Origin of the sequence: Nonomuraea sp. MTCD27 (assembly GCF_041950495.1) — a bacterium.
GTDB lineage: Bacteria > Actinomycetota > Actinomycetes > Streptosporangiales > Streptosporangiaceae > Nonomuraea.
In genome coordinates this window covers 1-54,783 of the sequence record NZ_JBGNUW010000025.1, presented here as the reverse complement: position 1 = coordinate 54,783, position 54,783 = coordinate 1, and the positions used below count along the sequence as shown (strand labels likewise).

The window sequence follows — 54,783 nt, the reverse complement described above, 5'->3', positions numbered from 1 at the left end:
GGACGGGCGCCGATGAGCCTGCCGGGCAGGGACCGGTAGGTGCCCTTACGCCTCGGGCAGGACGTCGCGCAGCAGGCGGCGCGGCCCGGGGCGGCGCTTCCACTCGCGGGGGTAACCGAGGGAGACCTCCTCGAAGCGGACCCCGTCGTACCAGGTGACGCGGGGGATGTGCAGGTGCCCGTAGATCATCGCCGCGGTGGGGTGGCGGCGATGCCAGTCCCCGGTGGCGGTGGTGCCGCACCACTGGGCGAACTCGGGGTAGCGCAGCACGTCGGTCGGCTCGCGTACGAGCGGGTAGTGGTTGACGAACACCAGCGGCACGTCGTCGTCCAGCTCCGCCAGCCGCCGCTCGGTGAGCTCGACCCGCGCCCGGCACCAGGCCTCGCGGCTCGGATAGGGGTCGGGGTGCAGCATGTACTCGTCGGTGCAGACCACGCCGGTGCTGTGGGCGTAGGCCAGCGCGCTGTCCTTGGTGGGGTGGCCCTCGGGCAGGAACGTGTAGTCGTACAGGAGGAACAGCGGCACGATCCGGACCGGCCCGCCCGGCCCCTCCCACAGCGGATAGTCGTCCTCCGGGGTGAGGACGCCCAGGTCCCGGCACAGACCCACCAGGTGCTCGTAGCGGGCGGCCCCCCGCAGGTCCGGCGGCTCGTCGGGCATGGTCCACAGCTCGTGGTTGCCCGGCACCCACACGACCCGCTCGAAACGGCCCGCCAGCAGCTCCAGCGCCCACCTGATGTCGGCCGGCCGCTCCGCGACGTCCCCGGCCACCAGCAACCAGTCGCCGGGCGTGACCGGTTTCAGGTCCTCCACGATGGCTCTGTTCTCGGGGTAGGCGATGTGCAGGTCGCTGACCGCCAGCAACCTGCCCTCGGATTCGGGAGCGGGCAAGGGGTGTCTCCTTCCGGGATGCCCTTCGAGCATGCCATGGGGAGCTCAGCGGAGCATCACGTGACAGGCGAGTTGCAGGGCCAGGCGGGTGGCGGCGTCGTCGAGATCGAAACCCGCGGCCTTGATGCGGTCCAGGCGGGTGGTGATCGTGTTGCGGTGCACGCCCAGCCGCTCCGCCGCCTTCAGCGCGCCGCCCTCGTCCAGGACCGCGGCCAGGGTCTCCAGCAGCGTGCCGTCCCTGTCGATCCCCAGCAGCGGGCGCAGCACGACGGCGGCCGGCGCCCGCAGCACGCCGGTGGGCAGGGCGCCGAGCAGCTCCGCCGGGCCCATCCGGTCCGCGCGCAGCACCGTACCCTCGACCGCCACGAACGCCGCCGCCTGCGCCCCAAGCAACGACTCCGCCACCGGCTCCAGGCCCTCGACCTGCGCGCCCACCCCTCCCGCGCACGGCCACGGCATCGTCCCGAGGCAGTGCTGGACGCGTCCGGCCAGCTCGGCGGGCCCCAGCGCCGACCAGCCCGCCCACCCCTCGCCCCGGACCAGCACCGGGACCTGGCCGAGGCCGGCGGTGATGAGCGTCTGCGCCAGCGGGGCGTCGTCCGTCTCCGCCGGCGGGCGTACGTGGTAGGCGGTGAGGGGCCCGCGCACCGGCCAGCCCAGCGCGATCGCCGCGGTCCCCGCGTCCTCACCCGCCGCCGCCTCACCGGGAGCCCCAGGGCCGGACGGCGCACCGAGGGCGGGGGTGGCGGATCCGGTGAGAAGGCGCTCGGCGAGGGAGGCCTGGAAGGCGAAGTCGGCCGCGGCGCGCAGCCGCTCCTGCGCCGCCCAGGCCGTGAGCGGCGCCACCGCCAGCCCCAGCACCGTACGCACCACCGACGGCCACCCCGGCGAGCGCGACGAGCCGCCCGCCACCAGCGTGCCCAGCACCACCTCCTCCTGCCCGGGCACCGTCACCTCGGCCGACCACCGCCCCGACCGCGCCACGGGCGAGTCACCGGCCGCGTCCCGGCGGCCCGCCAGGTAGCGGCCGTACCGGTCGAGGAAGGCCACCGACGTGCCCGGCAACTCCGCGTTCAGCACGCCCAGCACCCGCCGCGCCGACGCGCCCGCCTCGGCGAGCCGGGTGGCGCAGCGGGCCACGAGCTGCGTACGGGCCGCGTCCGGACGCGAGGCGGCCGAGGCGACCCGCACCGCGACGATCAGCGGATCCTCGTCCACGAAGATCAGCGTCACGCCGAGCCGCTCCGCCAGCACCTCCCCCGAGCCCTCGCTCAGCCCGCCCGACGGCGCGATCACGCAGGCCGCCGCCTGCTCCCAGGCCCGGCGCATGGCCATCTCCACCGCCCAGCCGCCGCTGGCCGCCGCCCCGATCAGCACCACCGCCGTGTGCGGCGCGACCGTCCCGAACACCGACAGCTCGTCCACGATCCGCACGCCCCGCACGGGGTTCTCACCAGCGCCGTACATGCGCGCCCCGGCCAGCGGCCCCGCGTTCACCAGCTCGGCCACCGTGACCGGCGCCTCCCACCCAGGCGCCCGCATCCCACCGTTCACCGCATCCCACCGTTCACCGCATCCCACCGTTCATCGCAACCCCCAGCCCACCTGCAACGCCGAAGTCACCCGCGGCCCCCGGCTCACAGCGGGATCCCGAACGCGCGCGGCCCGCCCAGAGCCAGCCCCGGGTCCGTGTGCCACACCGGCGCCGCCCGCACCACCATGATGTCCAGCTCCAGGCCAGGCTCCGCCTTGTCCACGTCCACCACCATCCCGTCGGCCGTGGAGATCATGCAGATCTGGTCCGGCACCGTCGCCACCACCGCCCCGTCGGCCAGCGCCAGCACGATCTCGTTGTGCGCCTCCAGCCGCACCAACCGCCGCAACCCCTCCGACTCCCGCAGCACGATGCTCGACGGCAACGACGGCAACGCCAGGTCGGAGCCGTGCCCCGTGCTCCCCTCCACAGCCAGGATCCGCCCCCGGCACAACGTCCGCACCCCGTACGGCGCCGCCGCCGACCGCGGCACCCCCGGCTCCCCCGCCCGCATGAGCAGGCTCACCGTCCCCGGCACCAGCACCCGCGCCAGATCGCCCGCCGCCATCGGATAGCACGCCGCCACCGCCCATCCCCCCACCGACAGCACCACGGGACGCAGCAGCTCCTCCACCCGGCCGGCCCCCGTCTCCAGCACCACCAGCTCCCCCGACCCGCCCGCCAGCGCCAGCGGCACCGGGCTCATCCCGCCCAGCGCGTACGTCGTCTGCTCCACCAGCGGGAACACCCGCCCCGTACCGTCGCCGTCCACCAGCGGCACCCCCAGCGCGGCCGCCCCGATCAGCGGCACCAGCGCGTTCTCCGCCGCCAGATTCAGCGCCACCACCGCCCCGGCCCGCTCCCCCAGCCTGCGCTCCAGCGCCCGCACGGCCCGCTCCGGCTCGTCCCCGGCCGGGAGCTGCTCCCCCAGCGCCGTCGTGGAGCCCACCAGGCTGATCGCCACACACAACGTGTCCGGCGCCAGCTCCCCGGCCGCCACCAGCTCCACGCCCCGCCCGACCACCGACCGGGCCCAGTCGAGCGCCAGGTTGTACGACGAGTCCGCCGCCCCGGTCGCGAACAACCGCGACCCCGCCGAGAACCGGCCCAGCCCGTCCCGATCGATCAGCCGGCCCACGGCAGCCCACCAGCCGTCACGCGCACCCGGTAAAGCCCGTCCGGCAGGTACGACAGCGGGTTCACCGTGGTCTCCTCGATCCTGGCCGACCCCGGCGCCGCCCCCGCGCTGACCACCCGGGCCAGCGCCTCGTCCCTGGCGTCCTGGAGCACCCGGTCCAGCTCCGCCCGCCCGCGCGCCTGCACGATCCGCTCCACCTGCGCCTCCGGCTGCCCCAGCGAGGCGCCGTACGCCGCCGCCACCCCGTCGGAGACCTCCCCGCCCAGCACCGGCCGGCCCCGCGCCATGCTCGCCGCCGCACCCAGGTCGCAGGCCAGCGGATAGCGCCGGAAGTAGTGCGCCGCCACCAGCCCGCTCCCCGACCTGGCGAAATACGCCGGCACCCCTGGCACCTCCCGGGCCACCTCGTCGGCGATCCGCCCCGCCTCCGGTCCGAGCGCCGCGTTCCGGATCGCCTCCGCCTCCCGCTCCCGCAGCCCGGGGTGCCCGAACTCGTACGACAGCGTGATCCGCGCCTCCGGCACCTCCGCCGCGATGATCGCCGCCACCGCCAGCTCGTGGTCGGTCAGCATCGGCGAGCCCGTAGCCGTCACGGCGAAGTCCGTCAGCCCGCACGTGGCCGCGAACCGCCGCACGGCCTCGGTGTCCAGCGGCGCCAGCGGCCTGCCGGTCACGCTGTGGCCGCCCCGCACGATCGTCGCCACCCCCGAGCCGACCACCGGGCGCAGCGCCTCCGGGCACGGCCCGCCGACCCGGACGGCCGCCACCGGAGCCGTACGCACGCCGCCCAGGTCCACCGCCACGCAGGCCCGCTCGGCCGACCGCGCGACCGCCCGTGCCACCGGCCAGGTGGCCGCGCCGTCCCTGACCGCCACCACCACCGGCGCGGCCCCACCGAGCGCGACCCCGACGATCACTCCAGCTCGCGCCCTTCGGTCTCCGGCAGCGGCAGGGCCAGCAGCGCCGTCGCCACCATGAACGCGTTGATGATCAGCATGGTCGCGGTGAAGCCGGTCGCGTTCGCCAGCAGCGCGCCCACCGCCGACGGCGCCACCGTGGTGGCCACCAGCTGCGCCGCCGTGGCCCACGAGTAGCCGGTGCCGCGCAGGGCGGTCGGGTAGAACTCGCCGTTCCAGGTGTTCCAGACACCCCACGCGCCCATGCTGAAGAACGCCAGGACGAAGTTGCCCAGGTACAGCCCGACCATGGACTCGGCGGTGGCGAACCAGAGCCCGCCCAGCACCGCCGCCACCACGTAGACCAGGAAGACCTTCCGGCGGCCGAAGCGGCCGGTCAGCAGCGAGGCGCTCACGTACCCGGGGATCATCAGCAGCGCGCTCAGCGCGGCGAAGCCCAGCGACGCCGACAGCGTCAGGCCCCTGTCCTGCAGCAGCGTGGGCAGCCACGTCTGCAGCCCCCAGTAACCCCAGTTGAAGACGAAGTTCAGCAACAGCATGACCACGGTGATCCGGGCCAGCCCGCCCCTGAACAGGTCCAGCGGCCGCCCCACCCGGTGGCTCGCCACCGTGAACGTGGCCTCGGCGTCCGGGCTGCCCAGCGAGCGCAGCACCGCCCGCGCCTCCTCCTGCCGGCCGCGCGCGGCCAGCCAGTACGGCGACTCCGGCACCCACGCCCTGATCGCGAACGCCCACAGCCCCGCCGCCGCGCTGGCGATCACCACCACGTGCCAGCCCAGGTCGCCCAGCGACACCGACGCGCCGATCGCGGCCAGCATGCCGATCGGCCACCCGATCGACAGGTAGACGGCCGCCCGGCCACGGTGCCGGGTCGGCAGCAGCTCCAGGAACAAGGGGAACGTGATCGTGTACACGCCGGCCAGCGCCAGGCCCGAGGCCACCCGCAGCGCCACCAGCACCTCCATGTTCGGGGCGAACGCCGAGGCCAGCGCGATCACCCCGTACGCCAGCAACGACCAGAACGCCGTCGGCCTGCGCCCGATCCGGTCGGCCACCGGCCCCCACACCAGCACGCCCGGGATCATGCCGAACGCGACCGCCGACAGCACCACCCCGACGCCCGCCTCGTCGATCCCGAGCTTCGTGCCCAGATCGCCGGAGACGTAGACCAGGGCGAGCTGTTCCCACGATTCGATGACGAACGCGATGAACAGGGCGAGCGCGATGAGCACGTGCCGTCGGGTGAACGGCATGCGGTCGAACGCCGCGCCGATGGGCAGCGTCCGGGAGTCGGTGGCGGTCATGCAAGCTCCTCGGAGGGGGGCGGAATCTCGCCGCACCCTACGGCGGCCCCGCGCCGGCTCACCTGTGCGCACCGCCCTGACCGGCCCCCTCACCTTGTGCGGCCCGCCCTGACCGCCCTCCCTGATCGCCCGCGGTGACACCGCACGCCCGCCGGTCCGCGGGTCGCGGGCACGGCCGGGCGGACCGCCCTCGCGGGCGGTCCGCGATCTGGCCTGCGGGGTAATAACGGTCCCGGGGGCTTGCCGGGCCACAGTCTCACGCCGGGCGCCTTTACTTAGTAGATTCCGAATGCAGCCAGTGGCGCAGCCTGGTCGTGGCCAGCTCCATGGCCGTCCGGTTGGCGTTGGTGTCGCGCAGCAGGTCCACCATGGCGAAGTCGTGCACCATCCCGGCCAGCCGCACCGCCGTCACGTCGCAGCCCGCCTCGCGCATCCGCCCGGCGAACGCCTCGCCCTCGTCGCGCAGCACGTCCGCCTCGCCGTTCATGACCAGCGCCGGCGGCAGGCCGCGCAGATCCTCGACGCGCGTCCGCAGCGGCGAGGCGTGCGGCTCGGCCCGCTGGGCGGGGTCGGTGGTGTACTGGTCCCAGAACCACTTCATGCCGTCGCGGTTGAGGTAGTAGCCGGTGGCGAACTGCTTGTACGACTCGGTGTCGAAGTTCGCGTCCGTGACCGGGTAGAACAGCACCTGGCCGCACAGCCGCACGTCACCGTGCTCCTTGGCCATCATCGCCAGCACGATTGCCATGTTGCCGCCCACGGAGTCCCCGGCCACCGCCATCCGGGACGAGTCGAGGCCCTTCTCCGGGCCGTGCCGCATCGCCCACTGGGCGGCGGCGTAGTTCTGCTCGATCTGGGTGGGGTACTTGGCCTCGGGCGCGCGGTCGTACTCGGGGAAGACCACGGCGGCGTCGCAGCGCACGGCCAGCTCGCGCACCAGCCGGTCGTGCGTGCGGGCCGAGCCGAACACCCAGCCGGCGCCGTGGATGTAGAAGATCACCGGCAGCGTGCGGGTGGCGCCCTTGGGCTTGACGATCCGCACCGGGATCACGCCGGTCGGGCCACCCTGCACCTGGATCCACTCCTCGTCGATCTCCGGCTTGGGCACGTCCGGGTCGGACTGGAGCTTCTCCAGCACCTCGCGGCCCTGCTCCGGCGGGAGCTCGTAGATGAAGGGAGGCTTGGCGTTGGCATCCGCGAACTGCTGCGCCGCCTTCTCCAGCACGACGTTCCTGCTGGTCATCGTGGTCATGGGTGGTCTCCCGGCCGCTTATCGGTGTTTCGACATGCCGAGGTGTTTCTGCCTGGTGTTCCGTCCGGGTGACCGCCCTGATGGGTCAAATGTCGGCCAAGTTCACTGCCGTTTGAGCTCGTGCTCCAGCTCCTCCAGCTCCGCCCCGCCCGCCATGAGGGCGGTCAGCTCCTGCGGGGTGATGTCCGCCTTGGCGTATTCGCCCATGCTCGTGCCCCGGTTGAGCAGCAGGAACCGGTCCCCCACCGGGTAGGCGTGGTGCGGGTTGTGGGTGATGAAGACCACGCCGAGCCCCCGGTCGCGGGCGCGGGCGATGTAGCGCAGCACCACGCCGGCCTGCTTGACGCCGAGCGCCGAGGTGGGCTCGTCGAGGATGAGGACGCGGGCGCCGAAGTGGACGGCCCGGGCGATGGCCACCGACTGCCGCTCGCCGCCGGACAGCGTACCGACGGGCTGGTCGACGTCGCGGATGTCGATGCCCATGGCGCGCAGCTCCTCGCGGGCCACCCGCCGGGCCTTGGCCACGTCGAACGCCAGGCCCTTGCGGGGCTCGGAGCCGAGGAAGAAGTTCCGCCAGACGGACATGAGCGGGATCATCGCCAGATCCTGGTAGACGGTGGCGATGCCGCGGTCGAGCGCGTCGCGCGGGCTGGCCAGGCGCACCTCCTTCCCGTCCACCAGGTACGAGCCCGCGTCGTGCTGGTGGATCCCCGAGAGGATCTTGATGAGCGTGGACTTGCCCGCGCCGTTGTCACCGAGTACGCAGATGACCTGCCCGGCCGCCACGCCCATCGACACGTCGCGCAGCGCCAGCACCGAGCCGAACGCCTTGCCGATGCCCCTGGTCTCGAGGATCAATGCTTCACCTCCTCCGCGTACCGCCTGACCAGGCGGTTGGCCAGCGTCGCCAGCAGCAGCATCGCACCGAGGAAGAACTTGAACCAGTCGGCGTCCCAGCCCAGGAAGACGATGCCCTTGTCGGCCATGCCGAAGATCACCGCGCCGATGGCGGCCCCGATGGCGGAGCCGTACCCGCCGGTGAGCAGGCAGCCGCCGATCACGGCGGCGATGATGTAGATGAACTCCTGCCCGATGCCGATGTTGGCCTGCACGGACGTGTAGCGCAGCGCCAGGATCGAGCCGACCAGCCAGGCGGCGAACGCGGTCGTCATGAACAGCGCGATCTTCGTACGGGCGGCGGGCACGCCCACCGCCCGGGCGGCCTGCTCGTTGCCGCCCACCGCGAAGATCCAGTTGCCGGCCCGGGAACGCATCAGCACCCACGTGGCCACCACCGTCACCAGGATCCACCACAGGATGGCCACCCGGAACGAGGTGCCGCCGATGTCGATCGTCCCGGCGAAGATCGCGTTCGCGCCCTCGAACCCCTCGGCCCGGCGCAGCCCGCTGACCTGCACGGTCCCGGTGAGGGCCTTCGTCACCCCGAGGTTGACGCCCTGCAGCATGAGGAACGTGCCCAGCGTCACGATGAAGCTGGGCAGCCGCGTCCTGGTGACGACCATCCCGTTGGCGAACCCGACGGCCAGCGCGACCACCAGCCCGGCGAGCATCGCCAGCCACACGTTGAACCCGAAGCGGGTGGCCAGCGTGACCAGGATCAGCCCGCTGGTGCCGGTCAGCACGCCCGCCGACAGGTCGAACTCCCCGCCGATCATCAGCAGCGCCACCGCGACCGCCATGATGCCGAGCGTGGCGGCCGGGTCGAGCCAGTTGGCGATGCCGGCCGGCGACCGGAACACCGGCGACTGGGAGGCGAAGAAGACGAACACCACGACGAGCCCGACCACCGCCCCGAGCTCGGGCCGGATGAGCAGGCGGCGGGCCAGGCCGACGTGGCCGACCCGCTCGTCCGCCGCAATCGTCATCGCGTCCCCGCCTCGGCCAGCTTGGCGACCTGGTCGGCGGTGTCCTTGGTGACGAACCCGGGCCCGGTGTTGACCGGCAGGCCGCCACCGACGGTGTTGAGGTTGGCCTTGTACAGGTTGAGGAAGGTGATCGGCAGGTAGCCCTGCAGGTACTGCTGCTGGTCCACGGCGAACAGGACCTCGCCGTCCTTGATCGCGGTCACCACGTCGGCCGACAGGTCGAACGTGGCCAGCTTCGCCTGCGAGCCCGCGTCCTTGATCGCGTCCCTGGCGGCGACCGCGACGGCCGGGTTGAGCGACAGCACGCCGTTGACCTGCTGGTCGGACTGGAGCTTGGCGGCGACCTTGGAGGTGACGTCGGCCAGGTTGCTCACGTCCACCTGCAGCCGCTCGACCGTGCCGCCCAGCGTCTCCTCGGCGCCCTTGCAGCGCTGGTCGAGCCCGACGTTGCCGGCCTCGTGGATCACGCACAGCAGCTTGGTGACGCCGGCGGCCTTGAGCTGCTCCCCCGCCCCGCGCCCGGCCACGTCCTCGGACTGTCCGACGTGGGTGATCGCGCCGAACGCCTTGGAGGAGTCGGCACCCGAGTTGATCGTCACGACGGGGATCTTCGCCGCGACGGCCTTGCCGATGGCCTCCTTCAGCGCGTCGGGGTTGGCCATGGAGACCACGATGCCGTCGACCTTCTCCGAGATGGCCTGGTCGATGAGCTGCGACTGCTTGGCCGGGTCGCCGTCGCCCTGGTAGGTGACCTGCGCGCCGTACTGCTTGCCCGCGGCCTCCGCGCCGTTCTTGACCACGTCCCAGAAGGAGTCACCGGGCGCTCCATGGGTGATGACGGCGAACTTGCCGCCGCTCCCGCTCCCGGCCGGGGCGGGCGCGGAGGAGGCCGGCGGGGCGCTCTGCGCGGTCTGACCTCCCGAGGAGGAACAGCCGGTGACGGCCAGCGCACCCAGCAGTGCCAGCACGATCGGGGTTCGTCTCATAGGACACCTCCAAGACCAACGGGCTAGCCCTGGTTCTACCCCAATGTCATCTGTTTGTATAGACATGCGGACTTATGCCCGGCACGTTCACCCGTAGTTCAGAGTGATCAACGATCATGAGGAGATGCCTGTGCGTGCCTTCTTATCCACGATCCTCCTGCTTGTCACCCCCCTTCCGCTCGCCGCCGCCGTGCCCGCCGCCGCCTCCGGGGTCGCCACCGTCACCGCGACCGCCGAGACGCCGTCGCTGTACGACGACGAGGCGGGCGGCTTCGCCAACGGCGACGACCCGGCGATCTGGGTGCACCCCACCCGTCCGGGCAGGAGCGTCGTGATCACCACCGCCAAGGAGGGCGGGCTGTACGCGTACGCGCTGTCCGGCGCCCAGCTCCAGCACCTGCCCGCCCAGCCGCCGCCCGGTCCCGACCACGAGCCGGGACGGCTCAACAACGTCGACCTCGTCCACGGCTTCCGCCTGTCCACCGGCGCCACGGTGGACCTCGCGGTGGCCTCCGACCGGGGCCGCGACCAGCTGCGCGTCTACGCCATCGACCCGGCCGCGGCCGCCGCCGGCCGGCCGCCGCTGACCGACATCACCGACCCGTCCGTGCCGTTCGTCTTCAACACCACCCAGGAGGAGGTGGACGAGGCGGAGACCGCGTACGGGCTGGCCGTCAGCGGCACCCGCGTGGTCGTCAGCCGCCGCCACCAGACCAGGCTCGGCCTCCTCCAGCTCACCGCCGCCCCCGGCGGCAAGGTCACCTACCACTCCGTCCGCACGCTCGACCTGCCCGCCACCTTCCCCCTGCCCGACGGCACCACCTGGGTCCCGTGCGGCGAGCCGGGCGAGCTGGCGCAGATCGAGGGCATGGTCGTGGACCGCGCCCACGGGGTGCTGTACGCGGCGCAGGAGGACGTCGGCATCTGGCGCCTGCGCGCGGACCTGACCGGCCGTCCGGTGCTGATGGACAAGGTCAGGGAGTACGGCCGCCAGGACACCTACGACCCGGAGACCGAGGAGTGCGTCCCCGGCCAGGACCGCGGCTACGGCGGCGACCACCTGTCGGCCGACGCCGAAGGCCTGACGATCTTCGAAGACGGGGACGACGGGGAAGGCTACCTGCTGGCCTCCAGCCAGGGTGACGACACCTTCGCCGTCTACGACCGCGAGGACAACGACCACCTGGCCCAGTTCCGCGTGGCCGCCGGCACCCGCACGGACGGCGCCGAGGTCAGCGACGGGGCCATGGTCACCAGCGCCTCGCTCGGCAGCGCCTTCCCGGAGGGACTGCTGGTCGTGCACGACGGCGCCGACACGCCCGGGGACGGCGACCGCGAGGTCACGAACTTCAAGTTCGTGAGCTGGCGGATGGTCGAGAAGGCGATCGACTAGGGTCTGTACGGAGTTGAGATCAGCGGGATTGCCTGCGCTACGTTCGGCGGCCTGGTAGGCCATCGGGCATGGCGCGTGGAGACCTCGCCGACGAGGAATGGTCCTTGATCGAGCCTCACTCGCCGTTGGGTGAGCGAGGCCCGATCCCGGATCTGCGGCGGTAGTTCAACGCGGTGATGTGGTGGTTGAGGACCGGCAGCCCCTGGCGGGACCTGCCCGCCGCCGAGCACGGATCCTGGTCCACCATCTATGACACGTTTCTCTGCTGGGCGCTGAATGGCGTGTTCGAGCGGCTGATACAGGCGATGATCGCCGAAGCTGCGGCTCGTGGGCAGGCCGGCCTCGACGTGGTCAACGTGGACTCCGCCACGGCCCGCGCCCATCATCAGACCGCCGGGATGGTCCTGGACGGCGAGCTGGCCACTGCGCTGGAACAAGCCGCGAAGAGGGAAAAGGGGCAGATTCAGTTGCGATGGCTGATCATGATACTACCGCTGGGCTTTCACCAGGGAGTGGGACAAGAGCCCTGAGAGAAAGCTCATTCTTCCCTACCCACTGGCCATGAGCGGTGCGGGTCCAGTTGCCATCGGAATCGACATATATGATCCCGACACGCTGCTCACCTGTACCGCTTCCGCACGTGGAGAAGGCATACTTCTTGCGGTCAATCCACTGATATCCCCGCGAACAGTTACTCAGGGTTGCGTGAGCACTTGTTGTGGGAGCGAGAACAGTTGCCGTGGCGGCCAGAACCACGATCGCGATGGCTCGCCTCTTGTATCTCGTCGCCATCTTGATCCTCCTATGCTTTCGCCTTCGGCTGGTGAGAACGTTAAGGATTGTCGCTGGCACGGCGCTGCCCGTACTCCACCCGTACTCTGCCGGTGCCGCTCTGTACGTCCCCCGTACCGGACAGGCGTCCAGCTAATCTTGAGCTCGATCAGCGCAACGGTCGTGCTACTCGGCCTCCGCGTCTGGTCGTGCTGGTCGCGTTGTTCACGCGCGACCGTGATCGTCGACGCACTGCGATGACGATCTTTCGCACTCTTTACGCACGGCGTCGCCCGTAACCGGGAACGCCTCCTTACAGGGCGTCAAGCCCTGCACTTGGAGCGTGAACGGAGTTGGGACCTTCAAATGGGTCGTAGGCTGCGGATCCACAAGACGGCTCCCCGGAGATGAAGACCGGCCAGGTAACTGTCGGGGGTCTTGTCGAACCGGAAGGCCAGCGCACGCCCTCCTTGATCCGATTGACGCACCGTTCCACCGTGTTGCGCTCCATGTAGAGATCCGGATCGTGGCGGACCGGCCGGCCGCCGCGAGAGCCACGCTTCTTGCGGTTGGCCGCCTGGTCGACCTTCTCCGGGACGATTGCCTTGATTCCGCGCGCCCGCGCAGGGAGGCGCGGTTGCCGCGGGAGGAGTAGGCCTCTCATCGTCGAGGGCACCCTCGAAGGACTGGCCTCGGCCCGAGCACACGGCCGCATCGGCGGGCGACCGGCGGCCCTGGAATCCCGACAAGCCGGTCTCGGCGTAGAGGAGGAGCACGATGCTCCCCCGGTCACCTACTACGGCGCCAAGGCCAAGCTGAGCTGGTTCTCAAGAATCTGGAGCGATCTCCAAGGTTAAAGGTCAAGTTGGCGGAGCGGTGCGGCGGAGCCGTACCACCACAAAGGCGAGCAGCCCGAGGGCGGCCAGCGCGAAGACCGCGTTGCCGATGAGGTCCACATGCGCGGGCGCTGGGAAACTCGGCGGCTGAGGGAATCCGTGCCAGGCGTAGGTGACCACGCTGGCAGCTCCCAGGGCGAACTTGTGCCAGGGTCCCCAGCCCGTGCGCCGGGACCAGCGCAGGATGAGCAGCATCATGGTGGCGTAGTGCGCGAGGTAGAAGCCGACCGTGATCCACGCGGGCACGATGGACTCCAGTTTGATCCCCACCAGGGCGAGCAAAGTGGGGAGCCAGAACGCCAGCCCGCCCGCGATGGTGATCGCGAAGACGGTCCACGGGCTGGCCGGCGTGGCCGGGAGCAGGGGGCGGCGGAATCGAACGGACAGGAACGCGGCGATGATCAGGGCGACGGCCGTGATCAGCGTCCAGGTGATCTGAGCGGCCGACAGCGGGTAGATGGCGGCCGGACTGGCCAGGGCGATGGGCACCGCGCCGCCTAGCAGGAACAGGACGGCTGACACGGTGAGGCCGACCTTGCCGAGCCAGGGGGTGTCCGGCCGGCGTGAGCCCGCCTCTACCATCGAGATCGGCATCGCGACGCTCCATACCCCATGGATGGCCAGGACGAACACGGTCCAGTAGGCGCCGATACCCAGCGCCGGAATGAACCCATAGTCGAGCAACCGCAACCCGACATAGTCGGGATCGAACAGCGACCGGGTGAGCAGGCCCTCCTCGATCACGGCATAGGCGAGCCCGAGCAGGACCGCATCGACCGGAATGGCCGTCTCCTGACCGGGCGTGCAGGGTCGAACGCCGCGGCGCTCCGCTCCATGGAGGAGGTCCTCCCGGCCGACTGGCTCCAGGCGGCGCGGGCGTCGGGCCCCGTCGAGGTGGTGACCGGTCCTGGCCAGCACGTGCACGTCCGTGCGGACGGCTCCACCCGGATCAGCCTGCCCGCCGACGACAACACCGAGATCGCACCGGCGATCCGGGAGGGGCAGCCCGGCCGCGTGCCCGTGCCGTCCGCGCAGCCTGGCGGGGTGGCCAAGGCCACTCAGCCCGGCGGAGTGGCCAAGGCCACAGTGGCGGCGCACGAGCTGGGCCACCACCTGGAGGCGACCGTGTCCGGCCTGCGCGCCGCCGGGGAGGCGATGCTGTGGGACCGCACCAGCCACGGCCCGATCGGTGACCGCGTCAGGCCTGAGCCGATGTTCGGCGAGGACCGCGGTCGCCCGTTCGAGATCTACCCGGGCGACTTCCCCGACGCCCGCACCGGCCGCGTCAACGGCGACGGCACGCAGGAGGTGTTCGCCAACGTGCTGGAGTCGCTGGCCGGCGGCGGCGACTACGCCGACGCCGACCTGCGGCACTGGGGTCTCGGCGCGCTCGCCCTCCTGGCCACGGACGCGACCGGCCCGCAGGGCGGCACCCGCCGCGACGTGGGCGCCGAGTGGCGCGACCCGCTGGACGGCATCAACCTGCTGGCCCTGCCCGATGAGCAACTGCGGGCGCTGCTCCCCCGATCGACGACCCGCAGGCGGTCGCCAGGTTGCTCGCGGTGCTCGACGAGCGCGAGCAGCGGCGGACCGGCCGCGACCAGATCGACCTGGCCGACCTGTCGGACGCCGAGCTCGAAAGCATGCTGCTGGCCGGCTGGGACGGCTACGGCGACGACCCGGAGCGGACGGCGTCGCAGGACCGGGTGATCGCCGAGACAGAGGCGCGGGAGGCGGAGCGGCGACGCCTGGGCGACGAGCTCGGCGACCTGGCCGCCTCCGACCTGCTGTCCATGGACACCAACGACCTCGCCGCGCTGTACGGCCGCAACCTGGGCCGCTACGGCATGGACCCGGCGGTGACCGCGCTGCTCGACCAGATCAGCGCCGAACTGGAGGAGCGCGACCGGGCGCCGCGACATCGGCGCCGACCCGTACGCCGCTATGGACCTGGCGGGGATGAGCGAGGAGCAGCTCGCCGAGCTGATCGAACGGCACCAGCCGTCCTACCACTCCGACCCGTGGTCCGGCGCGCTGGTACGGCGGGTCATCGCCGAGCTCGACGACCGCGACCGCGACCGGCAACAGGGCGCCGAGGACGACCGCACCCCGGAAGAGATGCGGATCGACGACCTCATCACCCAGGGCTGGAACCCGCGCGACGCGTACGCCGAGGTGTACGGCCTGTCGGAGGAGGAGATGGACCGCCAGGAGCGGATCGCGATCATCGACGCCAAGCGCGGGGCTGGGGAGCGGCGCGAGCAGGTGGTGCGCCGCATGTACCGGTAGTGGGTGTACGAGCAGGCCCTCGAAGCCGAACGCGCGACGAACGGCTACATGCTGTCACCACTCGGCCGGAAGGCCGGCGTGGACCCGAAGCGGCTGTGGGGCGGCAACGCCGACCACGCGCACGCGTACGCGTCGGAGGAACTCAAGCGGTGGTGGGCAGAGCAGCCGAACGGCGGCAGGATGACCTACAACGAGTGGCGCGCCCAGTGGCTTGGAGACTCCCGCGACCGCAGGCAGGCACAGGAGCGGCGGCAGACCGCGGGCAACGGAAGGGACTTCGGCTGATGACGACCGGCCAGGGGCGGACGCCCACCACCGAGGAGCTGGCCACCGCGCGCCGCTCCGCCAGGCGCGCGGCGAGACTCGGCGCGCCGCCCGGTGTATGCCCATACAACCCGCGCAACGCGGACGAGCAGACGCTGGCCACCGTGTGGATCGCCACATACGTTGACGCCCTACCCGACGACACGGCCGGCGGCACTGGCCAGGAAGAGGCATAGCCAGTGGGCCGCATCGTGGAGGGGTACATCGACGGCGTCTACTACGCCGTCACCGTGGGCGAATCCCAGCAGGGCAGGCCCGACAGCATCGGCGTCGTCTCCGGCGCGGCCGCAGCGCGCCGGCTGCTGGAGTTCCACAACGGGCAGCCGCTGCCACGCTCCGGCCATGTGCTCGACGTGGCCAACCCGGACCTGGTCGTGCAGGCGCTCCAAGACCTGACCGACGTCATCCATGTTCGCTTGGCCGGGTCGGCAGGCTCTTAGGCTTATCGGACCTGTGTCCGTGAATTGACGACGTGGCAGCCTTGAGAATCGCCGCTCACCAACGATTGCGGGCCTGGAGACTGAAGAGACGATTTGGTCACCCACGGGCCAACGACGTCTCTTGTGTAGGGGTAGTGGGCTGAGTTGCACTTTGCGATTACGCGGTAGGTGCCGAAACCGGACCGGCATTGTGTGTAGGCGAGGTTGACGGCAGTGTTCAGGCCTGCCACGCAGTCCCATACCTCGGCTCGCGCCGGCGTGGCGATCCCGGCGAGGACTACGGCACTAGCCGCCCCCGCCGCCAGGGTCCGTACGAGTATGCCCATTGCGTCTCCTGTAGTTCCTTTGGCATCACTTATGAGCTTCATGCTCCGCTTTCGCCCTCCCTGGCAACAGGGCACCAGGAGGACACCCTCCGGACATTTGCGTCGATGTGGGCAACCAGAATCGGAGCGAGACGCTAGGACCGGCCTCCCGGCATCTTGGGGGTGTGCGGGGGTTGGGGTGGCGGTTCGGGCTCGCGATAGGGATCACGCTGGGACTGGTTGTGGGGTCGGTCCTGCTGAAGTCCTGCGCGCCCGAGCCGCCACCTGTGGACATCTTTCTCGACGGCCCGCCGCTTCAGACCGCAAGCTTCAGGGGGACGCCGTGACGATGTACCGGGCCAACGGCACACAGATCAACAAGACGCAGGCGACAGCGCCGGCCACCGCCGTACCGGTGACCGACCCGCTCATGAAGATCACCGAGCACATCTATGAGGGTGTGCGGCCGGACGGCACCGACTATCCGCCGGCGCGGCGCAGGTTGAAGTTCCGCACGGACCAGATCATCCGCACGTCGGAACTCAACGCCTGCTTCCCCGCCCCAACAATCAAAGCGATCAGCCCCGCCACCGGTGCCGCCGCAGGCAACACGTTCGTCACCATCAAGGTCACGAACGCCACTCCGGGCACCACGGTCACGTTCGGCGGTGCTCGTCCACCACGCACGCGACCTCCTCGCCGCGGGCGTGCAGCTGGGCGACCAGGTCGGGCAGGGAGGCGGAGACGGGGACGATGAGCACGTCGTGGCTGATGTCCGCGATGCGGGTGGTGGCGGCCTTGCCGGCGGGTACGGCGGCTGCGTCGCGCAGGCTGACCAGCCCGATCACCTCGTCCATGGTGGAGCCGAGCACCGGGTAGTGGGTGTGGCCGTGGGAGGCGATGAGCTTGTCCAGATCGGCGGCGGTGGCCGTGCCGCTGATGGCGATGACCTCGACGCGGGGCACCATGACCTCTCCGGCGGTGTGGTCGGAGAAGGCCAGGGCGCGTTCGAGGACGTCGGCATGGCTGCCGCGCAGCTTGCCGTGGGCCTCGGACTCGCCGATGATGTGGCCGAGCTCTTCCAGGGTGGCGCCGTGGTGCAGTTCTTCGACCGGTTCGATTCCGACGGCGCGCAGGAGCTTGTTGGCTGCGGTGTCGAACAGCTTGATGACCGGGCCGGCGATGGTCATGTAGACGAGCGTGGAGCCGGCGAGGGCGCGGGCCAGCTGTTCAGGTCTGGCCAGGGCGAGGTTCTTGGGGGCGAGTTCGCCGAGCACCATCTGGATGACGGTGGCCAGCGCGAAGCCGATCGCGAGCGCGACGCCGCCGACCATGCCCTCGGGCATGCCGATCGCGGTCAGGCCGGGGGCGATCAGCTCGGCCAGGGCGGGGCGGGCGATGAAGCCGACCACGAGCGCGGTGACGGTGATGCCCAACTGTGCGCCGGACAACATGAACGACAGCCGTTCCATCACCTTGACGGCTTTGGCGGCCTTCTTGTCGCCGGCGGCGGCCTGCTGGGGCAGAGAGGGAGCCAGTCGGCAGTGACGTAGGCGAACTCCTGCGCGACGAAGTAGCCGGTGGCGAGCGTCAGAAGAAAGATGGCCAGCAGACCGGGAAACACACTCACCTGTTCCGCTCCTTTCCGTCGCAGTGACATCGATCTGGCGGCGTATGCGGGCAGGCCCGCCCGCATACGCTCGTACGGACGCTGACTGATCCGTCGATACCGCAGGTAAACCGGGGCACGTCTTGGCGTCGCAGAGAGACTGAGCTGTAGGGCGTAGTGGGATGTCCCTGTATGACACTGATGCCCCCATTACGATGATCATTCAATGCGGGTCGCCACCCACGGCGGTCGAAGGTGTCAAGGCAAGAGCGCGTTCATGACGTCCTGGAGAGCAGGCTCGTGCAACGAGCCGTCATCGCCGCGATCGTCATCAATGCGATCACCATCGGCATGAAGACCAGTTCATCCCTGATGGATCAGGTTGGCTGGCTGTCGCACGCGGTGGACCGACTCGCGCTGACGATATTCACCGTGGAGCTGGCGGCCCGCCTGTAGGCCTACGGGCGGAGGTTCTTCACCGACCTGTGGAACTGGTTCGACGCCAGCATCGTGGCGATCGTGCTCGTCCCGCTTGCGGGCCCACGTCGGTGCTGCGGACGCTGCGGCTGGTGTCCACCGTGCCCGGTATGCGGCGCGTGGCCGGCGTGCTGCTTGCCGCCTTGCCCGGCATGGCCTCCATTCGACGAGTTGCCGCGCTCGCTGTTCACGCTGTTCCAAATCATGACCGGCGACGACTGGGGGAACGTTGCGCAGGAACCGAGCCCCCACCGGCCGAGACGCGGGCGCCGGCCGAGCTGGAGACGGTCAGACAGGAACTTGCCGCGGTGAACGCGAAGCTCGACCAACTGCTCATGCGGGAATCGGCATCTCCCGCTGCCCAGCCAGGCACCACCAGCCAGGCGCAGCTGTCGTGATCGTGGGCACGGATTGGGCGGTGGGCAGTCAGCGAAGGATGCCCTGGTCGTAGGCGAGGGCGACGGCGGCGGCCCGGTCCTTGGCGCCGAGCTTGCCGTAGATGTGGGTCAGATGGCTCTTGACGGTGGCCTCGCTGATGAACAGGGCCGCGGCGATCTCCCGGTTTGAGGAGCCTTTGGCGACAAGGCGCAGCACGTCGCGTTCGCGGCTGCTCAGGCTGTGGTTCCCGGGTGCCCGTACCCGGGAGACGAGCCGGGCGGCGATGTCCGGGGACAGCACGGTCCGGCCCTCGGCGGCGGCCCGCACCGCGCCGAACAGGTCATCGCGCGGGGCGTCCTTGAGCAGGTATCCGGTCGCGCCGGCCTCGATCGCCGGCAGGGTGTCGGAGTCGGTGTCGTAGGTGGTGAGCACGAGTACCCTGGCCCGCGCGCCGCGGCGGGCCAACTCGGCGATCGCCTCCACGCCGCCGCAGCCGGGCATGCGCAGGTCCATCAGAACCACGTCGGGGTCGAGGCGGGTGACCTGCTCGATCGCCTCGGCGCCGTCGGCTGCCTCGCCCAGGACCGCGAAGCCGGACGGCACCTCGAAGATGCTGCGAAGGCCGTGCCGTACGACGGGGTGGTCGTCGACGATGACCAGGCTGATGGGACCGCGGGGGGCGGTGAGTTCACTCATGGCTCACCAACGGTACGCGTACGGACAGGGCGGTGCCGAGCCCCGGCTCCGACTCGATGTCAATGGTCCCGGCGACCCGCTCGACGCGAGCCCGCATGCCGCCGAGGCCGAAGCCGCCGGTGGAATCGCGCGGCGGCAGGCTGCGCGGGTCGAAGCCGCGTCCGTCGTCGCGAATGTCCAGGCTCACCTCGTCGTCCATGTAGGAGAGGGTGACTCCGGTCCGTTGCGCGCCGGCGTGCCGGGCGACGTTGGTGAGGGCTTCCTGGGCGATGCGGAGCAGCGTGGCCTCGATCTCGTGGTGCAGCGGTTCGACGGTTCCGGTGACGGTGAGCTCGGCACGGACGGCGGTCTGCTCCGCCCAGGCTGCGGCGATCTTCTTCAGGGCTGTGGGCAGGGGGTCGTGTTCCAGTTGACCGGGGCTGAGGTTCTGGACCGAGCGGCGCGCCTCCTGGAGGCTGTGCCGGGCCAGGTCGGAGGCGCGTTCGATGTGGTCGTGGGTGGCCGCGGGGTCGATGGTGTCGGACGCGGCCCGGAGCTGGGCAACGATGCCGGTCAGGCCTTGGGCGAGGGTGTCGTGGATCTCCGCGGCCAGCCGCCGGCGTTCGTCGGCGACGCCGGCCTCCCTGGCCTGGAGGAGCAGCTGGGCGTGCAGGCCCGCGTTCTCCTGGAGCGCCCGGGCCAGGCGGTCGTTGGCGCTGCGCAGTGCGGCGGCGTGCTCGCTCTCCTTGACCGCGATGTGGTGGAAGCCGAGGGCGAGGCCGGAGTGCAGGGTCAGCAGCGCGATGAACGCCAGCCAGTGCATGCCCTCGGCCGGAGGCAGGCCGCCGGCGTTGGAGCCGGCCATGGTGATCGCCGTGGCGAGCAGGGCGGGGCGTACCAGGTGGCGGGGCAGCAGCAGGTCAGCATCGTAGTAGCCGGTCAGCGCGTAGATGGCGAAGATCGGGTTGCACCAGGAGAGCGCGAAGCCGAGCGCCCAGCGCAGGAGGTAGTAGAGCTGGGGCGCCGGACCGTGTACGGTCCGGCGCCTGCCGTCGGCGCTCCACCACACCTGCAGGGCCAGCGCGGCCACGGTCAGGACAGCGGCGATGTACTGTTCGCCGACGTTCATCACCGCCTGCGCGCTGACGGCGGCCAGCAGCGCGCCGAGCCCCAGCAGGGCGTACGGTCCGACGGTCGCGAACCGGTGCCGCCACGACGGAACGCCCTTCGCTTGGCCGGATAAGGTGGCCGACTCGCCGCCGGCCTCGTCGGAAGGATCGTGATGGGCGGTGCCGACCACTGTGCCGTCCGTCATCCGGCCCCACCTCGTTCTGGTCATTCCCAGCGGAACCAGCGGATGGACGCGCCCGCCAGCACCGTGATCCACACCAGCATGATCGCAAAGTGTGGCAGGGCCGGCCAGTTTCCGGCGGAAGCCTGGTGAAGAGCCTGGGAGGCGGCGCCGAAGGGCGTGAGCTCCACCACGCTTTGGAGGGCCTGCGGCATGGACTGGACCGGAACGTACATGCCCGCGGTGAACGCGACCGGAAAGAAGATGATCGTGGCCGCGGAGGTGGCACCCTTGGCGGTGCGCGACACTGCGGCGATGAGCCCGCCGCAGACCAGTGCGCCGAGCATGGCCAGGATCAGGGTCAGCGCATAGGCGAGCAGGTTGGCGGGCAGGGCGACGCCGTACAGCACCCGGCCCGTGGCGATGACGACGATCCCACCGGCCAGCGCGGCGGCGCCGTGCACGAGCACCTGGGCGGCCAGGATCGCGGCCGGCCGTACCGGTGTGGTGGACATGCGGCGCAGGATGCCCTTCTCGCGATAACCGGTGAGGGTCGGCGGCAGGGAGTTCAGCCCGGAAAGGATCATGCCGAGCAGCACGGCCACCGGGAGGTACAGATCGATCGGCCGCGCTCCCCCGGAGGCGGATCCCGCCTCCCGAAACGACGGGACCAGGCCGAGGATCACCAGGAGCAGCAGAGGGAAGGCGAGGATCCAGAACACGCTGCCAGGTTCGCGGCGGAACAGCCGGCCTTCGGCCTTCAGCACGGCGATGGATGCGGACATGTCACAACTCCTTGTCGGTGAGGTCGAGGTAGGCGTCATCGAGGGAGGCGCTCTCCACGCGCAAGTTCCGCGCTGCGATGCCGTTGAGCGCGAGCATGGACATCAGTGCCTCGGCGGTCTCGTCGGTTCCGGTGACGACCAGCCGGACGCCGTCCGTACGCCGCACGGAGCGGATCGCGGGCAGCGCGGCCAACTCGCCGTCGTCCAGGTGCCGGGAGGGAACGAAAGAGATGACCGTGGCGCTCCCGCTGCTCTCGATCAGCCCCGCCGGCGTGTCCAGGGCCGCCAGCGCGCCGGAGCGGAGGAGGGCCACGCGGTCGCACAGGTGCTGTGCTTCCTCCATGAAGTGGGTGACCAGGACGATGGTCACGCCCTCGTCGCGGACGCTGCCGACGAGCTCCCAGGTGTCGCGCCGTGCCTGCGGGTCCAGCCCGGTGGTCAGCTCGTCCAGGATCACCACCTTCGGGCGGCCGATGAGCGCGAGTGCGATGAACAGGCGCTGCTTCTGCCCGCCGGACAGCTTCTCGAAGCGCACGCCCAGCCGGTCGGTCAGGCCGAGCCGCTCGGTGAGATCCCGCCAGTCCGCCGGGCGCGGGTAGAAGGCGCTGTACAGCTCCATCGTCTCCTGGACGGTGAGCTTGCCCTGCAGGTCACTGTGCTGGAGCTGGACGCCGAGGATCGGGGTGACCCGCTCCCGGTCGGTCACCGGGTCCAGGCCGGCCAGCCGGACGCGCCCGGCGTCGGGCTTGCGCAGCCCCTCGATGCACTCGACGGTCGTGGTCTTGCCCGCCCCGTTGGGGCCGAGCAGGCCGAAGATCTCGCCTTCCTCGACGGTGAAGGACACACCGTCCACCACGGTCCGGCCGCCGTAGGACTTCGTCAGCCGGTCGACTTCGATGATCGCCATGCCTTGAGGATCGTCCGCCGCGCCGTTGCCGGGCATCGCCCGTCGCGCTGGAGTCGGCATCAACCGATCGGATGATGCCGACGTACGACGTTCTGCGCGGACGGCCGCGGGTAGGCCGATCATGCCGATGGCGGCGAGCAGGTCGGCGGCGGGCGAGGGGGGGCGGGACGGACGGCGCCGCAGGTGGAGACGTTTCGGTGCGCGTGCTGAGCGCGGTGGTCAGGTCGTGGAGGTGGTCGCGGTGGCGGGTGACGGTGCGTTCGACGGCCTCGCCGAGATTGTTGGGTCGGACCGGGGGGCCCTGCCGGGATTGCTCCCGGTGGGTTCCCCGGCCCGCCCGCCGAACCCGCCGTGCCCATTACTGAGCAACGGGCTCTCCACGAGATCATGCCGTTGAGGTCATCAGTGCCTCTGGCCAAGGGCTGGGGATGGCGTTACCCCGGTAGCGATACCGAGTGATCGACACTCTGCCGAGGTCGAACAGCCTGATCCCGCCCAGTTCGATGGCCTTCCACCGTCCTTGCGGAGTGCGGAGCCATCGCTGGATGGCCCTCCATGCCATGCGATGCCGGTGCATCACCCAGCGGATCACGCGCCACCACACGAAGGTGTGCAGGCGCTGCAGGGTGGGGACTGTACGGTTTTCGGCTCTGGCACGAATCCGGTGGTGACGGTGGGTGGTGTAAGGCAGATGATCACGGTGTGACTCTGATCTCTTGGAGATCGTTTTTCCTCGCCTGGCCGGGGCGGTGCGAGTCGACCGGGTGGCGGTTGAGGGTCAGGTCGTTCGGGTGATGGCGCAGGTCCGTCCCGAGCCTGTGGCTTGCCCGGTGTGCGGGAACCCGTCCAGCCGTGTGCATGGCTGGCACTGGCGTCGCTTGCATGATCGACCTGTAGGTGAACGGGCGGTGGTGGTGGATCTCCGCCTTCGGCGGTTGGCCTGCGCTGAGGTGGCGTGTCCACGGCGGACGTTCCGTGAGCAGGTTCCGGATCTCGCGGTGCGGTATGCGCGGCGAACCCCGTCCTTGACAGCGTTGATCGGCGGTCTGGCGGTCATGTTGGCCGGGCGGGCCACAAGCGCCGCGCTCGCCAAGCTGGCCGTGACGGTGTCCCGAACGACGGTACTGCGGCTGGTCATGGCCCTGCCAACCGGCGGCGGTCCGGTCCCCAGGGTACTGAGCGTCGATGACTTCGCTCTTCGCCGTGGCCGCCCGCGACCCGACGCCTCACCTCCTGGATCATGACAAGGCCCAGCGACCTGCCCGACCACATTCGACGGCACCTGGACGACCTCGTCGCCTCCTGCCCGCACCTGACCGCCCTCGCCACGCGGGTCCGCGAATTCGCCGACATCCTCACCAAGCGTCACGGCCACAACCTGCCCGCCTGGATCCAGCAGGTTCGTGCCGACGACCTCCCCACCCTCCACAGCTACACGAATGGCCTGGAAAGGACATCGATGCCGTCAGGACCGGATCGACACCGTCAAGATGCCCAAGACGCTGCCCTGCCCCGCCGCGGCGGCCACGTAAGGACCTGCCGCTGGGCTGGCTGCGTGATCGGGTGCTGTTCGAGACCGCCTACGTGTGCGGCGCCCGCGCCTCCGAGGTGTGCGGTCTGTACGTCGAGGATCTGGACCTGCGGCTGGACGATGAGCACGTGCCCATCTGCGGCAAGAGCGGCAGCGTACGCACCGTGCTGCTGGACGACCGTGGTTACGTCACGCTGCTCAAGCTGGTGCCGGCCTCAGCTCAGGCGATACGGGGACAAGGCGTGGCCTTCGTGCCACTCACAGGGGCCAGCCCTCCGATCACCTCGGCGGTGCTGTGGCGTTCCGGGAACGAATCGCCGGTGCTGCGGCAGTTCATCGAGAGGCTCGGTGTGAGATCGCAGTCGTCACGGCCGGTGCCACGACCCAACGTCCGGATCCTCACGGTCCGGGCCGCGCCGTGACGTCGTTCTCGGGTCCGCGGGCGCATCTGTCGCTGCGCCGGTCAGGCACGGGGCGCGGGAGTCGCCGACTCAGTTGCCGCTGGGAACGTGGAGGGTGAAGCCGTGTAGTCCGGCATCGCCCGTCACGTACACCCTGGTGCCGTCCGGGGACCAGGCGCAGCCACTGAGCGTCGCGCCGAGTCGGATGCGGGCCATCGGCTGCCCCGCGGCAGCGTCCCACACCTGCAGCGTCGAGGCGTACGTCGCCGCCAGCAGGGCGCCGGTCGGGCTGTAGGCGAGCGTGGCGGCGTAGTTGGCGAGACCTTGCAGGCCAGGGAGCTTTCTGTATCGATCTTCCCACTGGCGGATGGCGCCGGAGGCAAGGATGACGGCCGTGCGCGACCCATCGGGCGAGGTGGCCAGGTCCTTGATCGGAGAGCTCATCCGCCAGCTGCGGCCGATCTGACGTCCCTGCTTCGTCCACCGTCGGACGGCAGTTTCGGAGGCAGCGATCAGGGTGCTGCTGTCGGCGGAGATGGCGAGATGACGCGCCGGTCCGATGTCCGAAGGCAGCCTCCGGATCACGATACCGTCGTGGGACCAGAGGTTGATGTCGCCTTCCGCGCCGCTGGTGGCGAACCAGGTGGCGTCGGGTGCGGCGGCGAGCGCGAGCGGCCTGGAGTGGTGGGTCTCCAGACGCTCGCGTACGTTCCCCTCGCGGTCGATCAGCCAGAGCTGGTTCTGATGGTCCCAGGCGACCAGCCAGGATTGGCAGGCGGCCAGCAGCATGTGGCTGACCAGGCCCGACACGCTGAACAGCGGATTTCCCGCTTCATCCCAGTAGACGAGCTCGGCGCCGGCGGTGGCCAGGCTGCCGTTGGGCGCGACGACCACTGCCCCTTGGGATCCCGGTGGCGACTGCCCGTCCAGCCGTGGCAGGTCCTCGTGCTCCCAGACACAGGCGGTACCGTCCGCGCTGACCGATGCCAGCCAGGTGCCGTCTGGACTGATCGCCACACCTTGGACCTCGTCGTCGTGGCCGAGCAGGTGATGGGTCGCGGGCCGGTCGAGACGTGCCACCAGCACGTCGTCGCCCCGGCTTGCCGTGGCCAGCCAGGTACCGTCGGGCGCCACGGCGAGCGGCGCGTAGGGCCAGTGCTCGATCGGGATTCGCTGCAGGAGCTCGCCGTCGGGGCCGTACACCGCTCCGTCGCTGGTCACCAGCGCGTCGCGGGTGGGATGTGCGGCCAGCGTGAATCCCTGTACGGCATGCGGGATTCCGGCTCGAAGGGTGCCGTCGGCGTTCCGGACATGGATCCGGTCGCCGACCGCGTGGGCCAGCCAGGAGCCGTCAGCGGCGATGGCGAGGGTCGACAGCTCCGCATCGTCGGACTGCGCGTCAACGTGCCACAGCTCACGCCCCTGCGCGGTCCACGCGGTCACTCCCCCGTACAGGCTCAAGGCGGCCAGCCAGGTGCCGTCGGGCGCGATGACCACGTCCTGCCCGGTCTCATAGTCGCCGAGCTCCCGCAGTGGTTCGCCGTCGGCCGACCACAGGCGGACGCCGCCGCCACTTACCGCCGTGGCCAGCCAGGTGCCGTCGGGCGCGATCGCCACCCGGCTGACCTGACCGAAGTCCCCCGCCAGCTCCGTACGTACGCTGCCGTCCCGGTTCCACAACCGCACCGGCCCGTCCTCGCCGCCGATCACCAGCCAGGTGCCATCCGGGCTGATCGCGACGCTGGTCGCCTCGCCCTCCTGAACCGTCCAGCTCAGCCTCAGTGAGGGATGAGGCAGATCGGGCGATGTCCACAGGCACTCCAGCCAGGGCACCGCCATGTCGTTCAGAACGTCGCGCAGTTGCCCGGCGATCTCCGGCAGGTAATGGACGCGGCAGGCGAGCGTCGCCAAGACGCTCAAGTCGGTGTAGGGGGGCTCGCCCAGCAGGTGCAGGTTCTGCTCAAGGGCCCTTCGTAACAGCTCCGTCTCTTGCGTACCGGCCCTGGACAGCTCTCGCGCCACCGCACGCGGTCCTGCCTGCACCAGCCTGGTCGCCAACCACGACCCTGCCAAGACCATTTCGCCGAGGTCGCCGCCCGCCGCCTCCAGGTGGTCGGCGAAGTACTCGTAGAAGTACACGCCCGCCTCTTCGGACCAATCCTCTCGGGGTTCGCCGATCTCCACCATAGCCCGGTCCGCCTGTTGCGCGCGTACCGTGCCCATGACGGCGCGGAGGTAGTCGCGTACGGCGCCGGGCATCAGAATGACGTCACGGTCCGGCGCGCGGGTCACCAGGCCGAGCGCGCCCAGTTCGGCCAGCAACCGCTCGCTCTCCGCCCGCGACAGGCCAGCCGTCTCCCACCACAGGAGGGCGGCCAGGTCGAGCGGTATCGGCCGGCTTCCCTTGAACCCTCCCAGTTCGAGCAGTCGTTCCAGGTCTGCGGAAGCAAGCGTTCGTGTCAGCCCATGGTCGAGCACCTGGTGCACGGCACGTGCCCACTGCCCCGCATCCGCCAGGTCGAACGGCTCGTCGGGTACCGCGTCCAACGACCGCATCAACGTACGCAGCAAGGGCCAGCCCTGGCTACGGTCACCGGCTTCGGAGGCGATCGAGGGCAACTTGAACACCAGCCCGCCGGCCGGTGCCCTGGCGCCGGTCACGACGACCACCGCGTTGCTCGCGGCCACCCGTACCACCAGCTCCCCCGTCTCAGGCCGCACCTCGTCCAGCACGACGAGCCGCCTTGCTGGCCTGATCCGCTGCGGAACCGCCATCGCCAGGAAATCACGCACCTTCAGCTCAGCAGCCAGCCCCAGACGCGAGGTCAGACGGTGGTCGAGTACCTGAACCGGATCGTTGCCCAGGGTCACCCACTCAATCTCGCCCCCGAATCGATCACGCACCTCTGACCTGCGGCAGGCCACTGCGGCAAGCGTCGTCGTGCCGAAGCCCTCCACACCATCGAGCTCGGGTACCAGCGTGATGACCCGGTGCCTGCCTGAAACCAGCGCCGTAACGATCTCCTCTAGCAGGTCATCTCTGTTCACCAGCCTCACTCCCCCAATCGGACCGTGCCCGCCCGGCGGCCACACCGCCACCGGGCGCCGGCCGGGCCGCGACGCGACCGATTGCCGGAGATCTTGCTTCCTCCGCTGGATTCGAGCCGCCACGATTGCTGTGACACCTCATTCAGCATGCCACCAAGATCGCAGTTGCGAGGCGGCATTTCTCGACGGCATCAGCCTTCGCGGCCGCCGCGGTGGAGAGCTCCGCCACAGGCGTACGGCCGCAGATCGAGATCATCGCAACCACTGAACGCCGCTTCGCGGTCTTCTTGCAGCACCCGAGCCGACCAGCGGCAGCCGGTGGACCGTTCGGACATCTCACCGCTATGGCGAGCAGGAATGCTTGGGGCGGATGTATCTGGAATTGATCCGTTAGTCATATCGCTTCGGCATAAAAGGATTCTCCCTTCCCTCCTGGGTCTGGCTGGTGCGGTGTCAGCCTTTCCCCTTATGGCAGAGAAATTGCACGAGGCCATCGAGGAGCTCGTCACCCGGCCCCCGGTGTGGCGGCGGGACCGGCATGATGTGGTTCCCTACCTGCACGATCGTGCCGACCGTCGCGTACGGGGATGCGCGCTGGTAGAGGGGCGCGGGGCTGGGCGAGGATTGCGGCGAGGTCGGGGGCTGCGAAGCCCAGCAAAGGCCTGGTCCGGTGGGCGTGGTAGCTGAGGGTGTCGCGGTCTCGGCCGAGTAGCCGGGCTGCCAGGGTGAGCGTGACGGTGTTGCGGTGGCTCTGACAGCGGCCAGGACACGATGCCGGTGGTCGAGAAATCCGAAGCCGGGGTTGTATCCGCGCCGGTTGATGCCCTTGCGCTTTCGACTGGTACGTGCCCTCCCCCGACGGCCGCCACGTCGCCTGCGCCGTCTCCGCCTCCGGGTCGGAGGACAGCTCCATCCACGTGATCGACGCCGACTCCGGCGCCCTCCGGGAGACGATCCCGCCCACGACGCGTTTCGCCTTCCTGAGCTGGCTGGAGGACAGCCGGTCGTTCGTCTATCACCGCTACGTGGAGCGGCACCGCTTGGACAGCCGCTCCCTCCTGCATCAGCTGGGCGCCGACCCGGCGCAGGACACGGTGGTGCTGGCGCGCGGCCTCAATCCCCACGTCGAGCTGACCCCGCGGGACCGGCCCTTCCTGGTGGTGCCGCCGCGAGGCGAGTGGATGCTGGCGATCGTCTCCCACGGCGCGCTCAGCCCCTGGCCCTGGACCAGCGAGCAGCTGAGCGACTGCACGGTGTACGTGGCGCCGCGCGCCGGGCTGGCCGACCCGGCCGCCTGCCCGTGGCGGCTGGTCGCGGGCGTGGCGGACGGCGTGACCGCCTTCGCCACCAGCCACGACACCCTCTACCTGGTCTCCCATCGGGACGCGCCGCGCTCCCACGTGCTGGCCGTTCCGCTCGCCGTACCAGATCTGTCCCGAGCCCGGGTGGTCGTGCCCGCGGGTGAGCGGGCGGTGGAGGCGGTGCGGGTCGTCGGCGACCGGCTGCTGGTGCGCGATCTCGACGGTGGCGTCAGCCGGGTACGGCACGCGCCCCTGTCCGGCGGCGAGCCCGCCGACCTCCCGATGCCGGTGGACGGCGCCATCCTGGAGTGGACCACCCACCCAGCGCGGCCCGAAGCCCTGCTGCTGGTGGCCGGCTGGACCGACGCGCCACGGCTCTACCGCTACGACGGCCAATCCCTCCAGGACACCGGGCTGGCGCCCCGCTCACCGGTGGACTTCGGCGAGGTGCACGCCCGCACCCTGTACGCGCCCGGGCGGGACGGGACGCCGATCCCGCTCACCGTCATCCACCACAAGGACCTGGAGTTGGACGGTGACAATCCTGCCGTGCTCACCGGCTACGGCTCCCACGCGATCCCCGACCTGCCGGAGTTCCATCCCGAGCTGCTCGCCTGGTACGAGCTCGGCGGCGTCTACGCCGTCGCGCACCTGCGCGGCGGCGGCGCCTACGGCCGCGAATGGCACGAGGCCGGGCGCGGCGAGCGCAAGGAGGCCACCATCACGGACTTCATCGACTGCGCCGAGCATCTCATCGCCCTCGGCTACACCCGTCCGGGACGGCTGGCCGGCCAGGGCGTCAGCGGCGGCGGCATCCCCACCGGCGGCGCGCTGGTGCGCCGGCCCGATCTGTGGGCGGCCATGGCGATCCAGGTGCCGACGGTGAACGCCACGCGGAACGACTTCACCGAGAGCGGGCCGATCAACGTGCCCGAGTTCGGCAGCGTCACCACCGAGGAAGGCCTGCGTGCCCTGCTGATCATCGACGCCTACCTGCGGGTTCGAGACGGCGTGCCGTACCCGGCGGTGCTGCTGACCACCGGCCTGCACGACGCGCGGGTGCCACCGTGGCAGCCGGCGAAGCTGGCCGCCGCCTGCAGGCGGCCACCGCCTCCGGCCGGCCGGTGCTGCTGCGCGTCGAGGAACACGGCGGCGGCTCGACCCGAGACCAGGAACATGCCCCGCTCGCCGATGTGCTGGCCTTCCTGTTGCACGCTTTCGAGGCGTCACGATGAGTACGGCTGAGCAGCGGGGAGTACGACTGAGCAGCGGGCCCTTCGCCATGGCGCGTCGCTGTCGTCCGGCGGGCCGCTCGATCCCGGCCTGCGGGTGACGCCCCCGAAGTGACCGCATGGTGCCGCCGTGCCGTCGCTGAGTACCTCGTGCCCGCCCCCGACCCGGTCGCGGCTGGCATCGACGGGTCCGGTGCACCGCGCAGCAGGAGCAGGCGGACCTTGCTGTGCGGTCGATCAGCGACCGGAACGTGGTCCAGGAGATGTTGCCCCCGGACAGGACCACGCCCATTCTGCCGGAAAAGATCTCGATCCGACCGCACATCGCCGCGGCGAGCGCGCACGCGCCGCCCGGCTCGACGACGGTCTTGGTGTGGGTGAAGCAGGCCGCCATCGCTTCGACGATCTCGGCGTCGGTGACGGTGACCACCTGGTCCAGTCCCTGCTGCCCCAGCCTGGTGTTTACGCGCCGATCGTGATGCCGAGCTCCGCTTCAGCGAGCTTGAACAGCAGCTCCCAGCTCTTGGCCTCGGTGTTGGTGTGGAAGGCGACCGCACGCTCGCCGTCGGGCGTGGCCAGGGCGCCGAACATGTGCCCCCAGTAGCTGCCCGCCACACCGCGCACAGTGATCCCGCCGGTCATCGCCGGGTCGAGCTCGAAGGAGCCGAGCCCGTAGCGGGTGTGCGGCAGCCAGTTGGCGCCCTCGGTGGAGACCGTGGTCCACATCTTGCGATGCTGCGCCGGCGGCAGCAGGGACCCGCTGGCCACCGCGCTGATGAGCAGGAGCATGTCACTGGTGGTCGAGACGATGTTGCCGGGCTCCCAGGAAGTGTCGAACTCGGTGACGTCCAGGGGCGCGAGCCCGGGCTCCTCGACCATCGACTCCCAGTTGTCCGGGGTGACGTCGGCCGGGTCCACGCCGTCCTTATAGAACTGGGTGGAGTAGGCGCGCGGGTGCGGGCCGGGGAAGGTGGTCTCCCCTTCGGGCCGCACATAACTGGAGCTCAGGCCGAGCGGCTGGAAGACCGTGCGCTCGACTTCCTGGGCATAGGTCTTGCCGGTGACCTTCTCGATGAGCGCCACGGACACGGCGAAGCCGCCGTTGGAGTAGACGAAGCGCTCACCGGGCTGGCCGACCGGCGGCTGGGAGACCGCCAGGCGCAGCAGCTCCTGCTGGCTCCAGGCGTCGAAGCGGTGCTGGGCGAACTTGGACCGGCTGGTGTATCTGGCCACCAGCTCCGGCGCCAGACCCGTGGAGAACAGGCCGCCGGTGTTGCTGAGCAGGTGCCTTATGGTGATCTTGGTGCCGTCGTAGCCGCCGGTGTCCAGCACGCCGGGCAGCCACTTGCTGATCGGGTCCTCGATGTCCAGCCGGCCCTCGGCCTCCAGGGTGAGGATCACGCTGGAGATGAACGCCTTGTCGCCGCTGCCGATCGGCACCAGCTCCCCCGGCACCCGCTTGGCGCCGGTCGTCACATCGGCCACGCCGGCGGTGCCGAACCAGGTGGTGCCGTCGGGGTTCTTGACCTCGGCGACGATACCGGGGATGTCCACCTCGGAGACGGCCCACTCGAGCACCTGCTGCGTCTTGTCGTGCATGTCATGCCTTTCACGCATCTGTCGTTTGACGTTCTCCACGATGCGGACCGGCGGTGACAGCGCTCTTACAGCGCTACGACAGGCGGCGCGGTCGCTGTAAGCGGGTCCTCATAGCCTGGTGGCCATGCGGATTGAGGTGCTGGGGCCGGTGCGGGCCTACGGCGATGGCGGGGCGTCGATCGACGTCGGCGGGATCAGGGTGCGTGCGCTGCTGGCCAGGCTGACGCTGGCGGGCGGAGAGGTGGTGCCCGTCGATTCGCTCATCAACGGGCTGTGGGGCGATCGCCCGCCGCGGGAGAGCGTCAGAGCGCTGCACGCGCTGGTGTACCGGCTGCGGCGGGCGCTGGGCGAGAGCGAGATCGTCGAGCTGGCCTCCGGTGGATACCAGCTGCACGTACGCGCCGAGGACGTCGACGCCTACCGTTTCGAGAAGCTGGCCAAGCAGGGCCGCGGCGAACTGGCCGCCGGTTCCGGCCGGAAGGCTGCCGCGCTGCTGGGTGAGGCGCTGGCGCTGTGGCGGGGCGACGCACTGGCCGACGTGCTCGACGTCCCTTTCGCCGGTACGGCTGCCGCCCACCTGCAGCAGCTGCGTGCCGCGGCCACCGAGGACTGGTTCGAGGCGAAGCTGCTGCTCGGCCACCACGGCGAGATCTTGGCCGAGCTGGAGGCGGCGACCGCGGCGCATCCGCTGCGCGAACGGCTGGCCGTACTGAGGATGCGGGCGTTGCACGCGGCCGGCTGTCAGTCCGAGGCGCTGGCCCTGTTCGAGAAGGTGCGCCGCACGCTCGCCGAGGAATTGGGCATCGACCCCTCCGAGGAGCTGCGCAGGACGCACCTGGCGGTGTTGCGCGGCCAGAGCGAGCTGTCGGAGCGCTCCCGGGCGGCCCCGGGCCGGCTCCCGGCCCCCCTGACCGGCCTCGTCGGCCGGCAGGAGGAGCTGAACCTGCTCGCCGGCCTGTTAGAGAGCTCGCGGCTGGTCACCGTCGTAGGGCCCGGAGGGGTAGGCAAGACCCGCCTGGCCGTGGAGGCGCTGAGCCGGCATCGGGCCCATCGGCGCGGTCGCGTCTGGCTCATCCCCCTGGCCGGGGTGGACACGCTGACCAGGTTGCCCGAGGCGGTGCTGGGCACGATCGCCACGACAGAGGCCCTGCCCCCGGGGACGCCGCTTGATCGATCGGTCAGCCTGCTCGCCGGTGGCGAGGGCGTGCTCATGCTGGACAACTGCGAACAGATCTCCGAAGCGGCGGCCGAGTTCGCCTGGCAGCTGCTCGAGCGCCTGCCGAACCTGACCATCCTGACCACCAGCAGGGAGCCGCTGGAGGTCATGGGTGAAGCACTGTGCCGGCTGGCTCCGCTCGCCCTGCCCCCGGCACACGCCGATCCCGTTCGCGCCGCGCAGGCGAGCGCGGTACGGCTGTTCCTCGATCGGGCAGTCGCCGTACGGCCCGGCTTCGCGCTGGACGAATCGACGGCGGGCCCGGTGGTGGACATCGTGCGCCGGCTGGACGGCCTGCCGCTCGCCCTGGAACTGGCCGCGGCGCGGCTGCGCACGATGAACGCCGACGAGCTCTCCCGGCGGCTGGGTGATCGTTTCCGGCTGCTCGGCACCGGCAACAGGACGGCCCAGCCGCGGCAGCAGACGCTCCGAGCGGCCATCGACTGGAGCTGGGACCTCCTCACCGATCAGGAGCGGACACTCGCCCGCCGGATGTCGATCTTTCCGGCGCGAACGGGGCTCGGCCCGATCGAGGCGGTGTGTGCGGATGACTCCGTAGAAGATGTCGCCTATCTGCTGGATTGCCTGGTCGACAAGTCCATCGTGGAGCGGGCCGGTGACGGCTACCGGATGCTGGAGACCATCCGGGCCTAACGCGGCCGGCGAACTCCGCTCCGCCGAGGAGCGCGAAGCCGTACGGCACAAGCTCAGGCGCCACTACGCCGGCCTGGCCGAGCGACACGAGCCGCTGCTGCGCTCGCACCAGCAGGTGGAGTCGCTGCGGGTGTTCGACTTCGAGTATGACAACCTCGTGTACGCCCTCCAGACGGCCATCGACGATGGCGACGCCGAGGCGGCGGCCCGGATCCTCGGCCCGCTGTACTGGTACTGGGACACGCTGCGTTATGACGGCCGGGCCGATGGCTACGTGGCCAGGGTGCTGGAGTACGGCGAGGTGCTGCCCCCGGCGGCCAGGGCCGCGTTCACCACGATCCACCTGCTGGCCGGTGGAGGAGACGCCGAGCAGTTGCGGGCGGCGATCGAGGACTGTGCGCGGACGGGCGCGCTGCTGCGCTACCCGATGCTGCTGACCATGACGCTGACGGCGGCCTTCATGGCCGGCCTGGACGACCTGGTCGATCGGGAGATCACCCGGGTCCGGGACGGCTCGGACGGTTGGGCCATCGCGCACACCCACCTGGTCGAGGCGCTGCGCAGCCGTACCCGCGGAGACTGGACAGGCGGCGCGAGCGCGGCGGCGAGGGCGTTGCGCGCGTTCGAGGAGGCGGGCGACCGGTGGTGGACCGCGATGATGCTGAATGGCACGGCGCAGATCCATGCCGTCGAGGGCCGGCACGACGAAGCGGTCGCCGACTACGAGCGCAGCATCTCGATCAGCACCGGCCTCGCCTGGCAGGAGGAGATCTCATCCCGGCTCGGGCTCGCCGTGGAGCGCATGCGCGCCGGCGATCTGAAGGGCGCCGGGCACGACCTCGAAACCGCGGAACGGGCGGCCTGGGAGCGCGGTCTGCCCATGCTGGAGATCCAGGTCCATGCCTGCTCGGCGGAGCTGTACCGCCGCTGCGGCGAGATCGACCGAGCCGATCGAGAACTCGAGCGCCTGGAGAGGGTCGCCCGCGAGTTGTCCCTTCCCGCGGAGACGAGCCAGAGCCTGCTGCTGCCGGCCCGGACGGCGAACCTCCTCACTGCCGGTGACGCCACACGCGCGCGCGAGCTGATGCCCGGCGCCGTCCAGGCGGCACAGGTGAACATGGACCTTCCGCTGGCCGCCCAGCTCCTGGCCCGGCTGCTGCTGCTCGAGGGCGATCCGGCGGGTGCGGCCACCGCGCTCGGCATGAGCGAGGTCATCCGCGGCGCCTTCGACCGCGGCGATCTGGAACTGAGCGCGCTCGTGGCCACCCTCGTGGACCGGCTCGGCCGCACCGGCTATGCCAGGGCCTATCAGCGGGGCGCCGGCATGCCCCGGCATGAAGCGATCGACAACCTGATCAACACCCGCATGGAGTCACCGAGCTGATCGACTGGCTGGCCTGTGCGACTGACGTCTGCTCCGGGGGTTGAGCAGCATACGAACGAAAAGTCGCGCTTGCGGGCCGAGCGGAAGCGGCTTGGCGTGACATCCCGTTCCGGATTGGGCGTCCGAAGGATCGGACCGAATTTTGGTGTTACGAGGCGCCCAGGCAACAGCTTGTCGGAACAGTCCGGATCAGTGTCGGCGCCGGGGTGGAGCAAGGTGCTCGGTGACGGCGGCGATGGCCTCAGCTCCCGGTTTGACGTAGCGCATGGCGGTGCGGGGGTTCTTGTGCCGGGTCTTGCTCATGATGAGCTGCAGCGGGACTTCGGCGTCGCCGAGATTGGTGGCGGCACTGTGGCGCAGCTGGTGCAGGTCGAGCCCGGCGTAGGTGTCCAGCAGGACGCGGGCGCGGTCGCAGCCGAGGCGGGCGCGGCCAATGTGCGGGCAGATGTCGGCGGCCGCCGGCCGACGGGCCGGGACGGGGCGGCGCTCGGCCAGGAACAGCGGACCATACGTGCGGGTGCTGCCGTCAGGGAGGCAGAGGAGGCGGGGCAGCAGGTGGCGGGCGACGACGAGGCGGGTGTTGTGAGGTGGACCAGGCGTTGATGGCCGCCCCGGTACGTGCGAGGGTGGTCAGCGGCGAAGGGGGTGGGCGATGAGATCGTTCACGGGAAAGATGGCCGTCGTCACCGGAGGCGGCGCCGGGATGGGACGCGAACTGGTCGTTCAGTTGGCCGCCGAAGGCTGTTCGGTCGCCGCGTGCGACGTCGACGAGGCCGGGCTGGCCGTCACCGCCGAGCGAGCCGCCAAAGCCGCACCCGGCGGCGGCGATGTGCGGGTCACCACCCACCACTGCGACGTGTCGGACGAGGCTCAGGTGACGAGGTTCCGCGACGAGGTGGTCGAGCGGCACCGGACCGGCCGCATCAACCTGCTGTTCAACAACGCCGGCATCGGCGGCGGCAACAGCTTCGTCACCAGCCCTCGAGCCGAGTGGGAGCGTACGTTCGGCGTCTGCTGGGGCGGGGTGTACAACTGCACGCGTGCGTTCATGCCGCTCCTGATCGCCAGTGATGAGGGGTGCCTGGTCAACACCAGCAGTGTCAACGGGTTCTGGGCGGCCGGCCCCGGTCTGCCGATGAGCGCGTACAGTGCCGCCAAGTTCGCCGTGAAGGGCTTCTCCGAGGCGATGCTGGCGGACCTGCGGATCAACGCGCCGCACGTACGGGTCGCGCTGGTGATGCCGGGGCACGTCAGCACGGAGATCGTGATCAACTCCCGCCGGATCCACGGCCACTCCGAGCCTGACGACATGACCGCCAAGGAGCTCGCGGACGCCCGCGTGCTCGCCGCCGCCTTCGCGGGCGTTCCCGCCGACCGGTTGAGTGATGAGGAGGTTCGGGCTGCGGTCAAGAGCATGGGTGAGTGGTTCCGCGACACCGCGCCGCTGTCGGCCGCCGACGCCGCGACCGTCATCCTTGATGGCGTACGCGCCGGCACGTGGCGCATCCTGGTCGGTGACGACGCCCGCGCGCTCGACGCGGCGATGCGTGCCGACCCGCTGGACCTGTACCGGCCCGACAGCCCGACCCTGGCGGCTGTGTTTCCCGACATGCGCCGTCGCAAGGAGTGACGCGGATTCGGCAGGAGCGCTGTGAGCCGTCAGCCGGTGAAGACGCGCTCGACTTCGTCGCGTTGGGTGTGCAGGTCCCAGTAGAGAGGGGCGATGTCCTCGGCCTCCGCGGTCGGGGCTCCGGGAGGGCCGCCCGCGCCGATCCACACGTCGATGGCGACGTGCGCGGCCTGGACACCGGTGCCGGCCAGCTCCTTGTGCAGGTTGAGCACCCAGTTGCGCAGCGCTGCCTGGGCGGCGTTGACGTTGCCGAGCATCGGGTGGGGGTCGACCGAGCCGCCTCCGTTGGTGTAGAGCAGGGTGCCCGCGCCGGCCTCGCGCATCGCGGGGAGGACGGCCTGGGTGGCGGTGATGGCGCTGTAGAACAGCAGGTCGATCAGCGCCTGCACATCGGACGGGTTGGTCTCGGACGGGGAGGCGACGGTCAGGGAGCCGATGCCCGGGTTGGGTGAGTGCTCGAGGACATCGATGCCGCCGAAGAGGGTGGCGGCGTCTTCGAGGGCCTGGGTCAGCGCGTCGTGGTCGAGCACGTCCGCCGGGAACGCGGCGGCGGTGATGCCCTCTGCGGTGAGCCGGCCGACGAGGTCGTCGAGCTTGGCTCGGTTGCGGGCGATGAGAGCGACATCGTGGCCCTGGGAGCCGAAGGTGCGGGCGATGGCCAGGCCCATGCCGGGGCCGGCGCCGACGATGGCGAGAGTAGGCATGATCAGTTCACTTTCTCTTGAGTATGGGGTCAGGAGGTTGCGGAGGCGACGGCGCGGCCGTCGGAGCCGCAGGCCGGGGCGTGGCCGCTGGGGGCGAAGGTGACCGGGTGGGTCTCATCCCAGGCTTGGCGCAGGAGCCGCAGCAGGCTGTCGCTGTCGTGGGCGCCGGCGACGACGTACCGGCCGGCGATGACGATGAACGGGGCGCCGCTCGCGCCCAGGCGCTGCGCCTGGCGGGCGTCGTGGAGGACTTGCTGCCGGAAGCGCCGCTCGGTGAGCGCCCGGCGAGTCCGCTCACGGTCCAGGCTGAGCTCTCCGGTGAGCTTCAGCAGGTCCTCCAGCGAGAAGACGGGCTCGGCCCGGCCGAAGTAGGTGCGGAAGATCGCCTCCCACGCCGCCCGGTTCTTTCCCTCGGCGGAGGCGTGCGCGTCGAGGTCTCGGCCTGACCGCTGCCCATGCCGTACCAATCTTGCAGAACGTCACGGACGGTGAAGGTAGAGCCCTCGGGGAAGCCGCTGCCGAGCGGGAGGGACCGGTGGACCACCTCTACGTGTTCGCCGTGCTCGAACCGCTCGACGGCTCCTTTCAGGCGATGACTGCCCAGTCCGCACCAGGGGCCGGTCATCTCGGACCAGATCTCGACCTTCATGGCATCCCCTCCGATTCCTACTATTTGTGCGCAACGTCAAGATAGGACAGTATGGAGAGGCTTACAAAAGGCACATCACTGTGCGCCACGGAGGGGAATGTGCGTCATGGAGCACGCAGGGGGACCGGCGGCCGCCGCGAGCCGGGGGCCCTGCGCGGCGATCCCGGCTGACCAGATGGCCTTCATCCGCCAGATCCTGGACCGGGTCGGCGACAAGTGGAGCATGCTGATCATCGCGACCCTGGAGGACGGCGCCCTGCGCTACACCGACCTGCAGCGCGATGTCCCCGGCATCTCCCAGCGCATGCTCAGCCACACCCTGCGCCAGCTTCAGCAGGACGGACTGATCACCCGCACGGCCTACGCGGAGGTCCCGCCGCGCGTGGAGTACACCCTCGCCCCCCTCAGCCGCGGCCTGCTCGACATCGTCAAACAACTGATCGGCTGGGCCTCCGACCACCACGACGAGATCCGCGCCCACCGCGACCGCGCCGCAGCCGGGTCCTGACAGCCGCTAACGCCGGATTCCGTTCCAAATCTCTCTGACCGCCGGCTCCGCGGGACACCTCCGGCATCGTGGCCCGTATACAGGCATGTTTGCGCTGGTCAGGGGAAGGCGGACGGAATGCTGACCGTAGGCTCCCCCTCATAGGGGATGGTGCTGTGCGTGGGGGCCGGCAGTGGCGGCACGCCGTCGAGGGCCTCCTCGGGCGGGCTCGAGGCGTCGCATCGCGGGTGGCCAACTGTCTGGACCCGGTGACGTGGTCCATCCGCGCCCGGATGACGCTGTCGGCCATCCTGGTGGCCGCGGTGCTGTGCGTGATCGCGGCGTGGCTGATCATGGATAATCAGCGCGATCACGAGATGAGTCACCGGCTCAGGCACGTCTACGCGGCGGATCTGGAGTTGATGCGTAAGCTCGCTCACCGTACGCCGCCCGCCAGCATCGGTGACGAGGGCACGGCCGCCACCCAGCTGGTCGATCGCGCGGGGCAGGTGGTGTCGGCGAGTGATCGGGTGATCGGGCAGCCGCGGATGGCCACGTTCGTGCCGTCGCGGCGGCCCTCGGCCACGGATCGGCGGCTGTGCGACGTGCTGGGCTTTCCCGGCCGGTGCATGATCGTCGCGGCGATGTGGGTTCCCGCCCTCGGCGGGGACCTGGTCGCCTACAGCGCGCTGCCGGTCCCGCCGTGGTACGGGAGCCAAGCGCTGCTCGCGCAACTGGTGGCCGCCTCGGCGATCGTGCTGGTCGTCGTGGGCCTGGGGATCTACCATCTCGTCGGCCGTACCTTGCAGCCGGTGGAGGACATGACCGCCGAGCTCGCCGAGATCACCACGACCGATCTCGGGCACCGCGTGCCCATCCCGGCCCACCACGACGAGATCCGCTACCTGGCCACCGTCGTCAACGACACCCTGGAGCTGCTGGAGGCGGCCCTGCGGCGCGAGCGCCGCTTCACCGCCGAGGCCTCGCACGACCTGCGCACCCCGATCACCGGCGCCATCCTGCGGCTGGAGGAAGCGCTGATGGATCCGGACGCGGTCGACTGGCCGCGCATGGCCAAAGAGCTGCTCGGCGACGTGGAACGCCAGCAGGCGATCGCCGAGGACATCCTCACCCTGGCCCGCTTGGACGCTGACCGGACGGCCCAGCACGAGCGCACCGACCTGGCCGAGCTGGCCCGCGCCGAGCTGGGGCGCCGGCTGCCCGACCGGGTTCCGATCCGCACCGAGCTACAGCCGGGCGTGGTCGTCAGCTGCGACCGGCTGCTGATCGCCAGGCTGCTGGCCAATCTGCCGGACAACGCCCAGCGCCACGCCGCCACCGCCGTCACCCTCGCGGTCCGGGCCGAAGACGACACCGGAGTCCTGACCGTCTTCGACGACGGCACGGGCATCGCCCCCCAACACCGCGAGATCATCTTCGAACGCTTCGCCCGGCTCCCGGAATCACGCCAGCGCGACCCGCAAGGCACCGGCCTGGGCCTGGCCATCTGCCGCGAGATCGCCCACGCCCACCACGGTACCCTGACCATCGAAGACCCCGGCCAGGGAACCTGCCTGGTCCTGCGCATGCCCTTGGCGACTGATCGCCTGCCCGCCGCCTGGCTCACATCATCGGCCGCGAGCACGGCATCGCCCGCCGACGTCCCTGCCCCTTCTGCTCGCAGTGCTGCTCTCCCCTGCCGGTGCTCTCACAGCGCCGCGCCGATCAGGCGGCGGGCCGCGGTCCTGCGGCGCGGCGCAGCCGGTTGGCGATCGCCAGTCCCAGCCCTGCCTCCTGCGGCAAGGACGCCACGATGAGGTCGCAGCCTCGCTGGTCGAGCTCGCGCAGAAAGGCATACAGGCCGCGCGCGTAGGCGGGCATCGACGCAGGGACCGCCACCACGGCATGCACCTTCACCTCGGCGTCGGCGAAGCCGGCAGGAAGCAGGACGCTGAAGGGCGACGTGCTGTCAGCTGATGCGCGGCTTGCTCCGCGTCATTTGGCGAGGACGAGCACGTCGTGTGCGCAGGAGACGACGGTGAGCTCGAGCGGCGCATCCCGCCCCGACGGGAAGGCGACACGGATGCGCCCCCACTCCTCGGCTCGCCAGCGGCCCACCACCGGCCGCGGACGGTCGTCCGGGCCGGGACGGAGGTCGACGAACACCCCGTCCGCCCGAAACTCCAGCCCGCGCCGCACGCGCCGCGAGGGCGGGAACGGGTGATCGGGCGGCCGATAAACCGCCGTGGTCTGACTGTCTTCCTCATACGAGTGCAGCCAGGAGCCAACGATGTCCGCCGGTGCGCAGCTCATTCCCATGCCCCCGGTCAGCCGTCCCGAGGGCCGGTGACCAGGTCGAGCGCCGAGCGGATTTCGTTGAGGAGTTCGGTGGTCAACCGCTCGGTGTCGTGCAGCAACTGTGCCACCTCCCCGTTGAGCTCCGGACGGAACTGTGCCGGCACGGCCGCGGAGCCCACCGACAGCTCCTGCCCGACAAGGAACGAGGCCCGGCTCCCCTCCAGGCAAGCGTCCATCCGGGTGGCCTGGCCCCGCGTGAACATGTACATGGACACGTCATCGGTGTAATCCATGTAGTTGACGAACATGTCGCCATGGGGCCCGTTGTCGCAAGTGAGGCGCGGGAAGGTGGGTCTTCCCGTGTTCGGTCCGGCCTGGTTCGGCGTGTCGGCGACCTTATCATCGCTGCTGCAGGCGCCGTCGTCGTCACCCCAGATGTGGTAGAGGTCCAGCCAGTGGCCGATCTCGTGCGTCGCCGTACGGCCCCCGTCGAAAGGCGGGGTCGCCGTGCCCGTGGTGCCGAAGGCGGTGTTCAGGACGACGACGCCGTCGGTCTGCGGTGGCCCGCCGGGGAACTGCGCGTAACCGAGCAGGCCGCCGCCTAGCTGGCAGACCCAGATGTTGAGATACTGATCGCTCGGCCAGGGGTCGGCACCGCCGGTGACGCCGGCCTTGACGTCGTCGTTCCAGGTGAAGCCGCGCTGGTCGGTCTCCACGCGGACGATCCCGTCGGTGGCCTCGCCGTGCGGGTCCCGCGTCGCCAGCCGGAACTCGATCCTGGCGTCGGCCACCAGTGGCTTCCACGCGTCCGGCACTTTTCCTACATCGGAATTGGCTGCCCGGAAGTCCCGGTTGAGCACGGCCAACTGGCTGTGGATCTGCTCGTCGGAGATGTTCTGCTCCGGCGTGCGCGGATTGTGGACCACGTGTACGACGACCGGCAACGTGACCACGCCGGTGCGCACGGACATGCGCGTCCCCTGCTTGTACTGCAGTGCCCGGTCCTCGATCGTGGCGCGCCGGGCGCGGTAGCTCATGCTCTCATTGAGCAGTTTGCGGTGCACGAGCATGGTGCCGCACAGGTCACGAGTGGGCTGTGGAGATCCATATTCGGACATGTAGCTACACCTCCGGAGTTCGAGCGGGTGGCTTGCACCACAAAGAATGCACATGCTTATTTGTGCTGTTTTTGGCGCATATACCCTGAATTGCCGGTCGGCCAAGCTCAGGAATACCCAAACAACGTCCTCTCATTGCTTGAGGCAGGGCGTGCTCAAGCCGCCCATGAGGGGATATCATCCGCCGGCTCCTCCTATCCAGAGAAATACGAATATGGGGCGGGCATGCGCATCGCGGATCCCGTGGAAGTCGGCAGGAAATTTGGCCGCGGGGAAAAGGGAGCCCCTGCCCGGGGGCAGGGACTCGGCGGGGCCGATGGACCCGCATGGACTGTCAGTGCACCGCGAGCAGGACGGGCCAGGTCTGCGGCCCGACGACGCCGTCGACCTCGATCCCCGCAGCCGTCTGCAGGCCACGGATGCCCACGGAATGGGCCGGAGTGAACATGGTGTCACTGACACCCGCCAGCCCTGGGACGTCCCTGGCGAGCATCAGGTGATGCATCGTGCGCACGTGCGGCCCCTGGTCGCCCTGGCTGAGTATCGGGAGCTCTCCCACGATGGCCTCCGTCCAGCTCTCGTTCTTCTCGTAGTCGGGGTTCCAGAACCCCGCGATGACTGACGCGTCGCGTACGCGCCGCTTGCAGGCGTCATCGGTATTGCCCTCGATCGTCTGCACCCTGCCGTCGCCGAGGTTCTTCTCGACCAGGCCGATATGGTCGATCCGGCCGATCTCGTTGGTGCCGCCCCAGTCGAAGAACACCAGTGCGCCGGGGCGGGCGTACTGCTTGATGTTGGCCGCGGTCCCCGCGTGCCAGCGGCCCAGTCGTTGGCCGTCCTGGGCGTGCCACACCGTGTAGGCGCGATCCCCGTTCGGCAGGACCGCCGCGGCGTTGTCGGAGTGCCGTGCCCAGTACGTGATGGACATGTTGCACCATGGTGCCCTCAGGAACTCCGAACCGTTCCGTTCGGAGTACCAGCGCGTGATGACGTTCGGCCGGCCCGACAGGCCGAGGTCGTCACTCGCCCGCTTCACCATCTTCTCGGCGGTCATGACGGCGGCCTCCTTCCGTTCGGCCCCTGCTCGTAGACGCCGGTCTCCGGGTTGAGGACGTAGCCGAGCGAGACCAGGACCTGCTCCTCATCCGGCTCGGTGGGACCCCAAGCATGGGTGTCCACGGCTTCCGCCACGAGTTCCGCTTCCTGTCTCTTGGTCATGATCAGCCTTCCTGGTAGGCACGCGACGCCCTGACGTCAGATAGGTGGCGATCAGATGCACGTCCACCCCGGGGACGTCCTGAACGTCGCGGCTTGATCGGAATGGGAAGGGCCGGCCGGCACCGCTACCGGCTCCAGCAGCCAGACCGTCCACAGGCAACAGCCCGTGGAGACAGCCACAGCACGGTAGGTACCTGCACCTCAGAGTGCCCTCTATCAGCCAGACATATCCCCCAAAGGCGACCAAATCCCCATCAAACGGACGCCTCTGTTGGCAGCCGGCGCGAATCCTCGATGCCGGCACCCTCGGCCTGACCGCTGAAATCGAGGCAGGCCCAACTGAGGAGCCACGGAGATTCCGGACAGCCGTCTTATGGGCGTACCCTATGCGGCTGTTTGGGTTGAAAGGGACTCAGCGCTCCAGGGCAGTGAGAAGCAAAGGCGATCGTTCCAGTCATTTCGCCCTTCCGGGTATCCCGCGGGGGTATCCGCATAAGACCGTTTATAGGTAAAATTCTGGACGATTTTATCGGGCCGGTCGCCATCGGCATGCCAGCCGCCGTGTACGACGAACGTCGTCGGCGTGGGCGCATCAGCGTGATTGCCCAAGCGACTTTGACTCTCGCTTTGAGTCACTGGGCTTCAGGTTCGATACGATTGTGATGCAGCGTTTCCGGGCAGTCGCCTCGCTCAATAATTGCCCGGCCATTCGATCCGGTGAATTGTCGGTTGATTTCCCTGCCATCGCAGCATCCGCGGGCCGTCCGAGGCGACTCAGGAGTTACCGATCAATTCATTCCGACGTTCGCGTAGAAGCCCTCCCTGCGATGCGTGGGAACTACGATGAAGGCGCAGGTGATTGCCATGTTCGGTGTCGACGTATCCCATTGGAACGGCAAGATCGACTGGAACGCCGTCGCGGCGTCGGGAATCGAGTTCGCCTTCGCCAAGGCGACCGAGGGCGTCCACTTCAAGGATCGCACCTGGGCGCGCAACCGTGCCGGCATGCTGGCCCTGGGCGAGGTGTTCGTGCCCGGTGCGTACTGCTTCCTGCGCGGCGATGCCGACATCACACGACAGGTCGAGCACTTCCTGGAGGTCGCGGGCGACGTGTCCCAGCTGATGGTCGCGCTGGACGTGGAGCGACGGGACGGCGTCAGCCGACAGGCGACGGCCGAGGACGCGCGCAAATGGGTGGCGGAGTTCAAGAGCCGGACCGGCGGGCATCCCGTGCTCGGCTACTACCCCCGCTGGTACTGGAGGGAGAACGGGCAAGGCGACCTGTCCTTCTTCGACACTCTGTGGGAGTCCCACTATGTCTCCGGCAAGGGGACACCCAAGAAGCTGTATGAAGGCGTCCCCGCCGCATGGTGGAGATCCTACGGCGACGAGCGCGTGTCCATTCTTCAGTTCTCCTGTACCGGCAAGGTACCGGGATTTCCCGAGGGACCCTGCGACGTCAACATGTACCAGCGCGACCGTTCACAGCTTCGGGCGCTCGCCCTGGGAGGGATATCCACCGTGGTCATCCCTGACGGCACTCCCCCGTTGTCCGTCGGCTCCTCCGGGCTACCGGTCTCACAGCTCCAGCAGGCACTGAACGCGGCCGGGCGAACTCCGGAACTGGACATGGACGGGGACTTCGGCCCGCGGACCGAGGCAGGCGTGAAGTGGTTGCAGAGGAAGGCAGGCATCGCCGTGACCGGCGTGTACGGCGAGGAGACGGAAGCCGCGCTGAGGTCGGCGCTCCAGCCCACGAGGCTGAAGAAGACTGCCTAGACCCGCGGCGTGGCTGCCCATCGGTTACCTGGGAAATTTCTGGGCTGATGTCGTCCCGCCCCTGCTGATGGGCACGCCACCGGGCGTGTCCTGGTTGGGGACAAGGTAGGTGGTAGCGGCCTGTACGAGGAGACCTACCAGAGCGATGGCGATCTCCTTGGTGAACTGGCCGGTGTTGATCCAGTTGACGGCCAGGGCCCCGAGTGCCACCACGAGCATGGACCACCATTTGCGCGTGGGAAGCCAGGATTTCGACGTAGAGGTTTCGGGATCCATGCTGCTCACCTTCCGCCGACCAGAAGAACCAAAAGCCCACGATATTTCGTGCTGCCGTCGATCGTATCGAGGATACTCCTGGCAAAAAGTCGGCCCGCGGTCAGCTACCGGTCAAGATTCCCACCTGTGATGGTTGCCCAAAAAGCCGACGTATTCGAAGATGATTCCGACGCGATTAACCAATCACGGCTACGGGTAGTGCCCCATCGGACACATCATATAGTCAGGTCGTCATGGAGGGCCTCGATGAACGCAACCACAAAGTACGAACTCCGCGGGCCTGGCATCGAGATCGCGTACCGCAAAGGCGAGTTGTCCGTCAATGGAGATCAGTCGCTCCTGCAAGACCGGCATTTCAGCGGAGACGGTTCGCTGGACGAAGCTACCACCAACATCGGCAACATGGTCACAGCGGTGCTCGACGAAAACGTCCGCGTCGGCTCCAAGGTCCTCTTGACGCTGCTGCTACCGGTCGTCTCCGAGCAGGACGGAGCGGCAGGCGAACAGGTCACCGGGGTGGCAGTCATCACCAGAGCGGGAGATTATGGGTCCGTAGCGCAGGAATACGAGGCCCACTCGCTCGTAGGCGCGGCATCCGATATCTCCACGTGACAGTGCTGTCGACCCGGCCTCGCTTCCGGCGGCACCGAGGGAGTGTTGGCATCAGGCCGTTCCTTCGGCAGCGCGCCGTTGCCAGCATCGAAGGTGTATAGGTTATGGGAGCGCCTTCGTGAACGGACAGGCTCCTGCCGAGTGGCGAGGCCTGCCCGTTCCCTGGGTTGTTCGCTGGAGTTCTCCTGTAGCTGATCCCGGCCCAGGGGTTTGCTGGCGCGGCGAGCGCCTGTCCTACTGGGACGAACTGCCCGGCGACCGCAGGTTCGGCGTGCTGTGGTACCGCGATCGAATCGATCACCACGGCCGGCCGCGGTTCGCCTCCGTCCACACCGGCCGGCACTTGGCCGCGATGACCGACCACCGCTGCCAGATCTGTGGCTGCACCGCTGTCGGCGACGGCCGGATCGAGTGGCTGATTCCCTGCGATGAGTGGGAACGGCTCACCCATCCGGCCAACCCAGTATGGACCGCGACCCCACCATGCTGCCGGGCCTGCTGGCCAAGCGCCCTGCGCTATTGCCCGCACCTGTGCTCGGTCGGCGCCGTCGCGGCGTCGGTGGCAAGGGTGAGACCCGCCGCTCTCTACGGCGACGTGTACGAACCTGGCCAACTCACCCCCCGCAAGTTCAACGCCATCGTGTCGCTGCTGGCCGAAAGGGAGCTGCCTCGCCTGCTCGGCAAGATGCTCATTGTTGAACTGGACGATGTCCGCATGGAAGAGCAGCCCGTTTGATGAGGGCTTAGTCATCATGGGCGATACGCCCGGCTGGTTAGGTCGCGTCCGAGATGCGGTGCAAATGTGAACGAGCGTAGGTTGCCGTGCTGAACCGACCAAAATTCGCACAACGCAAGGACCTACGCTCGTGGCACGCACACTACCGCCGCCGTACAAGCCATCCGCGCCGAGATCGACGCGCTGTTCACCAAAGGTCGCAATCTGGTCGACGCGATCGAGGATGTCGCCCGGCTCGGCGCCCGCCCGATCATCCAGACCGCGGCTGGCACCGCCGAGCTGACGGCGCGGATCAACGAGCTGCTGGCCCACGGCGAACACCTGGCCGCCGAGCGGGACGCCGCGGTGGCGGAAAACGCGCAGCTGAAGGCCAAACTGATCGAAGCCAAGGATAACCTGGCCGCCGCCGGAGGGCGCTCAAGAAGATGATCAAGGAGGTCAGCCGCAGTTCCCCTACCGCGCTTCTTGGGGGCCGGTACTGGCAGGGGCCGTTATCAAGTGACCTGAGTTCTCCTGCCGAGGGCTTGGAACGTCACGGAGAGTCAACCGGTCTGAGCGCCGGATCGGACCACTCGGCGTTCCCAGAGCAAGGCCGCGACCACACCGATGGCATAGGCGACCAGGTCCCATGGGTCGGGGAACGCGCCGACCAGGACACCGCCGATGCCCGGCGGGGTCATGCCGACTATTTGGTAGAACTCGACGGCAGCGGCGATCCCGGCCGTGGCCAGGGTGCGACGTGCGGCGGTGGTGCGCCACAGCAGCCCCACGAACGCGTAGACCAACATGGTGGCGGCGACGTCACTCACGTAACCGCGGATGAACGGTTGTCCCGGGCCCCGATAGAAGAGGACGAACGCGCCGAGGGCGAGGGCGGCGCCACCCAGAAGGACCATGGCACGGCGCATGAGATTGACATCTTCTCCGAATTTCAACGATCAGGACGAACCTGATCATAGGGCTCGTCCCCAGTGGAGGCATGCTGATTGCGGCAGGTCAGCGACCGCAGTGGCGTGCCATGGCGACGGCATGCCAGCACGCTGGAACGTAGTGACGATCCATCCGGAATGAGGCCCGGCCAGATGCAACATTGAGTGGATCTTGGTTCGCGTTTCCGGCAGGGGAACGACCAGCATCTCTGCCGTGATCTTCCCGTGCGGATATGACTGACCAGCGAACACGCTTCGCCAACTGGCAGGGGCCGTTGATTGACTGATCTGAGTTCTCCGGCCGAGCGGATCCATCTGTCACTTTGTGTGATCGCCAAGAGCGTAGGTCTTCCATGTTCCGCCACCCTCGGCTGCGAGGTTCTCGGCATGTTCGACGTGGTAGCGATGGCTATCTTGGGTTCTTGGCATCTTCTCGCAGGTCAGAGCGATATGATCTTGTCAGGCACGTTAACCGGTCTTGAAGGCATGTTGTATCGAAGGCGTGCCCAGGGGGTTCGGCGAAGGCAGGCGATGACGCGGTCGAGGGCTGAGGCGCGGGGAGTGTTGGCGTTGGCTGTGCGCGGCGTGGCCAGGAAGGCGACCGCGATGAGCGTCACGTGTCCCGTCGCGCAGCGCGGGGACCTGCGATGCCGCACTCACGCCAGCCACCGCGCGGAACCGTGGGCTGGGACGATGTACCGGATGACGTGCCGGAGTCGCGCGGCGGCCGGGGAAGTGGATCGCCTGCTCAGCACGCCCGTCATGATCGCTCACGTACGGGAGAAGCGGCCATTGTCACGTACGTCTTCGGAATCCCTGATCGCAGATGGAACGCACGGGCATACCGTTGAGCTCCCCTTCACCGGACCACCTATATGAGACGGCGTTCCCGGAGGTTGACCGTTTTCGCGTGTCGGTTTCTGAAGTCCTCTGCACTGATTCCCGAGGTCGTCTTCGAACCGACTGATCTGAACGCGCCTTGCTCGTCCGAGCTTCGCGGTACGCCGTCGCCGACGCCCTCCGCCACGCCCCCCAGACGGAGCCGACGGCCCCGCCCGCCCTGTGACACCCGACCAATCCCGCCCCGGCCTCCGGGCCCACTTGATTTCCAGGACGCGGGTTTCCGGGAGCCCTGGTCGCTTCGGTGTCCTGTCGGTTCCTGTAGAGCGATCGCCGCGTCGTTGTCGGAGACGTCGTCCGCAGTAATCCGTTTGTGTATCACCACAGCCCGCTGTCAGTATGAGGGCCCATGCGTCACCCTCTTGACACGCTGGACTGGCCGATTTCCACCGAGCGGCTGCTGTTGCGCCGGGCTGCCCCCGACGACCTGGACGCGACCTGGGCCTTCCGGCAACTGCCGGAGACTCACGAATGGGTCGCGGCCGCCACAGACACCTACGACGACTACCGTGAGCGTTTCCTCCGCGAGGAGCGGCTCGTAGATCTGCTCATCGTCGAACTGGACGGCCGGGTGATCGGCGACCTGACACTGAAGGTCCAGGACGGTTGGGCCCAGGAAGAGGTCGCTGACCAGGCGGAAAGCGTACAAGGAGAGCTCGGGTGGACGCTCGATCCCTCCTACGGCGGCAAGGGCTACGCCACCGAAGCGGTACGCGCCCTCATCGACATCTCCTTCAAGAGTCTTGGCCTGCGCCGCCTGCACGCGGACTGCTTCTACGACAACGAATCCTCGTGGCGGCTGATGGAGCGGGTCGGGATGCGCCGCGAACAGCACACGGTGAGAGACTCACTCCACCGCACCAAGGGATGGCTCGACGGTCTCTCATACGCGCTCCTGGCCGAGGAATGGCCCGCTCACGAGTGATTACGGCGGAGGCGCTTGGGAGCCCTCGCCGGGACGAAGATCACGCTGTCACCCATACACGCGGCCGCTCTCCTGCCGGCGGGCCGTCTCAGTAACGAGGGTTTCTGAGAATCAAGCCTGGTCCTTTTCTGGGCATTTGATGGGCAAGTCGCATGGAGACCGATCTGGCCAAGCGGTCGAGCGACGTCGTGGCCGCCTTCCCCGACCTGGCCGACGAGTTAGCGTCGGTGCTGCGCCTACCAGGCCGGACGCGTCGAGTAGGGCATCAAAGCCGTGGGGTAGGGCTCAAGCCGTCGGGCAGAGGACGGCTTCGACGGTTTTGATCATCGCGGGGACAATGGCGTGGTCGTCGACGGTGCTCCGCGTGATGGAGATGGCGAACTGCTGCCGGCCGCCGGCCGAGGAGAAGGTCAGTGTGGTGAGGCCGGGTGCCGAGCCGCCGAGCATCTGGCCTTTCAGCTTTCCTCCGCACAGGCCCGTGCCCTGCTGCGCGCAGGGTGCCGGTGAGGACCGCCTGCAGCGACGGCGGCAGCAGCCTGCCCTGGTCGAAGGCCCGCCGGAAGGTGCTGACGTCCTGCGTGGTCGAGACGACGCCGCCGGCGCCGTTGCCCCAGCTGGCGTTGAAGCGATGCACGTCGCGCAGGGTGCCGGTGGAGTCGGGGTAGTAGCCGTGCCCGTGCGGGCCCTTGATACCCTGCGGGGGCTTGGTGGCCTGGTAGGTTCCCGTCATGCCGAGCGGGCGGACGAGGCGCCGGTCGAGCTCGCCGGCCGGTGCCGTCAGGCGCCGCCGTTCACGGGGCGGTCGGCGCCAAGCCGAGTTGCTCGAGCACGCCCAGCCGGTCCTCGTAGGTCCGTTCCTCGATGACCATTCCCGCGTCCAGCGTGAAGATGCTGATTCCCCTGCGCGCGATTGTGGTGCCGACCGGAATCGTGACGTACAGGAGAGGGTGCTTGAAGGGCTTTTTGGCCGTGCCGTTCATGGTCCATCGCACGACCACCTTGTTCCCTTCGGCGATGATGTCCTGGACGCCTCCGCTCAGGTTCTCGAAGAACTCCCGTGGGTTGTCCGATTCGCCGTGTGCGAGAAGGATCTCCCAATCGTCGGTGTCGGGCATGCCGGGTGTGTCGACGACCCGCATCCGGTCGAGGTCAACGACCGCTTCCCAGTTCTGTCTGCCACCGGCCAGGTAGCGACGGACAATGGCCTTGGTCTCTTCGATGGACATGGGCGTTATCCCTTTCCTTTCTCAGCCGTTGCGGGCTTAAGGGGTTGCGGGCTTAAGGGGTTGCGTCAGGTGCAGGAGCGTGATGTGGCCGGCTGAGACGGCCCCGCGGCGTCCCACTTGGATCTTCACCGGCGATGGGCGATCGCGGTTCGGTGGAGACCACCGGGCGCCGAGGTCAATGGGACCGCAGCGTCCGGGGGCGACCAGGACGACTTGCTTCGACGCCGCTGGCCGTGCGGGCAGCGACATGCGGAAACGGACGATGTCCGGTTCGCGGGCTGGGTGGGCCGGGTGAACACGAGCCATAAAACTACACACGAAGGATATTTGCAACCTAGTGAAAATTTCCCTGGTATGTAAACTTGCCTTCCATGTAGAGTATGGCCATGGAGCAGACGCTGGGCCTGAGGGAACGCAAGAAGGAGTCCACGCGCCGCACGCTGGTCGCGGCCGCGGCGCGGCTGTTCGCGGAGAAGGGATACGGGCAGACCACGGTCGCGGAGATCGCGGCGGCGGCCGAGGTCTCCACCAAGACGCTCTTCAACTACTTCGGCGGCAAGGAGGACATCCTCTTCTCCGGCGACCGGCAGCGCCTGGTCACCGCCCTGAGGGTGATCTCCGAGCGCGGCCCAGACGAGCAGCCGGCCGACCTGCTCGCACGCCTCGGGCAAGAGCTCATCACCTCATTCGCCGACCTCAACGGCGAGAGCGACGAGGTCACCGCGATCCCCTACTCGCTGCGTGTGCGGCTCATCCTGACAGTGCCGGAGCTGCAGGCCCGAACGATGCATGACCTGCAGGACGCCCAGCTGCGACTCGCCGAAGCGCTGCACGCGGCCTACCCTGACCGGCTCGACCGGATCACCGCCGCAGGCATCATCGGCGCATTGCTGGGCGCCGCCAACGTCACCCGGCTGGTCAGCATGAAGCACGGCGACAGGCCGCAGCAGGTCCTGGAAGCGACGCGACAGGGTCTCGACGTCGCCATGCGCGGCGTCGCCACCGCGGCGAACACCGCTGCCGCCAATCCGCCCTCTTGAGCTTTCGCCAGGTAAGGACTCGATGGTTATCTGGGGTTCTTGGCCTCTTCCAGCAGGTCAGAGTGAGATGTTCTTGTCAGGCACGTAAGGCGTGTTCCCTGGCGATGAAAGACTGCAGCGCGGTGCCGGGATTCAGATCCGCGTCGTTTCGGCCACCAACGTGAACCTCAGGGGAGGAGCACAAGCGCCAGGTCGACGAGAAACAGAAGAGGAAGCCGACTTCATGGCCGGCGAACTCCTGATTCCGCTCGCCGGGACCTCGCGCATGGCGTTCGACGGCTTTGGAGCGCCCCGGGAATGAACCGCTCCGACTTTCTTGGAGACCCTGAAGCCAGCATGATCGTGCTGGCGGAAGGGAGAAACACACACGATGCCAGCCCCCAGGAAGTACCCGCAGGAAGTGCGCGAGCGCGCGGTTCGGATGGTCTTTGAGGTCCGCGAGCAGACCGGTAATGCGCCGGGTGCCATCGCCCGGGTAGCCCAGCAGCTCGGCGTGCACCGCGAGGCGTTGCGCGGCTGGGTCCGGCAGGCTGAGGTCGATGGAGGACAGCGGCCGGGCACCTCGACGGCCGATGCCCAGCGGATCGCCGAGCTCGAGCGGGAGGTCCGTGAGCTGCGCCGGGCGAATGAGATCTTGAAGTCGGCGGCTGCTTTTTTCGCCCGGGAACTCGACCCCCGACCGCCCAGATAGTGGCCTTCATCGACGCTCACCGCAAGGAATTCGGCGTCGAGCCGATCTGCCAGGTGCTCGATCTCGCACCGGCGACGTACTACGCGGCCAGGAACCGGCCGCGCTCGGCCCGTGAGCGGCGCGATGAGCAGCTGTCGGCCGAGATCATCCGGCTGTGGAACGACAACTTCGAGGTGTACGGGGTGCGCAAGATGTGGAAGGCGCTCAACCGCCAGGGCGTGGCCGTGGCTCGCTGCACGGTTGCCCGGCTGATGCGCCGGTTAGGGCTGTCCGGCGCGGTCCGTGGCGATCACAAGCGCCGCACGACCATCGCCGAGCCGCTGTGCCCGCGCCCGGCCGGCCTGGTCGAGCGGCACTTCGCCGCGCCGGCGCCGAACCGGCTGTGGGTGGCCGATCTGACCTACATCCACACCTGGGCCGGGTTCGTCTACGCCGCGTTCGTCATCGACGTGTTCTCCCGGATGATCGTCGGCTGGCGGCTGACCGACCATCTGCGTACCGACCTGCCGCTGGACGCGCTGGAGATGGCGATCTGGCGTCGCGGCGGCCAGGCCGACACGCTGGACGGGCTGGCGCATCACTCCGACCGCGGCTGTCAATATCTGTCGATCCGCTACACCGACCGACTCGCCGACGCCGGCGCAGTCAGCTCGGTCGGCTCGCGCGGGGACAGCTACGATAACGCGCTGGCCGAGAGCACCATCGGGCTGTACAAGACCGAACTGATCCACCGCCGCGGCCCCTGGAAGGGCCTGGACGACGTCGAACTCGCCACCATGGAATGGGTCGACTGGTACAACAACCGCCGCCTTCACAGCGCCTGCCAAGACCTTCCACCCGCCGAATACGAAACCCTCTACCGCACAAAGATCAACTCGGCTACTCTCACCCCAGCCACGTAACCCGGTCTCCAACAAACCCGGCACGGTTCACGAGTTCGAAAGAAAGGTGCACCCGTTTCTGCGCTGGAGACGGACGCGGTACTCGAATCCTCGCAGGTCAGGCGCAACTTTTTTCATGCTTCAGCGAAGTTGATCATCATTGCTGCATACCGGGAGGCTGGCTGGGGAGGGCCGGGAAGTCACGCATGCTGCGCATTGAGGTGGCGAGCAGGAGCAGCGGGGAGACGGCGAAGAAGGTGGCCAACACCCACATCGCGACGCCGACCCCGAAGGCTGTCGCCAGGACGCCGGCAGTGGCTGCGCCGAGCGGCACGGTGCCGGAGATGACGAACCGGGAGACCGCCGTGACCCGGCCCAGGAGGTGCGCCGGTATGTAGTTCACGCGGAAGGTAGCGGTGACGGTGCCCGACATCGTGGCGCCGAGCATGACCACGAACGATCCCACCGTGAACAGCGCCAGCTGCCAGCCAGGGCCACTGGCTGGCAGCAGCAGCATGAACGGCGCGGTCACGACATTGACCCCCACGTAGGTGCGTGCGCTGCCGAAGCGGGCGACGGCCCGGGACGCGAGCACGGCGCCCAGCAGGCCGCCCAGGCTGGCGAGGCTGATCAGGCCGCCCACAGTTCCCGGCGCGATACCTTCGGCGCGCACTAGGAAGACGATGCGCAGCGAGAACACGCCGAGCATCCCGAGGTTGATCATCGCCGCCACGATAAGCATGGGCAGCATGAACTCGCCGTACTTGAAGTACCCTAGGCCTTCGCTGAGCTGCCGGAGCATGCCGGGCCGCTCGCCCGCCGCCGCCCTCGGCTCGGGCGTGGTCCGCAATCTGAGCAGGCAGGCGGCCGAGACGATGAAGGTGACCGCGTCGATGAGCAGGCCGCCGACCGCTCCGGCCACCTCGGTGAGCAGACCGCCGAGGCCCGGGCCGGCGATCTCGGCGGCCGAGGCGCTGGCCTGGAGCTTGGCGTTGCCCTCCATCCGGTCATCCGGGGCCAGTAGGTGCGGCAAGTAGGCGTTGAATGCAAGGGTAAAGAACACGCTGGACGTGCCGGCGATCAGCACCGCGGCCAGCAGCATGGGCACGGTCAGCACACCGGTCCAGGCGGCGACCGGGATAGCGGTCAGGACCGCGGCGGACACCAGGTTGGCGGACACGAGGATGCGGCGGCGCGGCCAGCGGTCAACCCAGGTACCGGCCGGGAGGCCGATCAAGAACCAGGGCAGCCAGCTGGCTGCGGTCAGCAGGGCCACCGTGCCGGTGCTGGCATGCAGGACGGTTATCGCCAAGAACGGGACGGCCACCGTGGTGATCGCCGAGCCTAACCCGCTGACCGACTCCCCAGCCCACAGCAGGCCGAAGTTCCGGGTGCGGAACAGGCCGCCCGGCCGCCTTTTCTTAGCCACGGTGATGTGCGGCCAAACCCCCATCTCGCGATCACCCACCGAACTCACGGTAGCGCCACAGTCGGGAGTGGCGGCGGCATTTAACGGAGCGGTGCGACCGGGCGAGGTGGTGGCGCTGCGCTCTCTGCTCAGCCACTCCCTCAAAAGGAGCCGCACCCAACGCAAATACACCTTGGGACGGTCGAACCTCAGCAAGTCCCCGACCTAGGGAGTGTCTGACAAATGATCAACGTGCACGCTTGAATGGTCGATCGTGGTGCGACGTGGTGAGTTTACCGACAAGGCGTGGGCGCGGATCGAGCCGCTGCTGCCGGTGGCCGATGGCCGGGGCCGTCCCTGGCGTGATCACCGGCAGGTGATCGACGGCATCCTGTGGCGGCTGCGAGCCGGGACGCCGTGGCGGGACATCCCCGAGCGGTACGGGCCCTGGCAGACCGGCTA

The 54,783-nt window shown here is 69.3% G+C and carries 57 protein-coding genes, 3 pseudogenes and 1 other annotated feature (1 of these 61 only partly in view); of the genes and pseudogenes, 29 read left to right on the top strand and 31 right to left on the bottom strand.

Annotated elements, in window-relative coordinates; translation table 11 throughout:
- Positions 1-16: the end of an aminotransferase class I/II-fold pyridoxal phosphate-dependent enzyme gene (locus tag ACBJ59_RS50335; protein ID WP_375117110.1), read on the top strand. It extends 1,118 nt beyond the left edge of the window; only the last 16 of its 1,134 coding nucleotides appear in the window; its start codon lies off the left edge, out of view; its stop codon occupies positions 14-16.
- A 29-nt stretch (positions 17-45) separates the two neighbouring features.
- Here ACBJ59_RS50335 and ACBJ59_RS50330 read toward each other — a convergent pair whose 3' ends face one another.
- From ACBJ59_RS50330 to ACBJ59_RS50290, 9 genes are all read right to left on the bottom strand, one after another.
- Entirely contained in the window at positions 46-891 is an 846-nt protein-coding gene (locus ACBJ59_RS50330) for a metallophosphoesterase family protein (RefSeq protein ID WP_375117109.1), read from the bottom strand.
- A gap of 45 nt (positions 892-936) precedes the next feature.
- Positions 937-2,445: a PucR family transcriptional regulator gene (locus tag ACBJ59_RS50325; protein WP_375117108.1), complete on the bottom strand. Its 1,509-nt coding sequence runs from the start codon at positions 2,443-2,445 to the stop codon at positions 937-939.
- A gap of 83 nt (positions 2,446-2,528) precedes the next feature.
- Positions 2,529-3,563 (bottom strand): DUF917 domain-containing protein, encoded by a 1,035-nt coding sequence (locus ACBJ59_RS50320; RefSeq protein ID WP_375117107.1) that lies wholly within the window; start codon positions 3,561-3,563, stop codon positions 2,529-2,531.
- Positions 3,551-4,480: a hypothetical protein gene (locus ACBJ59_RS50315; protein ID WP_375117106.1), complete on the bottom strand. Its 930-nt coding sequence runs from the start codon at positions 4,478-4,480 to the stop codon at positions 3,551-3,553. Before ACBJ59_RS50315 ends, ACBJ59_RS50320 begins: the two co-directional genes overlap by 13 nt.
- The gene (locus ACBJ59_RS50310; RefSeq protein ID WP_375117105.1) at positions 4,477-5,784 is read right to left on the bottom strand and encodes an MFS transporter; all 1,308 of its coding nucleotides are present in this window, start codon (positions 5,782-5,784) and stop codon (positions 4,477-4,479) included. The genes ACBJ59_RS50315 and ACBJ59_RS50310 overlap by 4 nt, the downstream gene beginning before the upstream one ends.
- A 271-nt stretch (positions 5,785-6,055) precedes the next feature.
- Positions 6,056-7,027, bottom strand: coding sequence for an alpha/beta hydrolase (locus tag ACBJ59_RS50305; protein ID WP_375117223.1), 972 nt, complete (start codon positions 7,025-7,027; stop codon positions 6,056-6,058).
- Positions 7,028-7,138: 111 nt separating this feature from the next.
- A complete protein-coding gene (locus ACBJ59_RS50300) occupies positions 7,139-7,894 on the bottom strand; it encodes an ATP-binding cassette domain-containing protein (RefSeq protein ID WP_375117104.1) in 756 nt (251 codons plus the stop codon).
- Complete coding sequence (locus ACBJ59_RS50295) at positions 7,891-8,922, bottom strand: ABC transporter permease (protein ID WP_375117103.1); 1,032 nt, start codon at positions 8,920-8,922, stop codon at positions 7,891-7,893. Before ACBJ59_RS50295 ends, ACBJ59_RS50300 begins: the two co-directional genes overlap by 4 nt.
- Entirely contained in the window at positions 8,919-9,908 is a 990-nt protein-coding gene (locus ACBJ59_RS50290) for a sugar ABC transporter substrate-binding protein (protein WP_364132109.1), read from the bottom strand. Before ACBJ59_RS50290 ends, ACBJ59_RS50295 begins: the two co-directional genes overlap by 4 nt.
- Positions 9,909-10,032: 124 nt before the next feature.
- Between ACBJ59_RS50290 and ACBJ59_RS50285 the strand changes: the two genes are divergently transcribed.
- Both ACBJ59_RS50285 and ACBJ59_RS50280 read left to right on the top strand, forming a co-directional pair.
- The gene (locus ACBJ59_RS50285) at positions 10,033-11,301 is read left to right on the top strand and encodes a phytase (RefSeq protein WP_375117102.1); all 1,269 of its coding nucleotides are present in this window, start codon (positions 10,033-10,035) and stop codon (positions 11,299-11,301) included.
- Between the two features lie 176 nt (positions 11,302-11,477).
- Positions 11,478-11,831: a transposase gene (locus ACBJ59_RS50280; protein WP_375117222.1), complete on the top strand. Its 354-nt coding sequence runs from the start codon at positions 11,478-11,480 to the stop codon at positions 11,829-11,831.
- Between the two features lie 603 nt (positions 11,832-12,434).
- Here the strand turns inward: ACBJ59_RS50280 and ACBJ59_RS50275 are convergent.
- Both ACBJ59_RS50275 and ACBJ59_RS50270 read right to left on the bottom strand, forming a co-directional pair.
- Positions 12,435-12,732 (bottom strand): annotated as a pseudogene (locus ACBJ59_RS50275) (transposase); the annotation flags it as partial.
- Between the two features lie 200 nt (positions 12,733-12,932).
- Positions 12,933-13,712: a hypothetical protein gene (locus ACBJ59_RS50270; protein ID WP_375117101.1), complete on the bottom strand. Its 780-nt coding sequence runs from the start codon at positions 13,710-13,712 to the stop codon at positions 12,933-12,935.
- A gap of 90 nt (positions 13,713-13,802) precedes the next feature.
- Between ACBJ59_RS50270 and ACBJ59_RS50265 the strand changes: the two genes are divergently transcribed.
- From ACBJ59_RS50265 to ACBJ59_RS50240, 6 genes are all read left to right on the top strand, one after another.
- Positions 13,803-14,678, top strand: a complete 876-nt coding sequence (locus ACBJ59_RS50265) for a hypothetical protein (protein WP_375117100.1) — start codon at positions 13,803-13,805, stop codon at positions 14,676-14,678.
- Between the two features lie 249 nt (positions 14,679-14,927).
- Positions 14,928-15,257, top strand: coding sequence for a hypothetical protein (locus ACBJ59_RS50260; RefSeq protein ID WP_375117099.1), 330 nt, complete (start codon positions 14,928-14,930; stop codon positions 15,255-15,257).
- A 3-nt stretch (positions 15,258-15,260) separates the two neighbouring features.
- Positions 15,261-15,542: a hypothetical protein gene (locus ACBJ59_RS50255; RefSeq protein ID WP_375117098.1), complete on the top strand. Its 282-nt coding sequence runs from the start codon at positions 15,261-15,263 to the stop codon at positions 15,540-15,542.
- Positions 15,542-15,757 (top strand): hypothetical protein, encoded by a 216-nt coding sequence (locus ACBJ59_RS50250; protein ID WP_375117097.1) that lies wholly within the window; start codon positions 15,542-15,544, stop codon positions 15,755-15,757. Before ACBJ59_RS50255 ends, ACBJ59_RS50250 begins: the two co-directional genes overlap by 1 nt.
- 3 nt (positions 15,758-15,760) lie before the next feature.
- The gene (locus ACBJ59_RS50245) at positions 15,761-16,021 is read left to right on the top strand and encodes a hypothetical protein (protein ID WP_375117096.1); all 261 of its coding nucleotides are present in this window, start codon (positions 15,761-15,763) and stop codon (positions 16,019-16,021) included.
- 318 nt (positions 16,022-16,339) lie between these two features.
- Positions 16,340-17,083, top strand: coding sequence for an IPT/TIG domain-containing protein (locus tag ACBJ59_RS50240; RefSeq protein WP_375117095.1), 744 nt, complete (start codon positions 16,340-16,342; stop codon positions 17,081-17,083).
- Here ACBJ59_RS50240 and ACBJ59_RS50235 read toward each other — a convergent pair.
- Positions 16,983-17,798 carry a hemolysin family protein gene (locus tag ACBJ59_RS50235; RefSeq protein ID WP_375117094.1) on the bottom strand — a complete coding sequence of 272 codons (816 nt, stop codon included), beginning with the start codon at positions 17,796-17,798 and terminating at the stop codon, positions 16,983-16,985. The genes ACBJ59_RS50240 and ACBJ59_RS50235 overlap by 101 nt on opposite strands.
- A 437-nt stretch (positions 17,799-18,235) precedes the next feature.
- On the opposite strand from ACBJ59_RS50235, the gene ACBJ59_RS50230 reads away from it, so the two are divergent.
- The gene (locus ACBJ59_RS50230; RefSeq protein WP_375117093.1) at positions 18,236-18,391 is read left to right on the top strand and encodes a hypothetical protein; all 156 of its coding nucleotides are present in this window, start codon (positions 18,236-18,238) and stop codon (positions 18,389-18,391) included.
- Positions 18,392-18,504: 113 nt separating this feature from the next.
- Complete coding sequence (locus tag ACBJ59_RS50225; protein WP_375117092.1) at positions 18,505-18,810, top strand: hypothetical protein; 306 nt, start codon at positions 18,505-18,507, stop codon at positions 18,808-18,810.
- Between the two features lie 28 nt (positions 18,811-18,838).
- On the opposite strand, the gene ACBJ59_RS50220 is transcribed toward ACBJ59_RS50225, so the two are convergent.
- From ACBJ59_RS50220 to ACBJ59_RS50205, 4 genes are read right to left on the bottom strand one after another with little or no spacing between them, the layout of a single operon-like run.
- Positions 18,839-19,486 carry a response regulator gene (locus ACBJ59_RS50220; RefSeq protein WP_375117091.1) on the bottom strand — a complete coding sequence of 216 codons (648 nt, stop codon included), beginning with the start codon at positions 19,484-19,486 and terminating at the stop codon, positions 18,839-18,841.
- On the bottom strand, positions 19,479-20,780 hold the full coding sequence (locus tag ACBJ59_RS50215; RefSeq protein ID WP_375117090.1) for a sensor histidine kinase: 1,302 nt from the start codon (positions 20,778-20,780) through the stop codon (positions 19,479-19,481). Before ACBJ59_RS50215 ends, ACBJ59_RS50220 begins: the two co-directional genes overlap by 8 nt.
- Positions 20,781-20,800: 20 nt before the next feature.
- Entirely contained in the window at positions 20,801-21,541 is a 741-nt protein-coding gene (locus ACBJ59_RS50210; RefSeq protein ID WP_375117089.1) for an ABC transporter permease, read from the bottom strand.
- A gap of 1 nt (position 21,542) precedes the next feature.
- Complete coding sequence (locus ACBJ59_RS50205) at positions 21,543-22,448, bottom strand: ABC transporter ATP-binding protein (protein WP_375117088.1); 906 nt, start codon at positions 22,446-22,448, stop codon at positions 21,543-21,545.
- A gap of 794 nt (positions 22,449-23,242) precedes the next feature.
- Here ACBJ59_RS50205 and ACBJ59_RS50200 point away from each other — a divergent pair.
- Entirely contained in the window at positions 23,243-23,692 is a 450-nt protein-coding gene (locus tag ACBJ59_RS50200; protein ID WP_375117221.1) for a transposase family protein, read from the top strand.
- Between the two features lie 319 nt (positions 23,693-24,011).
- Positions 24,012-24,401 (top strand): hypothetical protein, encoded by a 390-nt coding sequence (locus ACBJ59_RS50195; protein ID WP_375117087.1) that lies wholly within the window; start codon positions 24,012-24,014, stop codon positions 24,399-24,401.
- Between the two features lie 69 nt (positions 24,402-24,470).
- Here the strand turns inward: ACBJ59_RS50195 and ACBJ59_RS50190 are convergent, their stop codons facing one another.
- The gene (locus ACBJ59_RS50190; protein ID WP_375117086.1) at positions 24,471-27,428 is read right to left on the bottom strand and encodes a hypothetical protein; all 2,958 of its coding nucleotides are present in this window, start codon (positions 27,426-27,428) and stop codon (positions 24,471-24,473) included.
- Between the two features lie 839 nt (positions 27,429-28,267).
- Here ACBJ59_RS50190 and ACBJ59_RS50185 point away from each other — a divergent pair.
- The 3 genes and pseudogenes from ACBJ59_RS50185 to ACBJ59_RS50175 form a co-directional block, all read left to right on the top strand.
- Positions 28,268-28,534: pseudogene (locus tag ACBJ59_RS50185) on the top strand (hypothetical protein); the annotation flags it as partial.
- 75 nt (positions 28,535-28,609) lie between these two features.
- On the top strand, positions 28,610-29,974 hold the full coding sequence (locus tag ACBJ59_RS50180; protein ID WP_375117220.1) for a prolyl oligopeptidase family serine peptidase: 1,365 nt from the start codon (positions 28,610-28,612) through the stop codon (positions 29,972-29,974).
- Positions 29,975-30,188: 214 nt separating this feature from the next.
- Positions 30,189-30,440 (top strand): hypothetical protein, encoded by a 252-nt coding sequence (locus ACBJ59_RS50175; protein WP_375117085.1) that lies wholly within the window; start codon positions 30,189-30,191, stop codon positions 30,438-30,440.
- On the opposite strand, the gene ACBJ59_RS50170 is transcribed toward ACBJ59_RS50175, so the two are convergent.
- Complete coding sequence (locus ACBJ59_RS50170) at positions 30,424-31,578, bottom strand: serine hydrolase domain-containing protein (protein ID WP_375117084.1); 1,155 nt, start codon at positions 31,576-31,578, stop codon at positions 30,424-30,426. The genes ACBJ59_RS50175 and ACBJ59_RS50170 overlap by 17 nt on opposite strands.
- Positions 31,579-31,684: 106 nt before the next feature.
- Here ACBJ59_RS50170 and ACBJ59_RS50165 point away from each other — a divergent pair, with 106 nt between their 5' ends.
- On the top strand, positions 31,685-33,430 hold the full coding sequence (locus tag ACBJ59_RS50165) for a BTAD domain-containing putative transcriptional regulator (RefSeq protein WP_375117083.1): 1,746 nt from the start codon (positions 31,685-31,687) through the stop codon (positions 33,428-33,430).
- A complete protein-coding gene (locus tag ACBJ59_RS50160) occupies positions 33,393-34,814 on the top strand; it encodes a hypothetical protein (protein WP_375117082.1) in 1,422 nt (473 codons plus the stop codon). Before ACBJ59_RS50165 ends, ACBJ59_RS50160 begins: the two co-directional genes overlap by 38 nt.
- A gap of 189 nt (positions 34,815-35,003) precedes the next feature.
- Here ACBJ59_RS50160 and ACBJ59_RS50155 read toward each other — a convergent pair whose 3' ends face one another.
- A complete protein-coding gene (locus ACBJ59_RS50155; RefSeq protein ID WP_375117219.1) occupies positions 35,004-35,174 on the bottom strand; it encodes a hypothetical protein in 171 nt (56 codons plus the stop codon).
- 292 nt (positions 35,175-35,466) lie between these two features.
- On the opposite strand from ACBJ59_RS50155, the gene ACBJ59_RS50150 reads away from it, so the two are divergent.
- Entirely contained in the window at positions 35,467-36,444 is a 978-nt protein-coding gene (locus tag ACBJ59_RS50150; RefSeq protein ID WP_375117081.1) for an SDR family NAD(P)-dependent oxidoreductase, read from the top strand.
- A gap of 29 nt (positions 36,445-36,473) precedes the next feature.
- Here the strand turns inward: ACBJ59_RS50150 and ACBJ59_RS50145 are convergent, their stop codons facing one another.
- On the bottom strand, positions 36,474-37,148 hold the full coding sequence (locus tag ACBJ59_RS50145; protein WP_375117080.1) for an SDR family NAD(P)-dependent oxidoreductase: 675 nt from the start codon (positions 37,146-37,148) through the stop codon (positions 36,474-36,476).
- A 29-nt stretch (positions 37,149-37,177) separates the two neighbouring features.
- Positions 37,178-37,615, bottom strand: coding sequence for a DsbA family protein (locus ACBJ59_RS50140; protein ID WP_375117079.1), 438 nt, complete (start codon positions 37,613-37,615; stop codon positions 37,178-37,180).
- A gap of 288 nt (positions 37,616-37,903) precedes the next feature.
- On the opposite strand from ACBJ59_RS50140, the gene ACBJ59_RS50135 reads away from it, so the two are divergent.
- Together ACBJ59_RS50135 and ACBJ59_RS50130 are read left to right on the top strand one after the other, a co-directional pair.
- Positions 37,904-38,305 (top strand): winged helix-turn-helix transcriptional regulator, encoded by a 402-nt coding sequence (locus ACBJ59_RS50135; protein ID WP_375117078.1) that lies wholly within the window; start codon positions 37,904-37,906, stop codon positions 38,303-38,305.
- Positions 38,306-38,577: 272 nt separating this feature from the next.
- Positions 38,578-39,870: pseudogene (locus ACBJ59_RS50130) on the top strand (sensor histidine kinase); the annotation flags it as partial.
- Between the two features lie 139 nt (positions 39,871-40,009).
- Here ACBJ59_RS50130 and ACBJ59_RS50125 read toward each other — a convergent pair.
- The 5 genes from ACBJ59_RS50125 to ACBJ59_RS50105 all read right to left on the bottom strand — a co-directional run bounded on the left by ACBJ59_RS50125 (position 40,010) and on the right by ACBJ59_RS50105 (position 42,918).
- Positions 40,010-40,165, bottom strand: a complete 156-nt coding sequence (locus ACBJ59_RS50125) for a Sua5 family C-terminal domain-containing protein (RefSeq protein WP_375117218.1) — start codon at positions 40,163-40,165, stop codon at positions 40,010-40,012.
- A gap of 114 nt (positions 40,166-40,279) precedes the next feature.
- Positions 40,280-40,597, bottom strand: coding sequence for a hypothetical protein (locus ACBJ59_RS50120; protein WP_375117077.1), 318 nt, complete (start codon positions 40,595-40,597; stop codon positions 40,280-40,282).
- Between the two features lie 14 nt (positions 40,598-40,611).
- The gene (locus tag ACBJ59_RS50115; protein ID WP_375117076.1) at positions 40,612-41,700 is read right to left on the bottom strand and encodes a zinc metalloprotease; all 1,089 of its coding nucleotides are present in this window, start codon (positions 41,698-41,700) and stop codon (positions 40,612-40,614) included.
- 334 nt (positions 41,701-42,034) lie between these two features.
- A complete protein-coding gene (locus tag ACBJ59_RS50110) occupies positions 42,035-42,754 on the bottom strand; it encodes a CHAP domain-containing protein (protein WP_375117075.1) in 720 nt (239 codons plus the stop codon).
- Positions 42,751-42,918: a hypothetical protein gene (locus ACBJ59_RS50105; protein ID WP_375117074.1), complete on the bottom strand. Its 168-nt coding sequence runs from the start codon at positions 42,916-42,918 to the stop codon at positions 42,751-42,753. The genes ACBJ59_RS50110 and ACBJ59_RS50105 overlap by 4 nt, the downstream gene beginning before the upstream one ends.
- Positions 42,919-43,761: 843 nt before the next feature.
- Between ACBJ59_RS50105 and ACBJ59_RS50100 the strand changes: the two genes are divergently transcribed.
- Entirely contained in the window at positions 43,762-44,697 is a 936-nt protein-coding gene (locus ACBJ59_RS50100; RefSeq protein WP_375117073.1) for a GH25 family lysozyme, read from the top strand.
- Between the two features lie 24 nt (positions 44,698-44,721).
- Here ACBJ59_RS50100 and ACBJ59_RS50095 read toward each other — a convergent pair whose 3' ends face one another.
- On the bottom strand, positions 44,722-44,916 hold the full coding sequence (locus ACBJ59_RS50095; RefSeq protein WP_375117072.1) for a hypothetical protein: 195 nt from the start codon (positions 44,914-44,916) through the stop codon (positions 44,722-44,724).
- Positions 44,917-45,219: 303 nt separating this feature from the next.
- On the opposite strand from ACBJ59_RS50095, the gene ACBJ59_RS50090 reads away from it, so the two are divergent.
- Entirely contained in the window at positions 45,220-45,585 is a 366-nt protein-coding gene (locus ACBJ59_RS50090; RefSeq protein ID WP_375117071.1) for a hypothetical protein, read from the top strand.
- A 118-nt stretch (positions 45,586-45,703) separates the two neighbouring features.
- Entirely contained in the window at positions 45,704-46,321 is a 618-nt protein-coding gene (locus ACBJ59_RS50085; protein ID WP_375117070.1) for a hypothetical protein, read from the top strand.
- A gap of 542 nt (positions 46,322-46,863) precedes the next feature.
- Here the strand turns inward: ACBJ59_RS50085 and ACBJ59_RS50080 are convergent.
- Positions 46,864-47,217 (bottom strand): DUF2809 domain-containing protein, encoded by a 354-nt coding sequence (locus ACBJ59_RS50080; protein WP_375117069.1) that lies wholly within the window; start codon positions 47,215-47,217, stop codon positions 46,864-46,866.
- A gap of 1,282 nt (positions 47,218-48,499) precedes the next feature.
- On the opposite strand from ACBJ59_RS50080, the gene ACBJ59_RS50075 reads away from it, so the two are divergent.
- On the top strand, positions 48,500-49,075 hold the full coding sequence (locus ACBJ59_RS50075; protein ID WP_375117068.1) for a GNAT family N-acetyltransferase: 576 nt from the start codon (positions 48,500-48,502) through the stop codon (positions 49,073-49,075).
- Between the two features lie 285 nt (positions 49,076-49,360).
- On the opposite strand, the gene ACBJ59_RS50070 is transcribed toward ACBJ59_RS50075, so the two are convergent.
- Positions 49,361-49,522 (bottom strand): hypothetical protein, encoded by a 162-nt coding sequence (locus ACBJ59_RS50070; protein ID WP_375117067.1) that lies wholly within the window; start codon positions 49,520-49,522, stop codon positions 49,361-49,363.
- A gap of 56 nt (positions 49,523-49,578) precedes the next feature.
- On the opposite strand from ACBJ59_RS50070, the gene ACBJ59_RS50065 reads away from it, so the two are divergent.
- Positions 49,579-49,740, top strand: coding sequence for a hypothetical protein (locus ACBJ59_RS50065; RefSeq protein WP_375117066.1), 162 nt, complete (start codon positions 49,579-49,581; stop codon positions 49,738-49,740).
- A 126-nt stretch (positions 49,741-49,866) separates the two neighbouring features.
- Here ACBJ59_RS50065 and ACBJ59_RS50060 read toward each other — a convergent pair whose 3' ends face one another.
- The gene (locus ACBJ59_RS50060) at positions 49,867-50,301 is read right to left on the bottom strand and encodes an ester cyclase (RefSeq protein WP_375117065.1); all 435 of its coding nucleotides are present in this window, start codon (positions 50,299-50,301) and stop codon (positions 49,867-49,869) included.
- 386 nt (positions 50,302-50,687) lie between these two features.
- Between ACBJ59_RS50060 and ACBJ59_RS50055 the strand changes: the two genes are divergently transcribed.
- Both ACBJ59_RS50055 and ACBJ59_RS50050 read left to right on the top strand, forming a co-directional pair.
- Positions 50,688-51,341, top strand: coding sequence for a TetR/AcrR family transcriptional regulator (locus tag ACBJ59_RS50055; RefSeq protein ID WP_375117064.1), 654 nt, complete (start codon positions 50,688-50,690; stop codon positions 51,339-51,341).
- Between the two features lie 370 nt (positions 51,342-51,711).
- Positions 51,712-52,934 (top strand): IS3 family transposase gene (locus tag ACBJ59_RS50050; protein ID WP_375117063.1). Its coding sequence is split into 2 segments (ribosomal slippage): positions 51,712-51,991 and positions 51,991-52,934, totalling 1,224 coding nucleotides; the frame shifts between segments, so codons are not numbered across the junction.
- Positions 51,990-52,103, top strand: a sequence feature (AL1L pseudoknot). It overlaps the preceding gene by 114 nt.
- A gap of 136 nt (positions 52,935-53,070) precedes the next feature.
- On the opposite strand, the gene ACBJ59_RS50045 is transcribed toward ACBJ59_RS50050, so the two are convergent.
- Complete coding sequence (locus ACBJ59_RS50045; protein WP_375117062.1) at positions 53,071-54,381, bottom strand: MFS transporter; 1,311 nt, start codon at positions 54,379-54,381, stop codon at positions 53,071-53,073.
- Between the two features lie 214 nt (positions 54,382-54,595).
- On the opposite strand from ACBJ59_RS50045, the gene ACBJ59_RS50040 reads away from it, so the two are divergent.
- On the top strand, positions 54,596-54,783 hold a 188-nt coding region (locus ACBJ59_RS50040; RefSeq protein WP_375117061.1), incomplete at its 3' end, for a transposase.

Excerpts from the sequence above, each read along its gene's own strand:
- ACBJ59_RS50100 (WP_375117073.1), top strand. The coding sequence starts at position 43,762 with ATGAAGGCGCAGGTGATTGCCATGTTCGGTGTCGACGTATCCCATTGG.
- ACBJ59_RS50110 (WP_375117075.1), bottom strand. The coding sequence starts at position 42,754 with ATGACCGCCGAGAAGATGGTGAAGCGGGCGAGTGACGACCTCGGCCTG.
- ACBJ59_RS50125 (WP_375117218.1), bottom strand. The coding sequence starts at position 40,165 with ATGCCCGCCTACGCGCGCGGCCTGTATGCCTTTCTGCGCGAGCTCGAC.
- ACBJ59_RS50220 (WP_375117091.1), bottom strand. The coding sequence starts at position 19,486 with ATGAGTGAACTCACCGCCCCCCGCGGTCCCATCAGCCTGGTCATCGTC.
- ACBJ59_RS50290 (WP_364132109.1), bottom strand. The coding sequence starts at position 9,908 with ATGAGACGAACCCCGATCGTGCTGGCACTGCTGGGTGCGCTGGCCGTC.
- ACBJ59_RS50165 (WP_375117083.1), top strand. The coding sequence starts at position 31,685 with ATGCGGATTGAGGTGCTGGGGCCGGTGCGGGCCTACGGCGATGGCGGG.
- ACBJ59_RS50070 (WP_375117067.1), bottom strand. The coding sequence starts at position 49,522 with ATGCTCGGCGGCTCGGCACCCGGCCTCACCACACTGACCTTCTCCTCG.
- ACBJ59_RS50200 (WP_375117221.1), top strand. The coding sequence starts at position 23,243 with ATGGCGCAGGTCCGTCCCGAGCCTGTGGCTTGCCCGGTGTGCGGGAAC.
- ACBJ59_RS50120 (WP_375117077.1), bottom strand. The coding sequence starts at position 40,597 with ATGAGCTGCGCACCGGCGGACATCGTTGGCTCCTGGCTGCACTCGTAT.
- ACBJ59_RS50240 (WP_375117095.1), top strand. The coding sequence starts at position 16,340 with ATGCCCATTGCGTCTCCTGTAGTTCCTTTGGCATCACTTATGAGCTTC.
- ACBJ59_RS50250 (WP_375117097.1), top strand. The coding sequence starts at position 15,542 with ATGACGACCGGCCAGGGGCGGACGCCCACCACCGAGGAGCTGGCCACC.
- ACBJ59_RS50260 (WP_375117099.1), top strand. The coding sequence starts at position 14,928 with ATGAGCGAGGAGCAGCTCGCCGAGCTGATCGAACGGCACCAGCCGTCC.
- ACBJ59_RS50145 (WP_375117080.1), bottom strand. The coding sequence starts at position 37,148 with ATGCCTACTCTCGCCATCGTCGGCGCCGGCCCCGGCATGGGCCTGGCC.
- ACBJ59_RS50135 (WP_375117078.1), top strand. The coding sequence starts at position 37,904 with ATGGAGCACGCAGGGGGACCGGCGGCCGCCGCGAGCCGGGGGCCCTGC.
- ACBJ59_RS50080 (WP_375117069.1), bottom strand. The coding sequence starts at position 47,217 with ATGGTCCTTCTGGGTGGCGCCGCCCTCGCCCTCGGCGCGTTCGTCCTC.
- ACBJ59_RS50180 (WP_375117220.1), top strand. The coding sequence starts at position 28,610 with ATGCTGGCGATCGTCTCCCACGGCGCGCTCAGCCCCTGGCCCTGGACC.
- ACBJ59_RS50105 (WP_375117074.1), bottom strand. The coding sequence starts at position 42,918 with ATGACCAAGAGACAGGAAGCGGAACTCGTGGCGGAAGCCGTGGACACC.
- ACBJ59_RS50115 (WP_375117076.1), bottom strand. The coding sequence starts at position 41,700 with ATGTCCGAATATGGATCTCCACAGCCCACTCGTGACCTGTGCGGCACC.
- ACBJ59_RS50280 (WP_375117222.1), top strand. The coding sequence starts at position 11,478 with ATGTGGTGGTTGAGGACCGGCAGCCCCTGGCGGGACCTGCCCGCCGCC.
- ACBJ59_RS50095 (WP_375117072.1), bottom strand. The coding sequence starts at position 44,916 with ATGCTCGTGGTGGCACTCGGGGCCCTGGCCGTCAACTGGATCAACACC.
- ACBJ59_RS50055 (WP_375117064.1), top strand. The coding sequence starts at position 50,688 with ATGGAGCAGACGCTGGGCCTGAGGGAACGCAAGAAGGAGTCCACGCGC.
- ACBJ59_RS50170 (WP_375117084.1), bottom strand. The coding sequence starts at position 31,578 with ATGCGTGAAAGGCATGACATGCACGACAAGACGCAGCAGGTGCTCGAG.
- ACBJ59_RS50150 (WP_375117081.1), top strand. The coding sequence starts at position 35,467 with ATGAGATCGTTCACGGGAAAGATGGCCGTCGTCACCGGAGGCGGCGCC.
- ACBJ59_RS50205 (WP_375117088.1), bottom strand. The coding sequence starts at position 22,448 with ATGGCGATCATCGAAGTCGACCGGCTGACGAAGTCCTACGGCGGCCGG.
- ACBJ59_RS50305 (WP_375117223.1), bottom strand. The coding sequence starts at position 7,027 with ATGACCAGCAGGAACGTCGTGCTGGAGAAGGCGGCGCAGCAGTTCGCG.
- ACBJ59_RS50295 (WP_375117103.1), bottom strand. The coding sequence starts at position 8,922 with ATGACGATTGCGGCGGACGAGCGGGTCGGCCACGTCGGCCTGGCCCGC.
- ACBJ59_RS50235 (WP_375117094.1), bottom strand. The coding sequence starts at position 17,798 with ATGGAACGGCTGTCGTTCATGTTGTCCGGCGCACAGTTGGGCATCACC.
- ACBJ59_RS50075 (WP_375117068.1), top strand. The coding sequence starts at position 48,500 with ATGCGTCACCCTCTTGACACGCTGGACTGGCCGATTTCCACCGAGCGG.
- ACBJ59_RS50310 (WP_375117105.1), bottom strand. The coding sequence starts at position 5,784 with ATGACCGCCACCGACTCCCGGACGCTGCCCATCGGCGCGGCGTTCGAC.
- ACBJ59_RS50210 (WP_375117089.1), bottom strand. The coding sequence starts at position 21,541 with ATGTCCGCATCCATCGCCGTGCTGAAGGCCGAAGGCCGGCTGTTCCGC.
- ACBJ59_RS50060 (WP_375117065.1), bottom strand. The coding sequence starts at position 50,301 with ATGTCCATCGAAGAGACCAAGGCCATTGTCCGTCGCTACCTGGCCGGT.
- ACBJ59_RS50215 (WP_375117090.1), bottom strand. The coding sequence starts at position 20,780 with ATGACGGACGGCACAGTGGTCGGCACCGCCCATCACGATCCTTCCGAC.
- ACBJ59_RS50285 (WP_375117102.1), top strand. The coding sequence starts at position 10,033 with ATGCCTGTGCGTGCCTTCTTATCCACGATCCTCCTGCTTGTCACCCCC.
- ACBJ59_RS50265 (WP_375117100.1), top strand. The coding sequence starts at position 13,803 with ATGGAGGAGGTCCTCCCGGCCGACTGGCTCCAGGCGGCGCGGGCGTCG.
- ACBJ59_RS50090 (WP_375117071.1), top strand. The coding sequence starts at position 45,220 with ATGAACGCAACCACAAAGTACGAACTCCGCGGGCCTGGCATCGAGATC.